Raw genomic sequence first — 57,671 nt, 5'->3', positions numbered from 1 at the left:
TCGACCTGGCCAAGAAGTTCGAGGGCTACGGCGTCGAATCGATCGTCTACACCGACATCGGCCGCGACGGCATGATGGGCGGCGTGAACATCGAAGCGACCGTGCGCCTGGCGCAGGCCGTCAAGATCCCGATCATCGCTTCCGGCGGCCTGCACAACCTGGCCGACGTCGAAGCCCTGTGCGCGGTGCAGGACGAAGGCATCGAAGGCGTGATCTGCGGCCGCTCGATCTACGAAGGCACGCTCGACCTGGCCAGTGCGCAGGAGCGGGCGGACGAGCTGACCGAGGGCGCGCAGGCCTGATTGTTTCACCGTCGTCCCCGCGCAGGCGGGGATCCAAGTTCTGTTTGCATCTCGACTGCTTATGCAAACTTGGATTCCCGCCTGCGCGGGAATGACGGTTTTGAAGTTAACACATAAATTATGCTCGCAAAACGCATCATCCCCTGCCTCGACGTCACCGGCGGCCGCGTGGTCAAGGGCGTCAATTTCACCGAGCTGCGCGATGCCGGCGACCCGGTCGAGATCGCGCGCCGCTACGATGGCCAGGGCGCCGACGAGATCACCTTCCTCGACATCACCGCATCGAGCGACGGCCGCGACCTGATCCTGCCGATCATCGAAGCCGTGGCCTCGACCGTCTTCATCCCGCTGACGGTGGGCGGCGGCGTGCGCAAGGTCGAGGACGTGCGCCGCTTGCTGAACGCCGGCGCCGACAAGGTGTCGATGAACACCTCCGCTGTGACCAACCCGCAGCTGGTGCACGACGCCTCGCAGAAGCACGGCTCGCAGTGCATCGTGGTGGCGATCGACGCCAAGCAGGTCGCGCCCGGCAGGTGGGAGGTGTTCACCCACGGCGGCCGCAACCCGACCGGCCTCGATGCCGTCGAGTGGGCGCGCAAGATGGAAAGCCTGGGCGCAGGCGAGCTGCTGCTGACCAGCATGGACCGCGACGGCACCAAGTCCGGCTTCGACCTCGGCCTGACGCGCGCCGTCTCGGACGCGGTCGGCATCCCGGTGATCGCTTCCGGCGGCGTGGGCGGCCTGCAGGACCTGGCCGACGGCATCCTGGAAGGCCACGCGGACGCCGTGCTGGCCGCCAGTATCTTCCACTACGGCCAGCACACGGTCGGCGAAGCCAAGCGCTTCATGCAGGCGCGCGGCATCCCGATGCGCCTGGATTAACGAACAACCCGAGGACACGATGGTTACCCCGACGACGACGCCGACGATTCCGGCCCAGCCGTGGCTGAAGAAGGTGAAATGGGACGAGCACGGCCTGGTGCCGGTGATCGCCCAGGAAGCGGCGACCGGCGACATCCTGATGTTCGCCTGGATGAACCGCGAAGCCCTGGCCAGGACCGTGGAGCTGGGCGAAGCGGTGTACTGGAGCCGTTCGCGCAAGAAGCTGTGGCACAAGGGCGAAGAGTCTGGCCACGTCCAGAAAGTGCTGGAGATCCGCCTCGACTGCGACGAAGACGTGGTGCTGCTGAAGATCGAGCAGGCCGGCGGCATCGCCTGCCATACCGGCCGCCATTCCTGCTTCTTCCAGAAATTCGAGAACGGCGACTGGCACACCACCGAGCCGGTGCTGCGCGACCCCGAATCCATCTACACCAACCCGAAGAAGACGCTTCAAAAGAAAGACCTATGAGCACCACCCTGAACCGCCTGGCGGCGGTGATCGAATCGCGCAAGCCGGAAAACGGCGGCGATCCGGACAAGTCCTATGTCGCGCGCCTGTTCGCAAAAGGCGACGACGCGATCCTGAAGAAGATCGGCGAAGAAGCGACCGAGACCGTGATGGCGGCCAAGGACGTGCGCGCCGGCGCCGACGCCTCCAAGCTGCTGTACGAAGTGGCCGACCTGTGGTTCCATTCCGCCGTGCTGCTGGCCCGTTTCGGCCTGACCCCGCAGCAGGTGCTGGACGAGCTGGCGCGCCGCGAAGGCATTTCCGGCATCGAAGAAAAAGCCTCGCGCAAGTCCTGATGCCGCGGCGCGTCATGCTGCCGTCATCCGATTTCAATACAATAGTGTGCTGACTGGAGAGAACATGGACAACTGCATCTTCTGCAAGATCGTCGCCAAGCAGATCCCGGCTGGCGTGGTGTACGAGGACGACGAACTGCTCGCGTTCAAGGACATCAACCCGGCCGCGCCGGTCCACCTGCTGATCATCCCGAAACAGCACGTGGCCACGCTGTCCGACTGCACGGACGCGCACGCGGCGGTACTCGGCAGGATGCTGGCGCTGGCGCCGAAGCTGGCGGCCGAGCATGGCATCGCCGTCAGGCAGGGTCCCGACGGCCAGCGCAGCGGCGGTTACAAGACGTTGATCAATTCCGGTCCGGACGGCGGCCAGGAGGTGTACCACCTGCACCTGCATGTGTATGGCGGTCCGCGGCCCTGGCGTGGGCTCGGAACTTAACCTTCGGAAAGAAACCATTCCGGTTATTCATCGCTTATACTGCGCGTAAGCTTCATGCGATTCGGGCGTGCGCCCGCAAGGAGAAAACAATGGGTTCGTTGAGTATTTGGCACTGGCTGATCGTGCTGGTGGTGGTGGTGCTGGTCTTCGGTACCGGCAAGCTGAAGAACGCGGGTTCCGACCTGGGCAAGGCCGTGAAAGGCTTCAAGGACGGCGTGAAGGGCGGCGAAGAAGAGCGGCAGGCGAACGTGCCGCCGCAGCAGGTTGCCGACAAGTCCCCGACCACGATCGACGTCGAGACGCGCGAAAAGAACCGTTCCTGATCCGCACTGATCCTCCATGATCGATCTCGGGCTTTCCAAACTCGCCGTCATCGGCGTGGTCGCGCTGATCGTGATCGGCCCCGAGCGCCTGCCCAAGGTGGCGCGCATGGCCGGCACGCTGTACGGCCGCGCCCAGCGCTACCTGCACGAGGTGAAGTCGGAAGTCTCGCGCGAGATCGAAATGGAAGAGCTGCGCAACCTGCACAAGGAAGTGCAGGAAACCGCGCACAGCTTCAAGACCGAGGTCGAGAGCTTCGGCTCCGAAGTCGAAAACACGGTTTCATCCCATCTGGGCGAGGTCGAATCGGCCTGGCGCGGCGACAGTGCCGCGTCGTATTCGCCGGGCGCCACGCCGGACGACATCGAGCGCAAGGCACGCGATTTCCGCCGCAAAAAACTGGTCAAGACCTCCAGCATTCCCGCCTGGTACAAGAACCGCCACGGCGGCCGCCAGCATGTCCTGTCGGGCGCGGCGCGCGTGCGCAAGTTCCGTCCGGGCGCCAAGTCCAACACTTCCTTTTTCTAGATGACTGACGAAGCCGCAGGCGAAACCTTCATTTCGCACCTGGTCGAATTGCGCGACCGCCTGGTCAAGGCCGTGATCGGGGTCGCGATCGTCTGCATCGCCCTGCTGGCGTGGCCGGGCCCGGCGCAGATCTACGATTTCCTGGCCGCTCCCATGCTGGCCTCGCTGCCGGTAGGCGCCAAGATGATCGCCACCGGCGTCAGCGCGCCCTTCCTGGTGCCGATGAAGGTGACCCTGGTGCTGGCGCTGATCCTGTCCTTGCCCTGGGTGTTCTACCAGGCCTGGGCCTTCATCGCGCCCGGCCTGTATGCGCACGAAAAGCGGCTGGTGCTGCCGCTGGTGATCTCGTCCTCGCTGCTGTTCATCGCCGGCGTCGCGTTCTGCTACTTCTTCGTGTTCGGGCGGGTGTTCCACTTCATCGCCAACTTCGCGCCCACCTCGATCGCGGTGATGCCCGACATCGAGAACTACCTCGACTTCGTGATCTCGATGTGCCTGGCCTTCGGCGCCACCTTCGAGGTGCCGGTAGTGGTCGTGATCCTGGTGCGGATGGGCATCATCAGCGTCGAAAAGCTGAAGTCGATCCGCCCCTACGTGATCGTCGGCGCCTTCGTGATCGCCGCCATCGTCACCCCGCCGGACGTGGTCAGCCAGCTGGCCCTGGCAGTGCCGATGTGGCTGCTGTTCGAACTCGGCCTGCTGCTGGCGCCGGTGTTCGTGCGCGTCACCCGCGCGCCCGAAGAACACGCCTGATCTTTCCTACATCGCCCGCACGCGATTGCCATTCCGGTCGAACGCATTGCCGATCGCGCGCCGTAGCGCCGGTTCGGCGTGGCGCGCGATCAGGTAGGCCGCCGCGCCGATGACGGCCATGGCCAGCCCCAGCGCCGCGGCGTGTCCGAAACCGCGCGACAGCGCCCCGTGGAGCACGAAGGCGCCCAGGATCTCGTGGAGCAGGTAGTAGGGGTAGGTGACCAGCCCCAGCGTGCGTACCCAGGCAGCCAGCCGTGCCGGCGGAATCCAGGCCTGCGCGTGCCGCAGCGAGACAAGGATGGCGCAGATGCCGGCCGCGAAGATGGCCAGCGCCCCCGACACCAGGAAGCCGATGCCGAACGGGCCATGCGCGCCGACCGCGTAGCTGGCCACGATTTGTGACGCACGCGCATGAATCTCCAGGCCGGCGCCCACCAGCGCCAGCGCCAGCAGCAGACGGTCGATGGGTGCGAGCCCGCGCTCGCTGTTCAGCAGCCAGAAGTACATGCCGATCGCGAAATACACGCCGTGGCGCAGCAGCAGCATGTTCTTCGGCCCATACGCAAAGTCGAACCAGCCCAGGGTGGCCGATCCGGTCGTGGCCAGCCACAGCAGGATCAGGTAAGGGATGCCGGCCGCCACCAGCAGCCGCGCGACCAGTACCAAGCGCTGTGCGCCGCCGCCGAGGATGGCCAGCAGGATTAATGCATAGAAGGCCAGTTCGATCGGCAGCGTCCAGTAGGCGCTGGTCAGGAAGGTCGTGCCGGCCAGGGCCAGCGAATACGACAGGGCCCGCAAGGAAGGATCGACCCAGACGCCCATCGCCCCGAACACCGGCAGCGGGACGGCGAGAAGCAGGCCGAAGTTGACGATGGCGACCAGCCACGCGGCCGGGTACAGGCGCAGGAAGCGGCTTCTCAGGAAGCGCAGGGGAGTGGCCCGCGCAGCGGAATTGGCGATGACGACGCCGGAGATCACGAAGAAGATCTGGACCCCGATCCAGCCGAAGGGCATGGCCGATGCCATGCCTGCGTTATGCCAGCTCAGGTGGAATGCGCAGACCATGAGGGTGCACAGGAAGCGGACGATGTCCAGTCCGTACACATGGGAAGCGGGGCGATGGGCGGTCATGCGGGGCGGTGGCCTTTTGACAACAAAGAAGGGGGTCGCCGCACGATATCGCATTGCCGTCCGGGATGTCTATGGAATTCAGGAAACTTGAGGGCTAGAATGCAAGTAGATGAGTTTTGCCATAACGACAAGGAGACGAAGTCCATGGATTCAAACCGTCGCAACCTGCTGAAAGCCAGCGCTTCCGCAGCCGTGGGCAGCCTGCTGGCAGGCACCCAGCATTCCGCCCTCGCCCAGACCCCCAATACCGCACCCGCACTCGCCGTCTCGCCGCTGGCCAGCAAGATCGGCATGCGGCTCGCCACCTGTACGCTCGGTTCGAGCGCTACGCCGACGGTGGTGGCGGTCCTCGACAACAACAAGATGGTCGACCTGCGCGCGGAAGCCAAGCGCCAGAAGCGCGCGCTGCCGTTCGATGCGTCGTCGATGCTGGCGCTGATCAAGAGCGGCAATGCCGGCCTCGAACAGGTGCGGGTGCTGGTCGAGCAGGCGGCCGGCAAGCCGTCCTCGCTGCTGGCGGTCGAGAATGCGCGTTTCCTGTCTCCGATCCCGCGGCCCGAGCGCAATATCTACTGCGTCGGCTGGAACTACCTCGACCACTTCGAGGAAGGCAAGCAGGCCCGCTTCGACAAATCGACGGAAAAGCTGCCCGAGCACCCGGTGTTCTTCACCAAGGGCACGCACACGATGAACGGGCCCTTCGACTCGATCCCGCATGACCCGAATTACTCGAACACCACCGACTGGGAAGCGGAACTGGCCGTCATCATCGGCCAGACCGGCCGCAACATTCCGGAAGAGCGGGCCATGGATTACGTGTTCGGCTACGCGCCCTACAATGACACCACGGTGCGCGAGGCCCAGCAGAAGCTGCATGGCGGCCAGTGGTTCAAGGGCAAGAGCCTGGATGGCCACGGACCGATGGGCCCCTGGATCGTCACCGCGGCCGGCGTCAGGCTCGACGACCTGCGCGTGATCTGCCGCGTGAACGGCGTCGAAAAGCAGAACGCCAGCTACAAGCAGATGTACTTCAAGATCCCGCGCATCATCGCCGAGCTGTCGCGCGGCCTGACGCTGGAGGCCGGCGACATTATCGCCACCGGCACGCCCTCGGGCGTCGGCTTTGCGCGCAAACCGCCCGAGTTCCTGAAGAACGGCGACGTCATCGAAACCGAAATCACGGGCGTTGGCGTGATGCGCAACATGATCCGCGCCGAGGCCTGACGTAAAAAAGCCCCGCCGGCGGTGGCGGGGCTTGCCGGTTCCTGAAGCGGCTTACTGCATCAACTGCCCGATGATGCGCACCGGGGCATTGCCGTAGCCGAGGAACTGGTCGTGGAAGGCCTTCAGGTCGAAGCGTTCGCCCAGCTGCTGCTTGCGGCGCTCGCGCAGTTCCATGATGTCGCTGTAGCCGCTGAAGTAGCTGGTCAGCTGCACCGACGACAGCTGCACGCGGCGCCACTTTTCGGACGCTTCCTGCGGGGTCTGGAAGGCCTGGCGCACCAGCAGGTCCATGGCCTGCTCGCGGGTCATGCCCAGCACATGCACGCTGTAGTCGAGGATGGTGTTGGAGACGCTGCGCAGGTTCCACTTGCACCACATCAGCCACAGTTCCGGCGCGTTGTTGCCGTAGCCGGATTCGAGCATCATGCGCTCGCCATACACGGCCCAGCCTTCGACCATCGCGCCGTTCCCGAACAGGGTCTTGACCAGCGAAGGCGAACGGTTGGCGTTCATCAGCTGGGTGTAGTGGCCCGGGATCGCCTCGTGGATGTTCAGGATCTGCAGCATCCAGTTGTTGTACTCGCGCAGGCTGCTCTCGGCCTGTTGCGGGCTCAGGCCATCCAGCGGCGTCACGTTGTAATAGGTCTTGTCCTTCGGGCGGTACGGTCCCGGGGCGTCGATGCTGGCGCCGGCCACGCCGCGCTGGTACAGCGGGGTCTCGCGCACCACCAGCGGCTTGCTCGGGTCGATCGTCACCAGGTTGTTCCTGACGACGTAGTCCTGCAGCTGCGGGATCTGGCGCCGGATCTCGGGCAGGAAGTCGGCGGGGGCGACGTGCTGCAGCGAGAGCTTGTCGATCACCATGCCGATCTTGCGGAAGCGGTCGTCCGGCTTGGGCGCATTGCCCATCGTCTGCGCCCACAGCTGGTCGGCCAGGCCGTCCATGCGGGTCAGGAGTTCTTCGCGCGCGGCCAGGGCCTTGCGGTAGGTCTGCTCGGCCGTGCTGGCGGACTGGATCTCGAAGGCGAACTTCTGCTCGTACAGCTCCTTGCCGATGCGGAACGAGCGCGCACGCTGCATCTGCTCCTGCGATTGATCGAGGTCGGTCAGGAAGTCGACCCAGGCCAGCACCGCGCTGCCGGCGTTGGCGATGCGCTGGGCGAAGATCGCCTTTTCCTGCGCCGTCAGCTGGCTTGACTCCTGGGCCGCCTTGCCGAGGTCGGCCAGCACCACCAGGGTGCCCGGCGCCTGCGAGATCGCGAGCTGGGTGTGCTCGCGGGTCGGGTTCCGGACCGAAGCCTGCGCCGCCTGGTAGTAGGCCGGCACGTCGGCCAGGCGCTTGAGGATGGTGCGCAGGCGCTGCGGCTTGGCCGCGTATTCGGTGTTCAGGATCAGGTCGAGCGGCTGGGCCACGTTGTACTGGGCCGGGTTCCACTCGAAGTCGCGGAACACGGTCAGCTGCCAGCGGTCTTCCTGCAGCTTGTTGAGCAGGACCGCGAGGTCGGTGCGCTGGTTGGGCGAGAGCTTGTCCGCATTCAGCTTGCGGAACTTCTCCAGCCACTCGTCGATGAAGGCGAGCTGCCTGGCGCGGGTCGGTGCGTCGGGGATGGTCAGTTTGGCGGCGGCGTCGAACTTGCCGACGTAGATGCCGCCTTCCGGATCGATGCGCCACAGCGCGGTCAGGAACTGCATCGACAGCGAGTCCATGTAGCGGTCGTTGCGGTTCTGCGAAACCGGGGCAGCGACTGGCGCGCGTGCCGGCGCCGCAGTTTCCACAAGCGCGGCGGCTGCAGCGGCCTTGCCCTTGCCCTTGCCGGACTTGCTGTCGGCCTTCGAGGCTTTGGAGGCCTTCGAAGATTTCGACGCGTGTTTACCCGATTCCCTGGCCTTGGCGCTGCTGCTGTGCTTCGGTTTGGCCGCCTTGCTGGGGCGCGCGCCGGCCGGCGCCAGGACGAAGCTGGTGAGCAGGACCGCAAGAGCAAGTTTTGGCGCGAGTTTCGTTTTCATCATCGTGGTCTGTCTGCCTGATTAAAAATGGCGGGCGCCAGATTAGCACCATTCCCATCCTTTGCGGAAACTTGAAACAATACGTCACGTATCGATGGCCGCCGGGCGCCCGCCCGCCAGGCCGGCCTGCAGCATCGCCAGCATGTCGTCGGGCGACATGCGCGCCGACACGTCGCTGCCTTCCAGCAGGCTGTCGGCCAGGTCGCGCTTGTGGCGGTGCAGGTCGACGATGCCTTCTTCGATGGTATGGCGCGCCACCAGGCGGTAGATGGTCACCGGCCGCTGCTGGCCCATGCGGTGGGCGCGGTCCGAGGCCTGGTCTTCGACCGCCGGGTTCCACCACGGGTCCATGTGGATCACGTAGTCGGCCGCGGTCAGGTTGATGCCGACCCCGCCGGCCTTCAGCGAAATCAGGAATAAATCTCCGTCGCCGGCCTGGAAGGCGTCCACGCGGCGCTTGCGTTCCTGCATCGGCGTGGAACCGTCGAGGTACTGGTAGCGGATGCCGCGCTCGTCCAGGTGCTGGCGGATCAGGGTCAGGTGATCCACGAACTGGCTGAACACCAGCGCCTTGTGGCGGTTCTCCAGCAGTTCTTCGACCAGGCGCGCGAAGGCTTCCAGCTTGCTGCTGCGGATGCCGCTGTCGGGCGCCACCAGTACCGGATTGCACACGGCGCGGCGCAGCTTCATCATCTCGGCCAGGATCTGGATCTGCTTCTGGGCCTGCGGCGCCTCCAGGCTGGCGATGCGTTCCAGCGCGTCGCGGCGCAGCGATTCGTACAGCGCCCGCTCTTCCTGGCTCAGTTCCACCGGCAGCACGATCTCGGTGCGCGGCGGCAGCTCGGACAGCACCTGGGCCTTGGTCCGGCGCAGGATGAAAGGCTGGGTGAGGCGGCGCAGGCGGGTGCGTGCGGCCAGCTCGGCGCGCTTGTCCGTGGCTTTTTCGATCGGGCCGGCGAAGCGCAGATTGAACTGGTCGCTGGTGCCGAGCAGGCCCGGGTTGATGAACCTGAACAGGTTCCACAACTCGCCGAGGTGGTTTTCCAGCGGCGTGCCGGTGGCGGCCATGCGGAAGTCGCCGCGCAGGGCCATGACCGCCTGCGAGCGGCGCGTATGCGCGTTCTTGATCGCCTGCGCCTCGTCCAGCACGATGGTGTGCCAGCGCACGCCTTCGAACAGGCCCGATTCCAGCTGCAGCAGGCCGTAGCTCGCCACGATGACGTCGAACGGCCCGGCTTCCTTCAGCATCGCCGCGCGGTCGCCGGGGCCGAACAGCTTCATGTCCAGGGTCGGCGCAAAGCGCTCCGCCTCGGCCATCCAGTTGGTGGCGACCGAGGTCGGCGCCACCACCAGGGTCGGGCCGCCGGGTGCGCGCGACAGGATCAGGGCCAGCGCCTGCAGCGTCTTGCCGAGCCCCATGTCGTCGGCCAGGCAGGCGCCGACGCCCCAGTGCGCCAGGCGGGACAGCCATTCGAAGCCCTCGACCTGGTAGTCGCGCAGCTCGGCCTGCAGGGTGGTCGGCAGCTGCGGCCGGTAATCGGCATTCGCCTGCATGTGCTGCAAATGCTTGCGCCAGGCGGCATCGGCATCGACTTCGCCGGCGTCCAGGGCCATCTCTTCCAGCGCGAAGCTGGCCAGCGGGTGGAAGCGCAGCGCCTCCTTGTCCGCATCGGTGTAGGCCGACAGGTCCATGAGCCGGCGGTGCAGCTCGTCGGTGAGGGCCAGGAACTGGTTGTCGCCCAGCGCCACGAAGCGGTCTTCGCGCAGGCGCCCGAGCAGTTCGCGCAAGTCCATCACCTTGTTCTCGTCGACCTGGATCTCGCCATTGGCGGCGAACCAGTCCTTGTCGCGCCGGATCGTCAGGCGCACCGACTTCGACGACACCTTCCTGGTGATGCGGAACGATTCGCCTTCCGGCCAGCCGACCACCACCCTGGATGCGTCCAGCTCCTGCAGCTCGGTCAGCAGTTCCAGGCAGTGGAAGGGCTGGCCCAGCAGCCATTCGCCATGCTCGTCCTCGGCGTTTTCCAGCGCCTTGCAATCGGCCAGCAGCTGGCGCTCGGCTTCGCGCTCGGCGTTCAAGTCGCGCTTCGCTTCCATGCGCACGCCGCCCACGTCGGCGATGATGCGATCAAAGCCGTCGCCGGGCCGCAGGTAAGGGCCGGCATCCGGCAGCGGACGCACCAGCACGCGCACGCGCAAGCCCTGCTGGTAGGGCAGCAGGTGCAGGTGCAGGCGTGTGTCGGCCGCCACCTGCTCGATGTCGGCCGGGCTGCCGCCGATGTCCGACTGCACCGTGACGATCGACGAGATCGCGCTGATCGCCTGCAGCACGCGCTTTTCCGCCTCCAGCGGCACTTCCAGCCCGTCGCCGAGGATGGCGCCGATGCGCTTGTGCTCTTCCTTGATGCGGACGATCCGCAGCCGGTTCGGCGTCTCCTTCGTCACCACGACCTCGCCCTGCTGCTCGGACAGCTTCGGGTGCAAGGAGATGGTGACCTTGCCGCCGCCCGCGCGCACCATCAATTGCGGCTCGCCGGGCAGCAGTTCGATGCGGGTGCCCGGCGAATCCATCCAGAACAGCAGCGGATGGCCGGCCAGAAGCGCCACCGCCCTGTCGAGGTCGAACTCGTAGCGCATGCCGGTGCCGTTGTAGTAGCGGTAGGCGCCGATGGTGGCGGCCACCTGCACGTCCTGCGCGCTCAGGAAGTCGAGTTCGGCGGCTTCCTCGGCCAGGCGTTTCAGGCCGAGCGCCCGCCCGCGGGTCCAGCCGCCCTGCGCGTCGCGCTTCTGCTCGCGCGGCTCGAGCGCGCGCACGCCCAGGTGCGGGTCCCAGCCCAGCAGCCAGACCAGGCGCGATTCCTTCACCACCTCGACGTTGACGGCCGGCTGCAGGTTGATCAGGGCGTTGAGCTGGCGCTCCCAGGGCTGCTCGCGTTCGAACCAGAGCGCCATGTCGGTGAAGCGGTGGCGCTGGCGCAGGGCGATCGCGCGCTGGTCAGCTGCAATCGCCCCGCCCATCCCGAGCTGGCCCAGCACGGAACCGATCTGGGCGGCGATGAAGTCGAAGCCGGCCGCTTCCGCCGTTTCCATCTGTTGTTCGAGCCAGGCCTTGCGCTCGGCCAGCTGCGGCATCCCGAGCCACCAGTGGAGCAGGGCGCGGAACATCACCGGCTGCAGCGCGGTCTCCCAGTTGCGCGAGGGGAGGACCTCGGCGTCGACGGTGCCGCCGCGGATCTGGCGCAGCATCGACAGCTGCTGGTAGACGGCGGTGTCGTGGCTCTGCACGGCGCGGGTCGCGGAATCGAGGTAGGCGTCGAGCGCCTTGGCGTGCTTCGGGTCGCCGCTCCTCAACAGGGCGGTCACGTACAGGTGGCCGCCGATGCCTTCGAAGATGGCTTTGCGCTTGCCGGTCTCCTTGCGCAGCGCCTTCAGCGCCTTGTCGAAGCCGGCGAGGGCGTCATCGGGATCGCCGCGCAGCAGCTGCAGCACGCTGCGGTAATACAGGGCCGCGGACTCGTCCAGGTCGACCAGCAGTTCGCCGGCAGCGTCCAGGCGGCCGCACAGGATCAGGTGTTCGGCCAGTGCGGTGCGCAGCGCCATCGAGGCGCCGCCCTGGGCCACGTGTTCCTCGGCGTAGGCGCGCACTGGCGGGGCGCTGGCCGGCTCGCGCTGGACGTGGTTGACCAGCACCGCCAGCACCTCGTCGCGCACCGCACCGTTGATGCGCTCGATGAGTTCCGGCTCGAAGGGGCGGGCGCAGATCTCGACCAGCGGATGCAGGTAGGCCGCCTCGTGGCAGCGCAGGCAGGCCGCCAGCAGGGATGCAATGGTCTTCGGCCCTTCGCCGGCCAGCAGGGCCATGCGCAGCAGGGCCACGCCCTGGCGGTAGCTGCGCAGCATGGGCGTGCCCTGCCAGTCGAGGCGCAGCGGCGTCACCGTCTGGTAGACCTCGCGCAGTGCATTGAGACGGCGTCCACGGATGGCCCAGGCCATCGCCGGCCAGGCCAGGTCGGGCGTGACGACGTAGCCGCGCGAGGGCAGCTCGCCGACCAGGCCGTCCGCGCGCAAAGCCTCCAGGTCGTCGGCCAGGTCGTCTTCCACGGCGCTCTCGCCCAGCGGCGCCAGGTGCTCGTGGATGCGCCGCCGCCCCATCGGCTCGCCGGACAGGGCCAGCAGCGCCAGGATCAGCTTGCGCTTTTCACCGCACGATTCGAAGATCGCGCCGAGCACCTCCGCATTCGCCAACTGCGTCATGCGCCCAGGTTCTCGATCTCGATGGCAGGCAGGGTGCCTGGCACCGGAATGCCGAACACGCGCAGGTAAAAATACAGCTCCGCCTCCAGCGTGCGCACGATGCTGTCCGCCTTGCGGAAGCCGTGGCCTTCGCCTTCCAGGGTCAGGTAGGCCACCGGCACGGCGCGCCGGCGCAGGGCTTCGACCATCACCTCGGACTGCGGCGGCGGCACCACCTTGTCGTCCAGGCCCTGGAAGAAGATCATCGGGCGGCGCAGCTTGTCGGTATGGTTGATCGGCGAGCGTTCCGCATAGACTGCCTCGGCGCGGTCCTTCGGCGCGATCAGGTATTCGTTGTAGTGCGACTCGAACTTGTGCGAATCGGCGTCCAGGCCCTTCAGGTCGGACACGCCGTAGTAGCTGGCGCCGGCCTTGAACACGTCGTGGAAGGCGAGGGCGCACAGGGTGGTGAGGCCGCCGGCGCTGCCGCCGCGGATCACCAGGCGCTCGCGGTCGACCAGCCCTTGGTCGGCCAGGTACTTCGCGCCGGCCACGCAATCCTCGACGTCGACCACGCCCCACTGTTCCTTCAGCAGGTCGCGGTAGGCGCGTCCGAAGCCGGTGCTGCCGCCGTAGTTCACGTCCAGCACGGCGATGCCGCGGCTGGTCCAGAACTGGGTCGCCAGCTTCAGCGTGCTGCTGGCCATGCTGGTCGGGCCGCCATGGCCGATCACCATCAGCGGCGGCAGCTCGCCCGGCAGCGGCTCGTGGTCCGCATTCGTCGGCGGGTAATAGAAAGCGTGGGCGGTGCGGCCGTTGGCGCTGGGGTAGCTGACCGGCTGCGGCACCGACAGGTAGCCGGCATCGGGCACCTGCTCGATCGAGCGCGCCAGCACTTCGCGTGCGCCGCTGGCGAGGTCGATGCGCACCACCTCCGCCGCGATGGTCGGTGCGCCGGCCAGCAGGACCAGGGTATCGCCGGCCACGCGCAGCTCGCGGATCTCCTGGTACGGGTTGTCGATCGCCGTGAGCGCGCCGCTGCCGGTGTCCAGGCGCGCGAGTTTGCTGACGCCGCCCTCGATATAGGCGCAGACGATCCCGCCGTCCGGGCGGAAGCCGTACATGGAATTGCCGAAGACCCAGTGCGGGCCGCCGAATTCGGCCTCGCGCGGGAGAATCGGGTGCACCACGCCATGGTCGTAGCGGTGCAGGTTCCACCAGCCGCTGCGGTCGGACACGAAATGCAGCAGGCCATCCGGCGACCATTCCGGCTGCACGATGGCTTCGTGCTCGCCGCCCGCGATCAGGCGGCCATTCATCAGCGTACCGTCGCCGGCGACGTCGGCCAGCCACAACTCGGTGCCCTGCCACGGCATGCGCGGATGGTCCCAGCTCAGCCAGGCGAGCTGTTTGCCGTCCGGGGACAGGCGCGGGGACGAATAGAAGTCGTTGCCGTCGACGAGGACGGTCTCGACGCCGTCGAAGCCGATCGCGCACAGCGTATTGACGGGGTAGGTTTCGCCGGCCGAATGGTCTTCGCGCACGCCGACCAGGCGCTGGCGGGCCGCGTCGAGGACGAAGTCGGCGTAGCGCAGGTCGCCGCCGGCGCTGACCGGCCGAGGTTCCTGGTCGCCATCGATGCGGTACAGCCGGTTGTCGGCGAAATGCGAGAACCACACCGTCCCGTTCGCGGCCAGCGCCGCGCCGCCGCCGTATTCGTGCACCCGGGTGCGGACGTTGAAGGGCGCCGGGGTCAGCTCACGCACGTCATTGCCGCGCTGGCGCAGCAGGGTGGTGCGGCCGGCTTCGCTGGCGCGGCCGGCCAGCCAGTAGAGGTCGGCGCCGTCGAGCAGCACGCCGGACAGCGGAGTCGAGCCGGCGGCCACCAGGGCGGCAGTGATCGGGGAAGTCCAGGCGCCACAGGGGGCGGCCTGCTTGCGGGCGGAATCGGGCATGGTCGGTCCTGGCAAAGGAAGAATGCCCATTATAAGTGCGCATCCAGCCGCCAAGAAGGATGCGTACGGATGGGCCAAGAGTGAGATAATTAGCGTTTGCCCGCGCGCCGGGTGCCTATTCCTTGATCAGGTTGCCAGCCATGCCACAATTCGCCCCGCTCCAGAACGACACCTTCCTGCGTGCGCTGCTGCGCCAGCCGACCGACTACACGCCGGTGTGGCTGATGCGCCAGGCGGGGCGCTACCTGCCGGAATACCGCGCCACCCGCGCGCGCGCCGGCTCCTTCCTGGGCCTGGCCAAGAACCCGGATTACGCCACCGAAGTGACCTTGCAGCCGATCGACCGCTATCCGCTGGACGCCTCGATCCTGTTCTCGGACATCCTGACGGTGCCGGACGCGATGGGCCTGGGCCTGTATTTCGAGGATGGCGAAGGCCCGAAGTTCGAGCGCACCGTGCGCACCGAGGAAGACGTCGCCAAGCTGCAGGTGCCGGACATGGCTTCGCTGCAGTACGTGTTCGACGCCGTGACCCAGATCCGCACCGCCCTGAACGGCCGCGTGCCGCTGATCGGCTTTTCCGGCAGCCCGTGGACCCTGGCCTGCTACATGGTCGAAGGCGGCGGTTCGCGCGAGTTCCACACGATCAAGAAGATGCTGTACGCCCGTCCGGACCTGATGCACCGCATCCTGGACGTGACCGCGCAAGCCGTGACGCAGTACCTGAACGCCCAGATCGACGCCGGCGCCCAGGCCGTGATGATCTTCGATTCCTGGGGCGGGGCGCTGGCCGACGGCGCCTACCAGGCCTTCTCGCTGGCCTATATGCGCAGGATCGTGGCGGGCCTGCAGCGCGAGAAAGATGGCGTGCGCATCCCGGCCATCGTCTTCACCAAGGGCGGCGGCCTGTGGCTGGACGAGATGGCGGACATCGGCGCCGACGCGCTCGGCCTGGACTGGACCGTGAACCTGGGCCGCGCCCGCGCCCTGGTCGGCGACCGCGTCGCGCTGCAGGGCAACCTGGACCCGGCCGTCCTGATGGCCGGTCCGGACCAGGTCCGCGCGGAGGTGGAAAAAGCCTTGAGCAGCTACGGCACCCCGGCGGCCGGCCATGGCCACGTGTTCAACCTGGGCCACGGCATCTCGCAATTCACCCCGCCGGAGTCGGTCACGGCGATGGTCGACGCGGTGCACGAGTTCAGCCGCCGCCAGCGTTCGGCCTGAACCCCGCAGCTGCCCGCGGCGCATCAAAATCACACTTATTCACAAATTCGTGAACACTTCCCATCCGGCCTGTGGAAATGTACAGTACTGGATGGGATTGCATAAGTAACTGATTTCATTGACTTTACTGCCGAGGTTGCGGAGCGCGCCGGCAGGATGTTCAAGTTGTCCGGCAGGGGCTTGCCCAAGTTGGCAGCGCATTGTTCACAAAGTTATGCACAGCTTCTGTGAATAATGCAAAAAAGTGCTTCGTTTACCGGGGTTTACGCGTTTTCTTCAAGTGTTGGATCAAGTTTATGCTGCACTGCGCATGAGTTCTTCACCGGAAATGCCCAGTTATGCACAGAAGCGGCCGAGCGATGCCGGATTTCGGTCTTGGTAAGGTTGCAAAGGCAAGTGTCTGAATTTAAAAGAGAAAATTTTTTGTGAACTTAGGGAATTGCTAAGTGCTTTGAGCTAACGTAAACCTTTGTCCCGGTCAAGTTTTCCATTTTCCACAAAGTTTTCCACAGTTTTCCACAGCTCACTGAACAAGGTCCGGTTTGGCCATCTGCATCTTACAAATCGCGCTCGATACCCCGCTCGACAGCGTGTTCGATTACCGCTGGGAATATGAGCCCGGCAGCGAGCCCATGGTCGGGCAGCTCGCGCTGGTCAACTTCGGGCGGCGCGAAGCCGTCGGCGTGATCGTTGCCATCAAGCACGAGACCGATGTCCCGCCGGACAAGCTCAAGGACGCACTGGCCGTGCGCAGCCAGCTGCCGCCGCTGTCGGACAAATGGCTGGCGCTGGCGCGTTTCGCCGCCGATTATTACCACCGCCCGCTCGGCGAGGTAGCGATGCCGGGCCTGCCGAAGAACCTGCGCCTGGGCAGCACGGTGGCGCTGGACCGCGCCCTCAAGAAGCTCGCCAAGCTCGAGGATGCCCACGACCCGGCTCCGGCCGCGATGCCGGTATTGAATGGCGCCCAGCAGCAGGCCGCCGACGCCATCGGCCAGGCCCGCGGCTTCACCCCGCTGCTGCTGTACGGCGTGACCGGCAGCGGCAAGACCGAGGTGTACCTGCAGGCCTGCGCCCAGGTGCTGGAACGGGAAAGCGAAGCGCAGATCCTGATCCTGGTCCCGGAAATCAACCTGACCCCGCAGCTGGAAGCGAACATCCGCGCACGCTTTCCGGGCGTGATGCTGGCGACCCTGCACAGCAGCCTGTCCGAAGGCGAGCGCATGCTGCACTGGCTGGCCGCGCACCAGGGCCGCGCGCGCATCGTGCTGGGCACCCGGCTGGCGATCCTGGCCTCGCTGCCGCACCTGAAGCTGATCGTGATCGACGAGGAGCACGACCCCTCCTATAAGCAGCAGGAAGGCCTGCGCTATTCGGCGCGCGACCTGGCCGTGTGGCGCGCGCACCAGCTGCAGATTCCGATCGTGCTGGGCTCGGCCACGCCCTCGCTGGAGAGCTGGCACCACGCGCAGACGGGCCGCTACCGCAAGCTGGAGCTGCGCGAGCGCGCCGTGCGCGACGCCGTGCTGCCGCGCGTAAAACTGGTCGACATGGAAAAGGACAAGCCGAAGGAGGGGCTGACCTCGGCCCTGATCGCGGCCCTGCGCCATCGCATGGAGCGCGGCGAACAGTCGCTGCTGTTCCTGAACCGGCGCGGCTATGCGCCGGTGCTGTCCTGCGACGCCTGCGGCTGGATCAGCAACTGCACCCGCTGCACCGCCTTCATGGTCCTGCACCGGCCCGAGCACCGGCTGCGCTGCCATCACTGTTCGCTGGAGCTGCGCATCCCGCATTCCTGCCCGACCTGCGGCAACATCGACCTGCAGCCGCTGGGACGCGGCACCCAGCGTATCGAGGAAGGCTTGCAGTCCCTGTTCCCGGAGGCGCGCGTGCTGCGCATCGACGCCGACTCGACGCGCCGCAAGGGCAGCGCCCAGGCCGCGTTCGACACCGTGCACCGCGGCGACGTGGATATCCTGATCGGCACGCAGATGGTCGCCAAGGGCCACGATTTCAAGAATTTGACGCTGGTGGGCGTGCTCAATCCCGATACGGCCCTGTTCTCGCAGGACTACCGCGCCAGCGAGCGCCTGTTCGCCCAGCTGATGCAGGTGGCCGGACGGGCCGGCCGGGCCGGACTCGAATCGGAAGTGCTGATCCAGTCGCGCTACTGCCAGCATCCGCTGTACGGCGCGGTGATGCGGCACGACTACGACCGCTTTGCCGGCTCCCTGCTCGAGGAACGCCACCAGGCCGCGCTGCCGCCGTACATGTACCAGGCCCTGCTGCGCGCCGAGGCGCCGGAGCTGGCCACCGCGATTGCCTTCCTGGAGCAGGCACGCGATGCGGTGCCGACCGACGCAGTGGTGCTCAACGACCCGATTCCGATGACCATGACCCGGGTGCACAATGTCGATCGTGCCCAGCTGCTGGTCGAGTCGAATTCGCGCCCGGCCCTGCAGGCGTTCCTGACCGTCTGGGTCGATGCGCTGCGCGCGATGAAGTCGCGGGTGCGCTGGTCGCTCGAGGTGGATCCGCTCGATATCTGATGGGATCTCCAAAATAGCGTATCGTCATGTCCGCGAACTACCGGGAGACAAGGATGCAAAAACTGAAGGTCGATGTCGCAGTGATCGGCGCCGGCACGGCGGGGCTGGTGGCCTACCGTTCCGCCAGGGCGCAGGGTGCGCGCACCGTCATGATCGAGGGCGGGCCCTACGGCACTACCTGCGCGCGCGTGGGCTGCATGCCCAGCAAGCTCCTGATCGCCGCCGCCGAGGCCGCGCACTTCATCGATGCCGCGCCCGGTTTCGGCGTGCATGCCGGAGAAAAGCGCATCGATGGCGTGGCCGTGATGGAACGCGTGCGGCGCGAGCGCGACCGTTTCGTCGGCTTCGTGCTGGAAGGCGTCGACAGCATCCCCGACGACGACAAGCTGCGCGGCCATGCGCGCTTCACCGGGCCGCATACGCTGACGGTCGGCGACCATACCGAGGTCGAGGCGGCGCGCATCGTGATCGCCACCGGCTCGACCCCGACCCGCCTGCCCAGGCTGGACAACGTCGGCCCGGGCATCATCACCAGCGACGACGTGTTCTACTGGCAGGACCTGCCGCGTTCGGTGGCCGTGATCGGCACCGGCGTGATCGGGCTGGAACTGGGCCAGGCCCTCACGCGCCTGGGCGTGCGCGTGAGCGTGTTCGCGCGCGGCGGCAGCGTGGCCCAGCTGAGCGATCCGGTGGTGCTGCGCAATGCCGCGCGCGTGCTGGCCGAGGAGATCGACCTGCACTTCCAGTCCGAGATCGCGGGCGCGGTGCAGGACGGCGACGAGGTGCTGCTCACCATCCGCCAGAACGGCGCCGAGCGCGCCATGCGCTTCCAGTACGTGCTGCAGGCGGCCGGGCGCACGCCGAACGTGTCCGGCATCGGCATCGAACACCTGGGGCTGGAACTCGGCGCGAACGGCGTGCCCCTGTTCGACAGCCGCACCATGCAGTGCGGGACCAGCCACGTGTTCATTGCCGGCGACGCCAACAACGAGCGCCCGGTGCTGCCGGAGGCGGCCGACCACGGCAAGATCGCCGGGGATAACGCCGGCCGCTACCCGGACATCCGCCCGGGCCTGCGCCGCGCCCCCCTGACCGCCGCCTTCACCGAGCCGAACATCGTCACCCTCGGCGCCAGCTACAAGCAGCTGTGCGCGCCGGGCAGGCCGAAGTTCGCGATCGGCCAGGTCTCGTTCGAGAACCAGGGCCGCAGCCGCGTCATGCTGCAGAATAAGGGGATGCTGAGGGTGTACGGCGAATACGGCACCGGCCGCTTCCTGGGTGCGGAAATGATCGCCCCGCGCGGCGAGCACCTCGGCCACCTGCTGTCCTGGGCCGTGCAATGCCGCCTGACGGTCGAGCAGATGCTGGAGATGCCGTTCTACCACCCGGTGGTCGAGGAGGGCGTGCGCACGGCGCTGCGCGACCTGGCGGCCAACCTCGCAAAGGGCGACAGCGACCTCGATCCGGACGAGGTCGAACCCGGTACGTAACGGTTTGGTAGGGTGGGCACACCGTGCCCACGCGTTACATCAATTCAGGTAGCTGGCGTCGAGTTTCCCTTCCGAAGCCAGCTGCCGCACGATCTTGATCGTATCGATATCGGCCTCCTGGTAGGCCGATTTCTTGAAATCCTCGTACATCCTGCCCATCTCGTCGGTCGCCGAGGCATTGCCGTCGTCGTACAGGAAGCGTACCCACATCACGCCTTCGCTCGGCGTCTCGATCGTCATGGTCATGCGCGAGGCCGCGATTTCCCCCTGCGCCGGGACTTCGTAGCGCACTTCCTGCAGCGGGGTCAGGTGCACGACGTCGTCGATCACCAGCTCGCCGTAGCGCAGGCGGCGCGCGAAGCTGCCGCTCTCGCGTTCGCCGAGCGTGCACTCGTCCAGGTGCGGCATGAACATCTTCGGGTCTTCGGCGCGCAGCACCAGGCCGCGCCACAGCTGTTCGCGGGTCATGGTGTCCGCGAGCGGGTTGAGCGGGTCGTTAATCTCGATCAGGTGTTCAAATTTCATGGTTCTCTATCTCGCTTGGGCAGCACTAAAGCGGTTATATGGTGGCGGATGGCGTGCTGACAAGCCACAACACAAGGTGATTTCGTGAAAATGATTTTAGCGTGAGCGGCCTGGCTTCGTTAAAATGCTGAGCTCAATGTTGAGCTCACCCCAGTGGCAGTCCTGCAATAAATATCCCCATGTCGACACCGAATTTCGGCCTCAACGGTCCGCAAAGCGAAGCCGTGCTCTACCTCGACGGTCCTTGCCTGGTGCTGGCTGGCGCCGGCTCGGGCAAGACCCGCGTGATCACCCAGAAGATCGCCTACATGATCGAGCATCGCGGCTACGATCCGCGCACGATCGCCGCGCTCACCTTCACCAACAAGGCCGCGCTGGAAATGCAGGAGCGGATCGGCAAGCTGCTCAAGCAGCCCAAGCAGGCCAAGCAGCTGACCGTGTCGACCTTCCACTCGCTGGGCGTCAAGATCCTGCGCCAGGAGGCGGCCGGCGTCGGCCTGAAGGACAAGTTCTCGATCATGGACAGCGACGACTGCTACACCGTGGTCTCGGACCTGGCCGTCACCACCGACAAGCAGGAGATCCGCCGCATCCAGAACGCGATCTCGCTGTGGAAGAATGGCCTGGTCGACCCGGAGGACGCGATCCGCGACGCGCGCGACGAGGACGAGGCCCAGGCCGGCCGCATCTACCGCAGCTACGTGGCGACCCTGCAGGCCTACCAGGCGGTCGACTTCGACGACCTGATCCGCCTGCCGGTGGAGCTGTTCCGCAACAACGAGCCGATCCGCGACCGCTGGCAGCGCCGTCTGCGCTACCTGCTGATGGACGAGTACCAGGACACCAACACCTGCCAGTACGAGCTGGTGAAGCTGCTGGTGACGGGCCTGGGCAAGAAGCCGATGTTCACGGCGGTGGGCGACGACGACCAGGCGATCTATGCCTGGCGCGGCGCCTCGGTCGAAAACCTGAAGACGCTGCAGACCGACTTCCCGGACCTGCGGGTCATCAAGCTCGAGCAGAATTACCGCTCGACCACGCGCATCCTGCAGGCGGCCAACGCCGTCATCGGCAACAACCCGAAGCTGTTCGAGAAGGCGCTGTGGTCGGAGCACGGCCTGGGCGAGCCGATCAAGGTGCTGGGCATGCCGAACGAGGAGACCGAGGCCGACCAGGTGGCGATGCTGATCTCGTCCGAGCGTTTCCAGCGCAAGAACAAATGGGCGGACTACGCGATCCTGTACCGCGGCAACCACCAGGCCCGCATCATCGAGCAGGCGCTGCGCAAGGAGCGCATTCCGTACACGATCTCGGGCGGCCAGAGCTTTTTCGACAAGGCCGAGATCAAGGACGTCATCGCCTACCTGCGCCTGATCGCCAACCAGGACGACGATCCGGCCTTCATCCGCGCCATCACGACCCCGAAGCGGGGCGTCGGCATGACCACCATCGAAGTGCTGGGCGAAGTCTCGAAGCAGTGGAACTGCTCGCTGTTCGAGGCCGCGTTCAAGGGCGGCCTCGAAGCCAGGCTGCAGGACCGCCAACTGATCCCGCTGCGCGAATTCTGCCACTGGATCAACGAGCTGGAAGACCGCGCCACCCGTCCGGGCCCGTCCGGCAGCGGAGACAACGCCGCCGAACTGCTCGACGACATGATGAAGGAGATCAACTACGAGCATTACCTGTACGAGAACTTCGACGACAAGGCGGCCCAGGCCAGGTGGCAGAACGTGCTCGAGTTCACCAACTGGCTGAAGGAACGCGGGCGTGGCGGACGCGACCGCGACGGCGAAGAGAAAAACCTGCTCGAGCTGACCCAGATGGTGGCCCTGATGTCCATGCTCGAAGGCCAGGACGAGGAGCACGACGCGGTGCGCATGTCGACCCTGCACGCATCGAAAGGCCTGGAATATCCGCATGTCTACCTGGTCGGCTGCGAAGAAGGCATCCTGCCGCACAAGGGCGATCCGGACGATCCGGTGGAGCGCATCGCCGCCCGCATCCAGGAAGAAAGGCGCCTGATGTACGTGGGCATTACGCGCGCCCAGCGCACCCTGCACATCACCTGGTGCAAGAAGCGCAAGCGCGCGGGAGAGCTGATGCACTGCGATCCCTCGCGCTTTATCAAGGAAATGGCGCTCGATATTGGCGATGCGCCGCCAAAAGAAGACGAAATTTTGAGCCCGAAAGCACGCCTGGCGAACCTCAAAGCCTTGCTGGCAACGCCGAAGGTCTGAGAATAGATGAGCTCATGTTGCCGCTTGTTGACGACAAATTAAGCGGAGTAGGCGTTTATTGGGCATTCGTTATCGTTCGTTGCGTGTAAGCCTCGATGATCTGGCAAGAGGTGCGCACGATTGAAACACGCATTTGACTTCAGCTGTTGAGCGCGAAATACTTTCCTCAAGTGACTTGATCACGCTCAATTTATTGAAGTCAATCGCATGGCTAACGTATCCGACATCACTACCACTCCGCTTTCCGGTCTGAACCACATCGATGCATTGCTCGATAGCGGCCCGGACTGGAATTACCGGACGCCAGCCGGGAATACCCTGTATTACACGTTCTCCGTCACGTCGGGGAACGAAGCGGGGCAGACCGGCCAGGAAGGGTTCACGCTCGCCCAGCAGGTGGCCACGCGCACGGCGTTCGATTACATCTCGAAACTGACCGGGATCCAGTTCGTGGAGACCGTGAATGGCACCGACGCGCAGATCCACCTGTGCAACGTCAACCTGCAGGGTTCCAATGTCACCGGGCTCTGCAGCTGGTACAGCAACTATTCCTACTCGGGATCCCAGCTGGTCAGCTATGACGCCGATGCCTATGTCTATCTCGACAATGTGGAGTGGTTCGGGCAGAACCACAGCCTGAACCCCGGCGGATACGGTTACGAAACCCTGCTGCACGAACTCGGCCATGCGCTCGGCCTGAAGCACCCCTTCGACGACAGCATCCACCTGCCCGCGTCGCAGGACAACACCAGCAATACCCTGATGTCGTACACCGATTCTGGCGGTCCGCACGCGGCCTATAGCCAGTACGACATCGCCGCCCTCAACTGGCTGTATGGCGGCGACGGTCTTGGTGGCGCATTGGGCATCAATTCGACAACCGGAGCCCGGTATATCACGGGTACAAGCGGCGCGGATACCCTGACGGGTACGGCCGCCAACGACAGGCTAGAAGGCGATGGAGGCAATGACATGATTGACGGAGGAGATGGACTGGATACCGCCGTGTTCCGCGGTCCGATGAGCAACTACACCTTTGCCACGCTGGCGAATGGCGACCTGGTCGCGACCAGCAAGGATGGCATCGACGGCGTCGACACGCTGCGCTCGATCGAAATCCTGCAGTTCCAGGACATGAGCGTGCGCCGTGCGGACGTCGCACAGCCCGACACCACGGCGCCGGCCCAGCCGACCCTGGTGGTGACCATGAACGCGAACGGCTACACGACCGGCAATACCCCGCTCGTGAGCGGCAAGGCCGAAGCCGGCTCGACCGTCAAGGTGTACAACACTACCGGCAACCAGCTGGTCGGAACGGCCACGGCCGATGCCAACGGGCTCTGGACCACCAAGCTCAATGCCTACGCGGACGGCCAGAATTATTCGGTCTACGCCAATGCGACCGATGCGGCAGGCAACGTCTCCGTGGCCAGCGCAGCGTCGACTTTCAAGGTCGATTCCACGCCGCCCGTGCTCCCGACCTACAACATGGCCTATACCGCAGGCAGCAACCTGGCCACGTTCACCGGCACCGGCGAAGCCGGCACGACCATCGAACTGGTGCGCAGCGGCGACCTGCAGACGGTCGCACGCACGACGGTCGGCGGCGATGGCAGCTGGCACCTGACGACCTCGCCGCTGCCCAACGGCACCTACACGATCAGCGTGGTGTCGCTCGACCTGGCGGACAACAGCACCAGTGCCGCGAATCGCCCGAGCTTCACCGTCAACAGCGCGGCGAACATCACCGGCACTGGCGGCAATGACGTGCTGCATCCCGGCGCAGGCAGCAATGGCGTCGACGGCGGGGCTGGGGTCGATACCGCCATCTATGCCGGTTCGCGCAGCAACTTCACGGTCGCCCAGGAAGCCTGGGGCTTCGGTGTCACCGACAAGGCCGGCGGCGGCGGCCACGATGCCCTGATCAACGTCGAGCGCGTCAAGTTCGACGACGGTTCGCTGGCGCTGGACGTCGAAGGCGCGGCAGGCCAGGTCTTCCGCCTGTACTCGGCCGCCTTCGGCCGTCCTGCGGAAGCGGATGGCCTGGGTTACTGGATCTGGCGCATGGATACCGGTACCACCCAGGACCGGGTCGCGAAGGAATTCATGACCGGCCAGCCGGAATTCGACGCGCTGTATGGCGTCAACCCGACCGATGAAACCTTCGTCATGCAGCTCTACCATAACGTGCTGCACCGCGATCCTGACGCGGATGGCTTCCACTACTGGGTGAACGTCCTCCAGCAAGCTGCGAACAAGACTGACGCGCGTGCGCAGATGCTGATCGGCTTCAGCGACAGCCTCGAAAACCAGGCGCTGGTGATCGGCAGCCTGAAGCAGGGCCTGGAATACACGCCCTGGGCCTGATCGACGTCCAACAACACGCCGGCAGCCAGCCGGCGTTTTTCACGAGCCGCTGGCATAATGCGGCTCTTTTCATTTCAGGAACTGCCGTGAGCGACGAAGACCGTGTCATCGATATCGAAATCAAACTGGCCCACCAGGAAAACCTGGTCGAGTCGCTGAACCAGACCATTTATGAACAGGGGCGCCGCATCGACCAGCTGGAAACCATGGTCGCCAAGCTGGCCGAACACATCCGCGCGCTGCGCGATGCCGGGCAGGGGCCGCTGAACGAAAGACCGCCGCATTATTGATTCAATTTATTGCCGCCTTTTAAAAAGATTTTTCCAAATGTATTAGTCGCAATTTCATTATTTCTTTAATGGAAATCCATTTGCCCAAATGATTAAAAAAGTGGGATAAATGAATCAAATTGAAAAAATTTAATGTTTATTTGGATAAAAATTATTGTATTGTGTAGTTACCTCGCGGTATTATCGATAAGCACGTAAATACAATCGGATCCATTCATTTGATGGATAAATTGGTCGGCGAGGTCCACGTGAAAGTATCTGTTCCACACAGCAAAAAAATAACCGGATTGACTCCATGGGCGGAGCCGACGCCGACGCCGACGCGGCGCCGCGCCAACCCAGCGCAGCAGTTCGAGCTCGTCGCAGCCACCAGTGACGCTGAACGCTCCGACGTGCAAACGGCGTGGCGCAGCCTGCTGGAAACCTGCCGCAGTCCGGAAAAGCTGTACCAGCTCCCGGAATTCTTCCGCTACCTGGTGGATACGGCGGAAGCCGATGGAACAGCCTGCGACCTCCACCTCGTGCGCCGCCGCAGCGATGCCCGGATCGTCGGCATCGTGCCGGGACGCAGGATCACGCAGACCGTGAGCGTCCGTCTTGGCCCCCTGACCCTGTTCGAGCGCCAGGTTCCCGTCTACCAGGTGCTCGGCAGCGTTCCCTTGCTCGACGACAGCGAACCGGACCTTCCCGGATTCGTCTTCAGGAGCCTGCTGCAGAGCTATCCCGACTGCCGCGCGCTGCTGATGCAGGCGATGCCCGAAGAACTGGCGGGCAGCATCGGCGGTGACGGCCTGTCCCCCCACATCCTGAACGGCTGGCAACACTGCCATACCATGCCGCTGCCGGAGGACGTCGAGGGCTACCTGCAAAAGCTCAGCTCCAAGAAGCGCTACAACCTGTCGCGCCAGGTGCGGCTGCTGGCCAAGGAAGCGGGCGAGGTCCACCTGCTGCGGGTCGAGCAGGTGGACCAGGTCGCGGCGCTGGTGGACGGCATGCGCGCCCTGATGAGCGCCGAGGACCTCGCCGCCCAGCCATCGCAGGCAAAGCTGGAGAGCCTGGCCCGTCACGGCCTGCTGCATTCCTACCTGCTGCAATGCGATGGCCGGCCGGCGGCCCTGGTGCTGGGCACCCGCTCGAACGAGGTATGGCACGTGCACAAGATCTACTGCAAGCAGGAATACATGAGCTTCTCGGTCGGTACCAGCATCATTCACCTGGCCCTGCAGGATACGATCGCGCATTTCGGTTTCACCCATGCCGATTTCGGCTACGGCGCGCCGAACCAGGAATTCCGCGCCACCCACGTGCTGCAACGGCGCGGCAAAATGCTGCTATGCCGCCGTCCGGGCATCTCCAATTTCCTGTTCACGCTGCACGGCATCCAGGACCGGATGAACGAAGCCCTGATCGGCCGGGTCAAAGCAATCCGCAAGCAGTTGAGGGAACGCAGGAACACCACCAAGTAGTTGCATCTTGTCAATAAATCCAATAAGGTAGGGCGCTCGTTATTGGATAAGACAGGATGCAGGCATGGCCATCGACGAACCCGGGTTCTACGTCGTTTCGAAGCGCAAGCTGGCGATCCTGTTCCTGTCCACCTTCACGCTCTACATCCTGTACTGGTACTACAAGAACTGGGACCGCTACAAGGGCAGGCACCCGGAAGCCTCGCGCTTCGGCAGCACCGTCTCTCCGGCGCCGCGCGCCGCGTTCTGGATGTTTTTCACGCACGCACTGTTCCGGAAGATCAAAGCCTACGGCCGCGACCAGCCGGCAATCGCACGCTGGCGCAGCGACTGGCACGCCACCGTCCTGGTCGCGCTGCTGCTGCTGGCGAACTTCGTCGACGTCCTGATCGGCGGCACTGCCGGCGATATCGCGTCATTCGCCAGCATGTTCATCCTGCTGCTGCCTTTCCTGAAGGCGCAGGAAAAGATCAACCTCAGCTGCGGGGATCCGGAAGGGAAGGGCAATGACCGGCTGTCGAAGGCGAATTGGGCCTGGGTGCTTGCGGGCGGGGTGTTGTGGGTGCTCGTCATTGCCGGGGTTGTCATGCCGGGCGTTCTATGACTGAACAGGAAGGGGGCTATCTTGCCGATGATTCCCGGGCCTTTGGCCGCGGTAACTTACGCAACGATCAAGGTCGTCGGATATGCCGGCTTCGCCTGTGTTCTTAACCGGGTGCTGGACCGGAATGTCGGTATATGGAAATTTGGCTTTGCCAAAACCGGCATCGGCCTGGCCTGTGGATTGGCATATTTCTTCGCCATGATGGCGATCGCCGACAGCAGTTCGCTCTCGGAAGCTCAGATGTATGCTGGCGTACTGCCGATCCGGTTGGCAATCTGGGCCCTGGTGCTGGCGCTGTTCTATGGCTATCGCGAGCGGCGGGGGCTGGTCATGGCGGCGCTGTTTGCAGGCGTGCTGTGGTCTTATGTGCTGGATGGGGCGATGGCGGTGTTTTATCACGTGCCCGGGATGGCGATGGCGATTTGCTAGTGCGGCTGGACGACGAATGAAGGCATCCGCTTTTCAATACTTGCGAACACTGATGAAATCAGGCCTGCTCTTCCTTGCTTGTGGAGCGATCTCGCAAGCGAATGCTGAGGCCCCGGCTACCGAAAATGGGGGCTGGTTCTCACCGCATGGGAATGGTTCATTTTCAGCGGCCGCCAGGAATGCATGTGGCGGTGCGACGGTCACACCGGCCGATGCGGTAATCCGGTCCCCGAATGGCAAGAGAAAAATCGTGGTGCGCATCACAGAAGATGGGGCAAGGGCTTTTGCTGTTGATGAGACGGGGAAAAAGTTTCCGATCCCGACAGAAGGATGGCCCTGCCCGGAGATCGGCTGGTCGCCCGCATCGGACACTTTTTTCGTCAACCATAGCGATGGCGGTGCTGTCGGTACCTACCACATTGTCGTGTACCGGCTGTCCAAAGGCAGGCTCACGGAAATTCGACTTGCGCCGGGGCTTCGCCTGGATGTTCTGGATCGATACCCCAAGTGCTTCAGCCCCGAGGAGCCGAATATGCTGGGCATTGCATGGGCCAGCGATGCGACGAGACTGCTCGTCGCCGCGCAGGTGCTTCCCCATTCAAATTGCGACAACATGGGAACTTTCGGGCTTTATGAACTGGCCATCCCTAGCGGGACGATGATCCGGAGGTTTTCCCAGGACGAGGCGAAAACATTGTTCCATGACCTGCTCGGTCCCGAGCTTCACGCGGCTGACGACGGCTGTTTTTCCAAACCCGGTTCATGTTCGATACCGATGCTGCATGGGCCGAAAAACGGGCAATGATCCATTCAGGCTCTCGACCGTACAGCGCCGATAGTCATCACACCGCTTATGCTACAGTGTGTTTCTTGCTCCACCGTATAGAGCCTCCTGTACCGCCAATCATCATTTCTCGTAAAAATCATGAGTAATAACACCCCTGATCCGGAATTCTGGAATCGCGTCAACGCTCTCATCAACCTGTCGAACGACCAGTGCGATTCGGCCGATCCAAGCGTAGTCGGCGCATCGACCATGTACGCCGCAACGCGCTTCAATGCCTTCATCGTTGCGCGCGCCACGGGCAACTCGCAGAACATGAAGCTTGAAAAGGAGCGGGCGCTGGAATATTTCACCGATCAATTCCGCAAAATGATGACCGATAATCTCGACGATTTTGCCGAGAATTTCGAGAAATATATCGGGCCGGGCTCGAAATAATCCTGAAAAGTTGGTGTGTCGGCAGCTATTGAAACAAGCTCCCGCATGTAAAGTGCTTTATCGCTTTAACAATAGCTGGCTCTTCCATGTATAAGCAACATACTTTTCACCAACTAGACGTTTTCACTGACACACCTTACAAGGGCAATCCCCTTGCCGTGGTACACGATGCGCATGACCTCAGTGATGAGCAGATGGCCTCGTTCGCTCGGTGGACCAATCTTTCCGAAACCACTTTCCTGTTATCACCAGCTGATCCGGCTGCCGATTATCGTGTTCGAATATTCACGCCGGGGGGCGAGCTTCCTTTTGCCGGACACCCTACCTTGGGCAGCTGCGCAGCCTGGCTCAAGGCCGGTGGTGTATCTCGTCAAAGTGACATGATCATTCAGGAATGTGGCGTCGGACTGGTTCGTATTCGGCGCAGCGACACACGGCTCGCATTTGCGGCACCGCCTTTGCGCCGAAGCGGACCGCTTGACTCCACTTCGCTACAGCAAATCAAGCAGGCGATCCGGCTGAACGATGATGACATCGTGGCCCATCAGTGGGTCGACAATGGCCCTGGATGGTGCGCGGTCATGCTGCGCTCGGCCGAGCAGGTCCTGGCTGTTCAGCCGGACTTCGCAGCCTTGGGCGATATCAGGATAGGCATTGCGGCACCCCAATCGGCTGGGGCAGATACCGATTATGAAGTTCGGGTTTTCGTGCCGTCGCTTGGTGTGCCGGAAGACCCTGTGACAGGCAGCCTGAACGCGGGGCTCGCACAATGGCTCATCGGTACGGGAAATGTCGGGGATAACTATGTGGTAAAGCAGGGAACTGTTCTGGGACGTGCAGGAAAGGTTTTTATCGAGCGTATCGGTGACGATATCTGGGTTGGCGGGGAAGTCGTCGATTGTATTGCGGGCACGGTCGAATTTCCTGGTTAAAACGGAGGTGGCGATGGCCAAAAAATGGCTGGGGCGCTTCAGCAACGGCGTCATCGTTATCATCACCGTCATGATGCTGGAGCTCAGAGTCCCGCACGGCGCGGACTTCCGCGTGCTGGTCCCACTGTGGCCGGTGTTCATGAGCTACGTGCTCAGCTTCATCTACGTCGGTATCTACTGGAACAAGCTCCAGTATGGAAGTTACCCATCAATGAAGCTGGAATTCAGTCCTTCCCTAACTGAGGGGGAACGGTAATGGTCATATTCGAATCCGAAGATGAACTGTTGCGCGAACTGCGTAAGCATGACGATCTCGTAGAAAAGTGTGTTCAGGGTCAGTTAGGCTTCTGGGATTTTTGCGAACAGTACAACGATTTTTATGCCTACTACGCACTCGACGGACATGAGTCCGATGACGAAGAGATGGCACTGCTGGAAAAGTACGGAGATCGCATCGAACTGCACCGTGTTATTGCATGGGATATCTTAGGTAAAGTTTGTAGCGACGATGATGCGAAGCGTGACGTTTATCAGCAAGCTGGTCGATTCGGATCTGCTGAAGCGTTTGCTCGGTTGCGAACGTTAGTGGCATCGACCAACCGGAAAAACGCGCAAGGAATCCGCACGAATGGGTAAAAACCGACTAGAAGCCTTCAGCGACGGCGTCATCGCCATCATCATCACCATCATGGTGCTGGAACTCAAAGTCCCGCACGGCGCCGATTTCAAGGTCCTGCTGCCGCTGTGGCCCGTCTTCATGAGCTACGTGCTCAGCTTCATCTACGTCGGGATTTATTGGAACAAGCTCCAGTATGGAAGTTACCCATCAATGAAGCTGGAATTCAGTCCTTCCCTAACTGAGGGGGAACGGTAATGGTCATATTCGAATCCGAAGATGAACTGTTGCGCGAACTGCGTAAGCATGACGATCTCGTAGAAAAGTGTGTTCAGGGTCAGTTAGGCTTCTGGGATTTTTGCGAACAGTACAACGATTTTTATGCCTACTACGCACTCGACGGACATGAGTCCGATGACGAAGAGATGGCACTGCTGGAAAAGTACGGAGATCGCATCGAACTGCACCGTGTTATTGCATGGGATATCTTAGGTAAAGTTTGTAGCGACGATGATGCGAAGCGTGACGTTTATCAGCAAGCTGGTCGATTCGGATCTGCTGAAGCGCTTGCTCGGTTGCGAACGTTAGTGGCATCGACCAACCGGAAAAACGCGCAAGGAATCCGCACGAATGGGTAAAAACCGACTAGAAGCCTTCAGCGACGGCGTCATCGCCATCATCATCACCATCATGGTGCTGGAACTCAAAGTCCCGCACGACCCAGATTTCCGCGCGCTGATCCCGTTGTGGCCGGTGTTCATGAGCTACGTGCTCAGTTTCATTTACGTCGGGATTTATTGGAACAAGCTCCAGTATGTAAGTTACCTATCAAATAGTTGTGCCGTAGTGGCTGCCGGGAAAAATCCAGCCGTACGTCTTCATTAACATGCTGTCGTCATTCACTGTTGATTCGCCGATATAAGGTTGAGTGCCAATGAGAAGTTTGCTTCTTCGGCTTCGGGACACTTTAGGGCTTGAGCTCGTTGAGCAAAAATATGCTTGGCTACTCTATATTCGAAAACCCTGCGGGCTGCAGTTCGTCATCACAGTTCCGGCTCAGGTGTTAGAGTGGTTTATCGAAGCGAGAGATGATTCAGGGACGATCTGGAAAGATTGGGCCGACTATTATCCAATTGACGAAGAGAGTCGAGAAGAGCGTCTGGCCGATATGCGCTGCGACATAGAGCGGTGCGCTACTACTTTAGCAGGTGCACAAATTCGGGTTACACAGGATGTAAAAAGCGGAAAAATTATTGAGCTGAAGATAGGCGACTGCTGGGAGAAAACCGAGCTTACGCGGATTCTTGCCTGGCCAGACGACCATTCTGGTTAGTCATCGGTTTGGAACGAGGTCTGATCCGCATACTTACGAGACCAAACTGAATGGGCAAAAGCTGCCTTGAAGCTTTCAGCGACGGCGTCATCGCCACATCATCGCGATCATGGTGCTGGAACTGAAACCGCGGCACGGCGCCGATTTCCGCGCGCTGATTCCGCTGTGGCCGACATTCATGAGCTACGTGCTCAGCTTCATTTACGTAGGAATTTATTGGAACAAGCTCCAGTATGTAAGTCACCCACAAGAGACCGCCTTCTCACCTGCTATCATTTCAACAATGCAACGAACGTAAGGTAGTATTGAAGCTTCACATAACTTGTCGGTTGAACATGAACTTAGCAGAAATCTTGACAATAGCTGCTACAGCGATAAGCCCGCTTATTGCGGTCCAAGTAACGCGATACCTTGATGACCGAAATGAGGAGCGGGGGCGCAAGTTGCAAGTGTTCAAGACGCTAATGGCAACACGTGCTTACAGCCTTGCACCTGCGCACGTAGAAGCCTTGAACCGGATCGATTTGGAATTCTCTTCACGCAAGCGGAAAGAGAAGGCAGTGGTCGAAGTGTGGCAACAGTACCTTGACCATCTCGGTACTCCACAGGTTGACGGCCATGCATGGGCGATACGTAGAACTGATCTGCTCGTTGACCTTCTTTACGCGATGGGTCAATCCCTTGGTTATGACTTCAACAAGACCCAGATCAAGAACGGAACTTACATGCCGACAGCACACGGCCAGACAGAGGAAGAGCAAGACCGTGTGCGCCGTCTTGTACTCGAAGTCCTTGAAGGCAGACGTGACTTACCGATGCGAATAATGAACATTCCGGCAGGCTCACCTGCGTCTGAGCAGCAGCCGGGGTAACGGCAACATCAAGAACAGGACACCGATGGGTAAAAATCGGCTTGAAGCCTTCAGTGACGGCGTTATTGCCATCATCATCACCATCATGGTGCTCGAACTGAAGGTTCCACATGGGGCGGACTTCGCGGTTCTGCTGCCGCTCTGGCCTGTCTTCATGAGCTACGTCCTCAGCTTCATTTACGTTGGAATTTATTGGAATAACCACCACCATCTGATCCACGCTGTACAGGAAGTCAGCGGTGGCGTGCTCTGGGCGAATCTGCACCTGTTGTTCTGGCTGTCCCTCATTCCGTTCGTTACCGCATGGATGGGCGAGAACCATTTCGAGACCGGCCCTACCGCTGCCTACGGTTTCGTGTTGTTCATGTGTGCTTCAGCGTATGCACTCCTGGCACGTGTGCTAATCGCTAACCACCCCAAGAACTCCACGTTGGCTGAAGCACTGGGCGACGACCGCAAGGGCAAGATTTCCGTCATCCTTTACCTCGCCGGTATTGTTCTGTCGTGGTTTGCCGCGTGGCTGGGATTCGTGGCTTACATCGCCGTAGCTGTGATGTGGCTGATTCCTGATCGCAGAATTGAAGAAAAGGTCATCGAAGAGATCGAAGCGGAAGAACAGGCCGAGAACAACCGAAACTGACGACCACGCCAACGTTAGCCCACCCTTGGTCTATCTGGACGAATAGAGAAACAGTGTCCTGCTAAGTAATTCCCCCCGTTTTGCTGTAATGGTGCTTAAAAATTAGGCGGATTGGTTGTCGATCTCCGGCGTTAGCCGACATGGGCAGTGCATCGTTCATGAGATGCCCCTAGAAATCGTTTGCAGGGCTTCTGGGGGCTTTTCGCTGCCACCATGTGGGATTGGTGCTTCATCCTTCGATGATTGATTCTAGGCGCTCTAATCGCTTGATTGTCGAGCTTGTGGGGCGCTACGTGTGGGTAGTTGATCGGCACGAAAGGTCATGTTATTATCGCTGTGGACAAGAGTTCGGGTTATGTCACGCCTGAGCGATTTACAATCAAGTTCCGTGGAACTGTTCAACCGCTGGAAACCCGCATCCCTAGTGCGTTTCCGCTGATTCCCGTTGTACTGGTAGCCTCGCTGCTCCAGAGGGAACGATCTCCGTTACTGTGGTATTGAAGTAGTAAGCATGAGTTATGCACTACAGCAGGTACGGTATCGGCTAACGATTTGAACAGTTCTTGTACTACCGGGTAGCCCCATCCTACCCACACCATCATCCACTAACAAACAGTCATCATTCGTTCCGTCAAGGAGCCAAGGAGAGCTATTACCTGCAAGAAAGGAAACACAACATGCCGAAGGCAACAATTGAATACCCTACTACCGTCGTCAACGCGAAGAACAACGGTGGTTATCATCCCTTGGGCAAACGAGCCTACCGCAACGCGGTCAAGATGATCTACGACTGCTTGTTCACTTACGGGGAGCCTCGGCTTTACCATTTGTGTTTTCAAGGTCAGACCAACAAGGCACACAAGGCCATGCTACATGCGCTCGTGCTGAAGATCGACCGGGCAGGTGTGCCTTGTGAGTGGTTCTCTGCACGTGAGACCGATTCGGAGAAAGGGGAGCATCTGCACGTTTTCATGCTCATCGACTCCGGCGAAGTGCAAGCGCAGAGCATCCTGAACGGCTTTGAAGATCAGTTCCTCGGTCGTGAGTGCCTGAAGCGGGGTATCCTGCTACACATCAACGAGCCGAGAAACGAGATTCACGGGAACAACCGATACGCAGCCCTTCCGTACTTCGGTGAGGGCAACCGAGCAACTGAACTGGGTTTTGCACGACTGGCAGATGCGCTGATCTGGCTGACATACATCTACAAAGCTCGTGGCAAGCCCGATGTAGAGGACAAGAAGAAGTACGGTCAAATCTTCTCTCGTTCACGTCCTAACCGACAAAGGAAGGTTGACCGTGATGTAACGCGAGCGGAAGTCAGCCGTGCCAGACCGCTACCCGAAGTACACGATCTTGCGCACCAACTAGTCCAGAGTGGCATTTCTGCAATGATGGACTCGGTACGACTTCGGCAGCACGGCTAACGCAGTGTTTTATCCGCAGCAGCTACGGTTCTCTTGAATGGGTGGGCATTTAACCGTCCCGAACGAGCAGAAAACGCAGCAGTCTCCAGCTTTCGGCCGCAGCAACACTTTACAGTTGCTGCACTCGTAATAGAACTGGCAGGAGTCGGTCGGCATCACCTCCTGCTGTGCGTGGCCGCAGTGAGGACAGGTCAGGGTTGATTCCAGTACAACGGCGTTCATCCGGTACTCACTTGTGCAGGGTTGATGGGAAGCCAGCGTTCGTAGTGGCGCTGGTCAGTGCTGCAACCTTCGCCTTATCGGCGTCGAATGTCACGGTAGCAGTCTTGGTTTCGTAGTCAACCAGAACCTTCCGCACGCCAGTCACCTTCTCCAGCGCCTTCTTCACCGTGATGGGGCAGGTGCCACATGACATGTTCGCTACGTCGAGCGTAACGGTTTGCACAGTAGCAGCGCCAGCAGCAAGCGGCAGCGCGATAACGAGGCTCAAGAGCAGTTTTTTCATCGGAGTACCTTTTAGTAAAAGAAGGGTGCAACCATCGGTACGGCCAGCAGGCCGAGCAGCAGCACAGCAACGACCCAGAACGTAACCCGCTGTCGCTTGCGGATTGCCGGGTTAGCGCAAGCGGTGCCAACCTCGCATGACGCTGGGGTCAGGTAGAGCTTGCGGAAGGCGAGACCGAGGAACAGCAGCGTCAGCGCCATGAACACAGGACGGAACGGTTCCATTATGCTAAGACTTCCGATCCACGAGCCACTGATACCAAGGGCAAGCAGAACAAGCGGTCCAACGCAACATACCGATGCTCCGACAGCAGCTAATACGCTTGCTACCAGTGAGCCTTTCTCCGTCAGTGCCATGTTCGATCCTTGTGCCATTATGCGAAGTGGTAGTCTACAAGCCGTACCTGAGTACGGAGTCAAGGAAAATACATGGGAACTGAACTGACAATCGGCCAGTTAGCCACTGCTGCCGGGGTGAACGTGGAGACGATCCGCTACTACCAACGTCTCGGACTGCTGGACGAGCCAGTGAAGCCAACCGGAGGCCATCGCCGATACCCTGCTGAACAGGCGAAGCGACTACGCTTCATCAAACGCGCACAGGCTCTTGGTTTCACGCTGAACGAGGTAGCGGCCCTGCTTACGCTGGAGCAGGCCAATGCTTGCACCGAAACACGCGACTTGGCGTTGCGCAAGCGGGAACTGATCGAGGGGAAGATCAGAGACCTTGAGCAGATGCATCTCGCTCTGGGCCAACTCGTTCAACAGTGCGACGTTGGACGGCATGGTGCTGCTTGCCCGATCATTGATGTATTAGCCGGCCAGTAAGCAAGCGCCAGAGTCAACCGTTCAACAAGTACGCCTTGATGAACACGCGGAAACAGCAGAGAAACATCGTTCAACAAGGTCGATAACGATAGTTGTTGCACATTTTCCTAAAACCCCTTAGACTTTGTTGAACACTTCAACAGGGGAGCAACAAGATGGCAACTGGGCAGACGGTCGGATACGTACGAGTGAGTTCGGTGGACCAGAATCTGGCTCGCCAACTGGACGGCATCAAGCTCGACCGCGTATTCGAGGATAAGGCATCTGGGAAAGATGCAAAGAGGCCCGCCCTTGTCGCCCTACAGGCGTTCGTTCGTGAGGGTGATACTGTCATGGTCCACTCCATCGACCGCCTTGCTCGTAACCTTGTCGATCTGCGAGCCATTGTATCGGGCCTGAACGATAAAGGCGTTACCGTCACCTTCGTTAAAGAGAACCTGACCTTCAGCGCAGACACTTCCAGTCCGATGAACACACTGATGCTCTCGATGATGGGAGCATTCGCCGAGTTCGAGCGTTCGATGATCCTGGAGCGTCAGCGGGAAGGTATCGCAGCAGCTAAGGCAGCAGGTAAGCCCACTGGACGACCAGAGCGTCTGAAGCCAGCCGATGTGGAAGAAATCAAGGCTCGCATCAAAGCAGGTGAAAGCAAAGCCGCTCTGGCCGCTGAGTTCAAAGTAGCAAGGGGCACACTCTACGCAGCATTACGCGACTGACAAGATATTGATATTTTGACAACTGCTCTGCTTGATATTATCGGCAGGACAATCGTGTTAAGTCACGCGGTGGCTACATCAAGATTTTAGTTTTTGTAAATTCCTGCACAGGAATGTTGCTGCCCGGTTCACTCCTCCGCTTCAAGTTCATGGACAACTAGTCTGCTCGACACGCATCAACTGGCAACGCGCTTGTCATCTTCTGGGAAGTCGTCGTAGAACGAAGCTTCGTCATACCCGTATCCTCCCCTAGCATAGTCGATGTCCTTGTTAGCCCATTCGCGTTCGACTTTATCGGTTGTCCTTGGAACTTTGCCCACTACGTCAGATAACGTCAGGTTCATCTCTGGTTCGTCAGTCTCGCCACGCTCCCACATCCGTATAGCAGTGTCCTCGCTATACGCCATGGCTTGTATCTTCTCGTTTTGCTGGTAGACGACCAGTATCTTCTTGCCATTTTGTGTGGCAGTGTAGGCAGTCCGTAGGTCGTACCGTGCAAAGGTGACGCTGATTCCGAGCCTACGTAGGAGCGAGTTCGCTTGCATCCGGGCAGGGTTCTCCGTAAGGTCGATTTTCGCCAGCAGTGCAGCACGGTTACGAGACAAGGCAGACTGCTGGGCAATCGCATGGTCGATAGCTTCTTTCCGTTTCTGCAGTTCTGTTAGCTCCGCGTTGGCCTTCTTGATAGCAGCAGCTACTTCCGGCATCGGGTCGATATCGAGAAGAGCAACTTGCCTGCTGCGACGTTGCTGTACCTCGTCGATCAAACCTTGAAGCTCGCGTGCTTTCATGAGTTCGTCTCGCTGATCCCCAAGGAAGTAATCAGCGTTCACTGCGTTCAGGAGCACTTCTCGGAAGCCGAGTTCAGCCCGGTCTGCTCGGATGTTCTTGGCCGTACAAGTGCCTCCGATTTTCCCACTACATACGAGATACACCTGATTGCCTTTACCCTTCGGCAAAGCGTGCCAAGTCTTCCCGCAAAGCGCACAACTGCCTACCTTGCTCCAGACGTTGAACGATGCGCCACTACGGGTATCCTTGCCTTCCTTACGTTCAACCCTTGCTCCTTGTGCAGCGTTGAACACTTCCTGCTTGATAATGACAGGGAAGTAACCCTCGATTGGCTCTCCTCCGTCACGCGGCTTGTACGTGCCGAGGACGGCTTCGTTCTTGATCAGCGCAAACAGGCTGGCAGTGATCCAGAGCTTGTCCTTCTTCCCGGCCCTGAACGGCTTCGTGCCACGTTGATTGAGCATCTTGGCGATAGCTGCGTAACTGTAGCCCTCTGCCGCCCACGTGAAGATTTCTTCGACTACCGCTGCTTCAGCTTCTTTCACCTTGTACGGCTCGTCGTCGCTCACCCATTCGAGCCAGCTAGGTAGCAGAACCTTGACCTTCTTCCCAGATCGGGCCTTGGCGTATCGCTTGACGTAGCTGTCTGCCACACGTCCACTTTTCTTGGCGCTCTCTTCATGCGCAAGCTCTTGTTTGATCAGGGCAGTTAGGCTGCTAGACAGGCTGAGCTTACCGGTGTACGGGTGTTTATCTCGAAGCGTGACTACCGTGATACCGTTTTCTGTCAGTTCTCGAAGCTTGTCCGAAGCCTTCCACATACCCGCACGTGACAGACGATCCAAGTCTTCGACAAGCAGCGTACTACCATGCGGAATGTCACCTGATGCCACACCGTCGTAGAACCGCTTTAGTTCCCCGCCTTCACTGACGTTCGCACCAGTAAAGGCCGACTTACCAGCGTCAAAGAAGATATGAGCCTTGTCCTCGATTAGAGTAGGGCAGTATTCCCGAGCAAGGCCGAGTTGTCGTTCGTAGCTCGACCCTTGAGCCTGTTTGTCATCCGAGAACCTGATGTATGCGTACACGTTTTCCATGCTGCAACTGTAGCATAGCTTGTGGGTAATATGCACGTTGGTGGAACCACCACCACATGCTGCACGCCGTGAAGGAAGTCAGCGGCGGCATCCTGTGGGCCAACCTGCATCTACTGTTCTGGCTATCTCTGATTCCGTTCGTGACGGCCTGGATGGGCGAGAACCATTTCGAGACCGGGCCCACCGCCGCCTACGGCTTCGTGCTGTTCATGTGCGCGGTCGCGTATTCGCTGCTGGCGCGCGGCCTCATCCGCAACCATGAGAAGAACACGACGCTGGCCGACGCCATCGGCGATGACCGCAAGGGCAAGATTTCGATCGTCCTATATCTGGCCGGGGTGGCGCTGGCCTGGTACGCGGCATGGCTGGGGTTCCTGGTGTATGCCGGCGTGGCCGTGCTATGGCTGATTCCGGACCGGCGCATCGAGGAAAAAGTGGTCGAGGAAACCGAGGCGGAAGAGGCCGCGGAGGCCCGCAAGGAAGCGTCCTGAATGCCGGCGTCAATACGATGGATTGCAACACTCCAATATGACGATGCGGCAATAACCCTGCTATGATCTTTCGCGCACCTGCTGCTGGGCTCGCTCCGGCAGCATCCAACCAGTGTCCGTGAAAGATCGCATGAAACAGCCACACAGCTTCATCGTTGCGGCAAGCATCGCGCTTGCCTACGCAACCACCGCCATCCCCGCCACCGCCGCTCCTGCTTCCGCTGCCGTCCTCGATGCGTCGAATCCCTTCGCCAAGGTCAGCACGTTGCCGTTCCACTATCCGGCCTTCGACAAGATCAAGGACGAGCACTTCAAGCCGGCCTTCGAAGCGGGCATGCGCGAGCACCTGAAGGAAGTGGCTGCGATCGCCAACAACAAGGCGGCGCCGACCTTCGACAACACCATCGTCGCGATGGAGCGCGCTGGCCAGCTGCTGGCGCGCGTGTCGACGACCTTCTCGAACCTGCAGGGCGCGAACACCAACGACAAGCTGGATGCGATCGACCGCGAAATGTCGCCGAAGCTGGCCGCGCACCAGGATGCGATCTACATGAACGACAGGCTGTGGCAGCGCGTGAAGAGCCTGTACGACAAGCGCGACGCTTTGCAGCTGGACGCCGAATCGAAGCACCTGCTGGAACGTTACCGCCGCGATTTCGTGCGCGCCGGCGCCAGGCTGTCCGCGGCCGACAAGGACAAGCTGAAGGCCTATAACGGCGAGATCGCCAGTCTGCAGTCGGCCTTCGCGCAGAACGTGCTGAAGGAAGCGAATGCGTCGGCCCTGGTGGTCGATACCCGCGCCGAGCTGGCCGGTTTGTCCGATGCCGAGATCGATGCCGCCGCCGCCGAAGCAAAGAAGCGCGGCCTGGACGGCAAGTTCGCGATCGCGCTGGCCAACACCACCGGCCAGCCGCTGCTGTCGTCGCTGACCAACCGGACCACACGCGAGCGCCTGATGGCGGCGTCGCTGGCGCGCGGCAGCCGCGGCGGCGAATTCGACAGCCGCGCGCAGGTAGCTCGCCTGGCCAAGCTGCGCGCCGAGAAGGCGACCCTGCTGGGCTACCCGAACTACGCCGCCTATTCGCTGGAAGTGGAAACCGCGAAGACGCCGGAAGCGGTCAACAAGCTGCTGGGCGAGCTGGCGCTGCCTGCCGTGAACAACGCTAGGAAGGAAGCGCTTGAAATCCAGAAGGTCATCGACGCGGAGAAAGGCGGCTTCCAGGTCGCATCGCATGACTGGGCCTTCTACACCGACAAGGTGCGCCAGGCCAGATATGCCTTCGATGAAAGCCAGTTGAAGCCCTACTTCGAACTGAACAACGTGGTGCAGAACGGCGTGTTCTTCGCCGCGAACAAGGAGTTCGGCATCAGCTTCAAGGAGCGCAAGGACCTGCCGGTGTACGACCCGGACGTGCGCGTGTTCGACGTGTTCGACGCCAACGGCAAGCAGCTGGCGATCTTCATCATGGATTACTACGCGCGCCCGAACAAGCAGGGCGGCGCCTGGATGAACGAGTACGTGACGCAGTCCTCGCTGCTGGGGAATCATCCGGTAGTGGCGAACCACCTGAACATCCCGAAGCCGCCCGCCGGCCAGCCGACCCTGCTGACCTACGACGAGGTGCGCACCGCCTTCCACGAGTTCGGCCACGCGCTGCACGGCATGTTCTCGAACGTGAAGTACCCGACCTTCGGGGGCGCCAACACGCCGCGCGACTTCGTCGAGTATCCGTCCCAGGTCAACGAGATGTGGGCTACCTGGCCTGAAGTCCTCGCCAACTACGCGAAGCATTACCAGACCGGCGCGCCGATGCCGAAGGAACTGCTGGACAAGGTGCAGGCCTCGAAGAAGTTCAACATGGGTTACATCACGACCGAGTACCTGGCGGCCTCGCTGCTCGACCAGCGCTGGCACCAGCTGACCCCGAACCAGATCCCGGCCGACGTGCTGGGCTTCGAAGCGGCCGCGCTGAAGGATGCGGGCGTGGACTTCGCGCCGGTGCCGCCGCGCTACCGCACGACCTATTTCTCGCACAGCTTCTCGCTCGGCTATTCGGCCGGCTACTACGCCTACCTGTGGAGCGAAAAGCTGGATGCCGACACGGTCGAGTGGTTCAAGGAGAACGGCGGCCTGCTGCGCAAGAACGGCGACCATTTCCGTCAGACCCTGCTGTCGCGCGGCGGCTCGGCCGATGCCATGGACCTGTTCCGCAACTTCCGCGGCCGCGACGCGAAGATCGAGCCGCTGCTGGAACGCCGTGGCCTGACTGGTAATTGATTACGCGTGGGCACCCCGTGCCCACGCAGCAGCACGCACCAAATAACAAAACTATTTATACCGGAGAGAGAATGAACCGTTCCCACATCCTGGCCCTCGCCGTCACCGCGGCCGTCGCCAACTTCGCCATCGCAGCGCCATCCCAGCTGCCGGCATCGAACCCCTTCGCCAAGCCGAGCACCCTGCCGTTCAACTATCCGGCCTTCGACAAGATCAAGAACGAAGACTTCGCGCCGGCGTTCGAGGAAGGCATGCGCCAGCAGTCGGCCGAGATCGACGCGATCGCCGCTAGCCGCGCAGCGCCGACCTTCGACAACACCATCGTCGCGATGGAGCGTTCGGGCCAGTTGCTGAACCGCGTCTCGACCGTGTTCTACAACCTGGTCGGCGCCAATACCAACGACACCATGAACGCGCTGGACAAGGAACTGGCGCCGAAGCTGGCCGCGCACAGCGACAAGATCCGCCTGAACGAAAAACTGTATAAACGGATCCAGGCCCTGTACGACAAGCGCGACAAGCTGCACCTGGATGCCGAGTCGAAGTATCTGCTGGAGCGCTACCACACCGACTTCGTGCGCGCCGGCGCCAAGCTGTCGGCCGCGGACAAGATCAAGCTGAAGGCCTACAACGCGAAGATCGCCGCCCTGCAGACCCAGTTCAGCCAGAACGTGCTGAAGGAAGCGAATGCCTCGGCCCTGGTGGTCGACAGCCGCGAGGAGCTGGCCGGCATGTCGGACAAGGCGATCGACGTCGCCGCCGCCGAGGCCAAGAAGCGCGGCCTGGACGGCAAGTTCGTGATCCCGGTCGTGAACACCACCCAGCAGGCGCCGCTGTCCGTGCTGACCAACCGCGCGACCCGCGAGAAGCTGCTGGCGACCTCGCTGGCGCGCGGCAGTCACGGCGGCGACTTCGACAACCGCAGCCTGGTGCTGGAGCTGGTCAAGGCGCGCGCCGAACGCGCCGCGCTGCTGGGCTACCCGAGCCATGCGGCCTACATGCTGGAAGACCAGACCGCGAAGACGACCGGCGCCGTCAACAAGCTGCTGGCCGAATTCGCCAGGCCGGCGGTGAACAACGCGAAGAAGGAAGCGGCCGACCTGCAGAAGGTGATCGATGCCGAGGGCGGCAAATTCCAGGCCGCCGCCTACGACTGGAACTACTATAGCGACAAGGTGCGCGCCCAGCGCTACGCCTTCGACCAGAACCAGCTGCGTCCCTACTTCGAGTACAACAACGTGCTGCTGAACGGCGTGTTCTATGCGGCCAACAAGGAATTCGGCATCACCTTCAAGGAGCGCAAGGACCTGCCGGTGTACGACCCGGACGTGCGCGTGTTCGACGTGTTCGACACCGACGGCAAGCAGCTGGCGATCTTCCTGCACGATCCGTACGCGCGTTCGAACAAGCGCGGCGGCGCCTGGATGAACGCCTATGTCGGCCAGAACACGCTGCTGGGCAAGCACCCGGTGGTGGCGAACCACCTGAACATCCCGAAGCCGGCGGCCGGCGAGCCGACCCTGCTGACCTATGACGAAGTGCGCACCATGTTCCACGAGTTCGGTCATGCCCTGCACGGCATGTTCTCGAACGTGAAGTACCCGCGCTTCTCGGGTTCGCGCGTGCCGCGCGACTATGTCGAGTTCCCGTCGCAGGTCAACGAGATGTGGATGGCCTGGCCGGAGGTCCTCTCCAACTACGCCAAGCACTACCAGACCGGCGCGCCGATGCCGAAGGAGCTGCTGGACAAGGTGCAGGCGTCCGCCAAGTTCAACGAGGGCTACCGCACCACCGAGTACCTGGCCGCATCGATCCTGGACCAGAGCTGGCACCAGCTGGCGCCAAGCCAGGTCCCGTCCGACGTGCTCGGCTTCGAAGCCAAGGCCCTGCATGACGCCGGCGTCGATTTCCCGCTGGTCCCGCCGCGCTACCGCACGACCTACTTCTCGCACGTGTTCTCGGGCGGCTACTCGGCCGGCTACTACGGCTATCTGTGGGCCGAGAAGCTGGACGCCGACACCGTCGAGTGGTTCAAGGAAAACGGTGGCCTGACCCGCAAGAACGGCGACCATTTCCGCAAGATGCTGCTGTCGCGCGGCGGCACCATGGACGCGATGGACATGTACCGCGGTTTCCGCGGCCGCGATGCGAAGATCGAGCCGCTGCTGGAGCGTCGTGGGTTGACTGGCGAGTGAGTTGTCGTTCCCGGCATTGCCGGAAACGACTCCCCGCGCAGGCGGGGGCCCAAGTTCTCCGCACGATCGCAAAACCTGGGTTCCCGCCTGCGCGGGAACGACGGCATTGGTGCGCGCCCATCCTTCCCCTTCGGATATAAAATTTCCCACAACGCCCCCACAAGGACATCACCTCTGCAATGAGTGTTCAGGCATTACACGGTATTACTTTAGAATCCTTGCTAACGCGCCTGGTCGAGCACTACGGCTGGGACGGGCTCGGCCGACGCATCGATATCAACTGCTTCATCAAGGACCCGAGCATCAAGTCGAGCCTGAAGTTCCTGCGCAAGACGCCCTGGGCCCGCGAAAGGGTCGAGAAGTTGTATCTCGAGACGAAGTTCACACCATGAGGGACGATATGCTGCCCGACAACGAAGACACCCTGAAAGCGCACCTGAAAACCCTGCACCGCCATCTCGAGGAAACGGGCGAGGTCGATGACGAGCTGGAGATGCTGCTGCGCCAGCTCGACGGCGACATCAAGCATGTGCTCGAGCGCCGTGCCGACAATCCGGACGCCAACACCTACGGACTGGCCTCGCGCAGCCAGGAAATCACGGCCCGCTTCGCGGCGCGCCACCCGAACCTCGAGCCGGCCCTGCGCCAGCTTGGCAATATCCTCAACAACATGGGTATCTGACGCAACACATCATCCGCAACGGATGAGCCAAGTTGTTGAAAACTAAGCCAATTTTGGCAGCGGAGGGAGCTGGCCGCACGCTTTTCCTGTAAAATGTCGGCCAATGAACTCCCCTTCGAATCTTTTCGCGAGCGTCCCCAAGCGCTCCAGCCGTGCTCCCGCCGCTCCCTTCCTGCCCATGTCCCGCGCCGAGATGGACAAGCTGGGCTGGGATTCATGCGACATCATCCTGATCACCGGCGACGCCTACATCGACCACCCGAGCTTCGGGATGGCGCTGGTCGGCCGCCTGCTGGAAGCGCAGGGTTATCGGGTCGGCATCATCAGCCAGCCGGACTGGACGTCCGTGGAGCCGTTCCGCGCGCTCGGCAAGCCCAACCTGTACTGGGGCATCACCGCCGGCAACATGGACTCGATGGTCAACCGCTACACGGCCGACCGCAAGATCCGCTCCGACGATGCCTACACGCCGAACGCCGAGCCGAATAAACGTCCCGACCGCGCCGTGACGGTGTACTGCCAGCGCGCCCGCGAAGCCTTCCCGGGCGTGCCGGTCATCGCCGGTTCCATCGAGGCTTCGCTGCGCCGCATCGCGCACTACGACTACTGGTCGGACAAGGTGCGCCGCTCGGTGCTGTTCGAATCGAAGGCGGATCTCGTCATCTTCGGCAACGCCGAACGCGCCCTGGTCGACGTCACGCGCCGCATCGCGGCCGGCGAGAACATCAAGAGCATCCGCGACCTGCGCGGCACCGCCTTCCTGGTGCCGCACGGCTGGCTGCCGGACGAAGAGTGGAGCGTGCACAACTCGACCCGCGTGGACGTGCCGGGCCGCGTCGATCCGCACCCGAACCCGTACGCGATGGCGCAGGAAGACACCAAAGCCTGCGCCACCGAGAATGCGCAGCCGGAACCGGAAGTGAAGCCGATCGTCATCATGACGCGCGAACAGCGCCAGGCCGCCGCCCGCGAAAAGGCGAGAAAGACCGTGGTGCGCCTGCCGTCCTTCGAGACCGTCAGCGAAGACCCGGTGATGTACGCGCACGCCTCGCGCGTGTTCCACCTGGAGTCGAACCCGGGCAATGCGCGCGCGCTGGTGCAGCAGCACGGCGACCGCGACGTCTGGCTGAACGCGCCGCCGCTGCCGCTGGCGATGGACGAGATGGACGGCGTCTACGACCTGCCGTACGCGCGCGCGCCGCACCCGAGCTACGGCAAGGCGCACATCCCGGCCTGGGAGATGATCCGCTATTCGGTGAACATCATGCGCGGCTGCTTCGGCGGCTGCACCTTCTGCTCGATCACCGAGCACGAAGGCCGCATCATCCAGAGCCGTTCGGAGCCGTCGATCCTGCGCGAGATCGAACTCATTCGCGACACCACCAAGAACTTCGCGGGCACCATCACGGACCTGGGCGGCCCGACCGCCAACATGTACCGCCTGTCCTGCAAGGACAAGAAGATCGAGGAAACCTGCCGCCGCCTGTCGTGCGTGTATCCGACCATCTGCAGCAACCTGGGCACCGACCACAGCAAGCTGATCTCGCTGTACCGCAAGGCGCGCGCGATCCCCGGCATCAAGAAGATCCTGATCGGCTCCGGCCTGCGCTACGACCTGGCCGTGCGTTCGCCGGAATACGTGAAGGAGCTGGTGACGCACCACGTGGGCGGCCTGTTGAAGATCGCGCCGGAGCACACGGAAGAGGGCACGCTGTCGAAGATGATGAAGCCGGGTATCGGCGCCTACGACGAGTTCAAGGCGCTGTTCGACAAGTACTCGAAGGAGGCGGGCAAGAAGCAGTACCTGATCCCCTACTTCATCGCGGCCCACCCGGGCTCGACCGACGAGGACATGCTGAACCTGGCGCTGTGGCTGAAGAAGAACAACTTCCACCTCGACCAGGTGCAGACCTTCACGCCGACGCCGATGGCGATGGCGACCACCATGTACCACACCGGGAAGAACCCGCTGGCCAAGGTGACGGCGGATTCCGAAGAGGTCCTCACCGCGAAGAGCGGCAAGACCCGCAAGCTGCACAAAGCCTTCCTGCGCTACTACGATCCGGAGAACTGGCCGGTGCTGCGCGAAGGCCTGAAGCGCATGGGCCGCGGCGACCTGATCGGCAATGGCGAGCGCCACCTGGTACCGCCGGCCGGCAGCGAACAGGAAGCGGCATCCCAGCGCGGCGAGCGCAAGGCCTTGCCGCTGGTGGCCGAGGCACGCAGCGCCGCGCCCAAGGGCCGCGTGATCGAGGTGGCGACCCGCCGCAATGGCCGCGGCAACGGCCGCGGCGAACCGGCGCCGTTCATGGCGCCGCCGGGCAAGGCGAAGCCAGGGATCCTGTCGACCATCAAGGCCAAGCCGAGGGCGGGGCGGAAGTAACAAGAAACCGGGGCGCGTCCCCGGTTTTTTTCGGCCTTGAATTCGGGGTCAGAGCACTTTTTTGCACAATTGTTCGTCCCTAAAAAAGAGGCTGGGAGCGTGCACGCTGCTCTCGACTTGTTCTAAAAAGTGCTCTGACCCCGAATTTGCGGGGTGTTTGTTTTATCAGACAGCAAACTCGTTCCGTGCACGAATTGTGCGTGCGCTAAATTTGAAAGCGTGTAATATAATTCCTTTGGGAAACAGTCGTTGCAATAATTATACGAATAGCTGCGACCATCCCTGAAGGATGACGAGTGATCGATATTCAAACTTTCATGCTGGCTTTGGGTGTCGGCAATATTGCCTTCGCCTTGCTGATGGCGGGCTATATGCGCGGCGCGGAAAACAGTCCGGCCCTCGGCTACTGGATGTGGGGCCGCTTGTCGATCGGCCTGGCCCAGCTCTGCTGGTGGATCGCGCCGCAGTTCGAGCCAGGACTGATCGAGGGCTTGTCCGCCTGCGTCTGGCTGGGCGGGGTGGCGCTGGAAGTGGGCGCCAACTGCCTGTTCTTCGGTTTTACCCGCTGGCGCCGGTCCCTCTACCTGCTCACCTTGCCCGGCTGGGGGGCGGTCGCTTATGCGGTGGCCACCGGCGCTTCGCGGCTCCAGCTGACGGAGCTGATTTCCTTCATCATCGCGCTGTCCGTGTTCGGCGCGGCCGTGGTCCTGCTGCGTCCGCGCGAGGCGCCGCTGCTGCAACGGATCATCGGTGTCAATAACATCGTGTATGCGCTGGCGATCTGGACCTGGCTGGGCTTTGAAGGCGGCAATCCCGGACCGGGCGCGACGTCGATGATCGGCCTGGCCTACCTGGCCAGCTACCTCCTGATGATCGTGAACGGTTTCGGCTTCCTGTTGCTGTGCAAGCAGAAGGACGATGCGCTGATGCGCCGGCTGGCCACCGTCGACGGCCTCACCGGCACACTCAACCGCCGCGCCTTCTTCGAGCGCGCCGACGGCGCACGCATGCTGGCGCTGCGCCTGCGCAAGCCGATCTCCCTGCTGATGCTCGACATCGACCACTTCAAGCAGCTCAACGACAGTTTCGGCCACGCCTGCGGCGACGAGGCGCTGCGCGTGTTCGCCGACACCGTCCGCGGCGTGCTGCGCGAGCATGACGTGATCGGCCGCCTCGGCGGCGAGGAATTCGCGCTGGCCCTGCCCGGCACCACGCTCGATGGCGCGCTCGAGGCGGCCGAGCGCCTGCGCATGGCGGTGACCGCGGCGCCGGTGATCGCCTGCGCGCCGGGCTACCGCATGACGGTCAGTATCGGGGTGGTGGTGATCGACGCCTGCGAGGAGCTGACGGCGGCGCTGGCGCGCGCCGACCATGCGCTGTACGCGGCCAAGACCGGCGGGCGCAATCGCGTCCAGGTCGGCGCGCCCATGCTCAAGCGGGCGTGAACTAAAACGCAAACGCAGAAAAGAAAAAAGGCCCGACAAGCGGACCTTTTTTCTTTGATTCTGGCGGAGCGGACGGGGCTCGCCCACGTCCCGCGGGCCGCGGATTCGCTTGCAAGCGAATCCCTTCGAGCCCGAAACCGGATCTCCCGCAGGGGAGATCCTCCTGTACCTGAAAAGAAAAAAGGCCCGACAAGCGGACCTTTTTTCTTTGATTCTGGCGGAGCGGACGGGGCTCGAACCCGCGACCCCCGGCGTGACAGGCCGGTATTCTAACCAACTGAACTACCGCTCCGTTTCTACTGATCGGTTCTTCGCATTCCGGACATCATCTGGAAGATCTGGTGGGCGCTGAGAGGCTCGAACTCCCGACCTAATCCTTGTAAGGGATCCGCTCTACCAACTGAGCTAAGCGCCCGCATACCGCTTCTTTGATGTCCTCCGACGCTTGTCATCACGTCCGAAGAGGCCCGCATCATAGCGTATCCCTTCCGTAGCACGCAAGGGTTTTGCTGAAAAAAGTGAAAAGCCCGCTTGCCGGTTCTTGCCGCCGGTGTTGTATGCGTGTGCTTTCATGCGCTTATTTCTTGCATAAGCTTATACACATGCCCGACAATTGCGCGCTTACCAGCCCGTCAATATAAAGACATCGACAACGATGCGCATCGTACGGGGCGGATACCGGGAAATGGCGGAGACACGCGGCAGTTTTTCTCACTCTTCTAGGAAATGCAATGATCAAGATGTCCAAGATGCACAAGCGCGTCATCGCCACCCACGGTGCGATGCTGGCGCTGTCCGCCTTGCCGGCCGCCTCGGCCCTGGCACAGGCCCAAGCTACATCGAACAACGAGCTGCAGACCGTCACCGTGACGGCACAGCGGCGCACCGAAAACATCAAGGAGGTGCCGGTTTCCGTCAGCGCCGTCAAGGGTGAAAAACTGGACGTCATCGTCTCCGGCGGCGAAGACATCCGCGTGCTGGCCGGCAAGGTCCCCAGCCTGAACATCGAATCGTCGAACGGCCGCACCTTCCCGCGCTTCTACATCCGCGGCTACGGCAACACCGACTTCTCGCTGTTCGCTTCGCAGCCGGTGTCGCTGATCTATGACGACATCGTGCAGGAAAATCCGATCCTGAAAGGCTTCCCGATCTTCGACGTGGCCGGCGTGGAAGTGCTGCGCGGCCCGCAGGGCACCCTGTTCGGCCGCAATACCCCGGCCGGCGTGGTCAAGCTCGAATCCGAAAAGCCGAACCTGAAGAAGGTCGAAGGCTATTACAACGCCTCGTGGGGCACCCACAACACCGTCAACCTGGAAGGCGCCGTCAACGTGCCGCTGTCGGACAAGTGGGCGATGCGCGTGTCGACCCTGCGCCAGCACCGCGACGACTACGTCAACAACTACAGCGACGTCGCCAGGACCAACAAGACCGGTGAGCTGGACGGCTACAACGAGCACGCCGAGCGCGTGCAGTTCCTGTACACCCCGGACGCGACCTTCAGCGCCCTGTTCAACGTGCACCAGCGCACCACCAACGGCAGCGCCCGCCTGTTCCGCGCCAACCTGATCAAGAAGGGCACGGCCGATATCGTCGACGGCTACGACCTGAACAGCATCGTCACCAACGCCCTGAACTACCAGGACCTGAAGACCAACGGCGCCAACCTGCGCCTGTCGTGGGACCTGGGCGCGGTCAAGCTGTACTCGATCACCGGCTACGAAAGCGTCGGCCACTACAACAGCCGCGGCGACATCGACGGCGGCACCCCGGCCGGCCCGGGCTTCATCCCCTTCCAGGTGCAGACCGCCAGCCGCCTGACCGACCTGACCCAGTATTCGCAGGAATTCCGTGTCGAATCGAAGAACGCCGGTCCGCTGAACTGGCAGGCCGGCCTGTACTACTTCGATGAAGACGCAACCGGCGGCAGCGACAACTTCGACAGCGTGACCCAGGCCCAGACCTCGCGCGTGGTCTCGAACCAGAAGAACAAGGCATGGGCCGCCTTCGGCTCCGTGACCTACGCCGTGAACGATGCCTTCACGCTGCGCGGCGGCCTGCGCTACACCGACGACAAGAAGGACTTCGCTACCCTCGAGCACACCAACGTCACCCTGATCGGCCCGGCCGGCATCAGCGAAAGCAAGAGCAAGGTCAACTGGGACCTGTCGGGTACCTACAAGCTGAACCGTGACGTGAACCTGTACGCCCGCGTGGCGACCGGCTTCCGCGCCCCGAGTATCGCCGCTGCTTCGGCATCGGTGCCGGTGACCGTGGCCGACGCCGAGACCGTCACCTCGGTCGAAGGCGGCATCAAGGCCGACCTGTTCGAGCGCCGTGCACGCCTGAACTTCTCGCTGTACGATTTCGAAGTGAAGAACCAGCAGCTGACCGTGGTCGGCGGCAACGCGAACGTCACCAAGCTGATCAACGCAGCCAAGACCAAGGCCCAGGGCGCCGAGTTCGACATCGAAGGCATCGTCAGCCCGTCGCTGCGCATGACCGCCGGCGCCAGCTACAACTTCACCGAACTCCGCGATCCGAGCCTGTCCGTGAACAAGTGCGCACAGTGCACGATCACCGACCCGATCAACTCGGCCGGCCGCGTCGTCATCAACGGCAACCCGCTGCCGCAGGCGCCGAAGTGGACCCTCAACGCGACCGCGCGCTACGGCATCCCGGTGGGCGACGGCGAGTTCTTCGTCTACACCGACTGGTCCTACCGTACGAAGATCAACTTCTTCCTGTACGAAGCGGCCGAGTTCAGCGGCAAGCCGCTGACCGAAGGCGGCCTGCGCGTCGGCTACAACTGGGCAGGCGGCAAGTATGAGGTGGCAGCGTTCGGCCGCAACATCCTCGACCAGCGCCGCATCACCGGCGCCATCGACTTCAACAACCTGACCGGCTTCACCAACGAGCCGCGTACCTGGGGCGTTCAGTTCAAGGGCAATTTCTAAGCCTTAAACTGCTGTCTGCATGAGGAAAAGGCCGCGAGTGATCGCGGCCTTTTTTCATTTAGTCGGCATATGCACGTCTGTGAAGATTTCTTGGTTATATCTGATATAAGTCAAAACAATGTGTTAAATATTGTGATTGACCGAGAATGCTGAATCCCGCATTTTCCCGCCTTTTTTAGCAAGATCTTATTCTGCTGAGCTGTTTTCCCGCCGAATAAAGTAGGTTTTTGCTACGGAAAGCCATTTTCCGTTGTAAAGATGCCGAAATCAATTGTGAAATTTCTACATTGTTCCTTCCTTCGCGCTACTCTTCCGTCTCTCGCTTTCAGACGGGAAATCGACGCACAGAAATGGCGTCGATACAACTAGATCTCAGGCACACGGCTTTGCTGTTGTGCTTGCGGAAAATCAAAAACTTTTGTGTTTTTCTATAAAAAGGAAGAAACATGAAGTCTCAGAAATCGATGTACCCGGCAGTCTTGACCCTTTGCGCAGCGGCCGTTCTCGGCCTCGGCGCCGGCGCAGCGTTCGCCGGCGTGCCGGCCGGCGCAGCAACCGCATCCGCCGCGCACGGTGCGGGCATCACCGACCAGACCGACCGCCTGATCGTCAAGTACAAGGGCGAATCCGCACCGAGCGCCAAGGGCCTGACCCGTGCCGCCGCCTCGGTGCCGATGGCCGCATCGCACAAGGCCGTGGTCGACCAGGTCGGCCGCAAGCTCGGCCTGACGATCCAGGAACTGCACACGATCGGTACCGGCGCCCGCGTGCTCAAGCTGAACCGCAAGGTCTCGGTGGCCGAAGCCGCCAAGGTCGCCGCCGACCTGGTGGCAAGCGATTCCTCGGTCGAGTACGCCGAGCCGGACCGCATCATGAAGCCGATGTTCGTGCCGAATGACACGTACTACAACCAGCAGTGGGATTACTTCGATCCGGTCGGCGGCATGAACATGCCGGCGGCCTGGGACAAATCGACCGGCACCGGCATCCGCGTGGCCGTGATCGACACCGGCTACCGTCCGCACGTCGACCTGCAGGGCCAGATCCTGGCCGGCTATGACTTCATCGGCGACACCACCATCTCGAACGACGGCAATGGCCGCGACAGCGACGCCAGCGATCCGGGCGACTGGACCGCCGCGGGCCAGTGCGGCACCGGCGAACCGGCCAGCAACTCGAGCTGGCACGGCACCCACGTGGCCGGCACCATCGCCGCCCTGACCAACAACGGCATGGGCGTGGCCGGCGTTGCCTACAACGCCAAGGTCGTGCCGGTGCGCGTGCTGGGCCAGTGCGGCGGCTACACCTCCGACATCGCCGACGGCATCATCTGGGCCTCGGGCGGCACCGTCTCGGGCGTGACCAACATCGCGGCCAGGGCCCAGGTGATCAACATGTCCCTGGGCGGCGGCGGCGCCTGCGACACCACCACCCAGACCGCAATCAACGGCGCCCGTTCGCGCGGCACCGTGGTCGTGGTCGCGGCCGGCAACGAGAACCAGAACGCCAGCAACAGCAGCCCGGCCAACTGCTCCGGCGTGATCGCCGTGGCGGCCACCAACAAGTCGGGCGGCAAGGCGTCGTACTCGAACTACGGCACCATCGTCGACGTGGCGGCGCCGGGCGGCGACAGCGGCGCGGCAATCCTGTCGACCCTGAACGCCGGCACCACCACCCCGGGCGCCGACAACTATGTCGGCTACATGGGCACCTCGATGGCTACCCCGCACGTGGCCGGCGTGGTCGCGCTGATGCTGGCGAAGAACCCGAACCTGACCCCGGACGACGTCGAAGCCAAGCTGAAGTCGAGCGCCCGTGCCTTCCCGGCATCGTGCAGCGGCTGCGGCGCCGGCATCGTCGACGCCTCGGCGGCAATCGATGCCGCCGCCGGCACCGGCACCGGCACCACGATGTCGGAAACCGAGTCGAACAACACGATCGGCACCGCCAACAGCGTGGCGACCTCGGGCACCACGGTCAACGGCACCATGTCCAGCAGCACCGACACGGACTACTTCCTGGTCCAGCTGCCGGCTGGCAAGACCCTGGCCTCGACCCTGACGCCGAATTCGACCTCCGACTACGACCTGTACATCTACAACAGCGCCGGCACCCAGATCACTTCCAGCACCAACGGTACCGGCTCGGTGGATTCGGCAAGCGTGATCAATAACGGCAGCACCACCGCGGCCGTCTACGTGCGCGTCAAGTACTACAGCGGCGGCACCGGTTCGACCAGCGGCAAGTACACCCTGAAGCTGACCTGGTAAGTTGTCTGTAAAGGAAAATGCCGTAAGGACACATTTCCTTTATCAATCAATTACTTATCAAAAATTTTTCTGTGGTGAAAACCCCTAAAGCGGCCCCAAGCGGGCCGCTTTTCGTTACGCTTTCCTGTTCGGTTAATCGGAAAGAGGAAGCAAGCATGACGCACCACAAGATGACTCCCGTGTTGAAAATCTGCGCCGCAGCCCTCGTCGCCTTCGGCTCGCTGGCTGCACATGCCGCGCCGTCCGATGCGGCACTTACCCAGGCCATCACCCAGACCGACCGCCTGATCGTCAAGTACAAGGACGCGGTCGACAATTCCAAGGGCGCCATGCCCGCCCGCGCCACGTCGGCCGCACGCCAGGCCCTGCAGGCCCGCGCCGGCCAGCAGCTCGGCGCCACCATGCGCGCGCTGCGCGCGACCGCCACCGGCGCCGACGTGCTGCAGCTCAGCCGCACGATGTCGCTGGACGAAGCCCGCGCCCTGGCCGCCGAACTGAAGGCGCGCGATCCGGACGTCGAATACGCCGAGCCCGACCGCATCATGGTGCCGCTGTTCGCGCCGAACGACCCGATGTACAGCCAGCAGTGGCACTACTACGAAGCCAAGGGCGGCCTGAACCTGCCGGCCGCCTGGGACAAGTCGACCGGCGCCGGCGTCAACGTGGCCGTGATCGATACCGGCTACCGTCCGCACGCCGACCTGTCGGGCCAGATCCTGCCGGGCTATGATTTCATCACCAGCGCGACCATCGCCGCCGACGGCAACGGCCGCGACAGCGATGCCAGCGACGTCGGCGACAGCACCGTTGCCGGCCAGTGCGGCGGCGGCACGCCGGCGCAGGACCAGGCCTCGAGCTGGCACGGCACCCACGTGGCCGGCACCATCGCCGCCAGGACCAACAACGGCGTCGGCGTGGCCGGCGTCGCCTTCGGCGCCAAGGTGGTTCCGGTGCGCGTGCTGGGCAAGTGCGGCGGCTATACCTCGGACATCGCGGATGCCATGATCTGGGCGTCCGGCGGCGCCGTCACCGGTGCGCCGGCCAACGCGAACAAGGCGCGCGTGCTGAACCTGTCGCTGGGCGGCAGCGGCGCCTGCGACAGCACGACCCAGGCTGCGATCAACAGCGCGCGTTCGCGCGGCGCCGTGGTCGTGGTCGCGGCCGGCAATTCGAACGTCAATGCGTCGAACGCGAACCCGGCCAGTTGCGCCGGCGTGATCACGGTGGCGGCGGTGAACCGTAGCGGCGGCAAGGCGTCGTATTCGAACTACGGCACGGTGGTCGACGTGGCGGCGCCGGGCGGCGACAGCGGCGGCGCGATCCTGTCGACCTGGAACGCCGGCACCACCACGCCGGCGGGCGACAACTACGGCTACATGATGGGCACCTCGATGGCGACGCCGCACGTGGCCGGCGTGGCCGCCCTGATGCTGGCGAAGAATCCGAACCTGACCCCGGACGAAGTCGAAGCCAGGCTGAAAGCCACCGCGCGCGCCTTCCCGGCAAGCTGCTCGGGTTGCGGCGCAGGCATCGTCGATGCCGCCGCGGCCGTGAACGCGGTCACGGCCACCACCACGGTGCAGCCGCCGGCGCAGAACGAGGTGGAGTCGAACAACTACATCTCGACCGCCAACGCGGTGAGCGTGTCGGGCGCCGTGGTCAGCGGCAGCCTGTCGAGCACGACCGACAACGACTACTTCGTGGTCCAGGTCCCGGCCGGCAAGACCCTGACCGCCACCCTGACCCAGGGTTCGAGCGCGCTGGACTATGACCTGTACGCCTACAACGCCGGCGGCACCCAGCTGGCGCAGAGCACCAACGGCGCCGGCGTGAGCGATGCGGTGTCGGTGACGAACACCGCGACCACCACCCAGGCGCGTTACATTCGCGTGCGCTATCACGCGGGGGGCGTCGGCAAGTACACGCTGAAGTTCACCTGGTAAGCGGCATCGCCTGCCGGCGGCAGGAAGAGGGCGCGCGACGCAGGTTGCGCGCCTTTTTTATTCGGCGATGACCGGCATTGCACTCTTGCATCATCGCGCCATTCCGAAGATACTGTATGCAATTACAGTATGAACACCCCGACCCGCAAGATCATCCACTGCGATTGCGACTGTTTCTACGCATCCGTCGAGATGCGGGACGACCCGTCGCTGCGCGGCCGGCCGCTGGCGGTCGGGGGAAGGCCGGACCAGCGCGGCGTGATCGCCACCTGCAATTACGAGGCGCGCCGCTACGGCATCCATTCGGCGATGGCCACCGCCCAGGCGATGAAGCTGTGCCCGGAACTGCTGCTGATCCCGCCGAACATGGAGAAGTACCGGATCGCCTCGCGCCAGATCATGGACATCTACCGCGATTACACGGAACTGGTGGAGCCGCTGTCGCTGGACGAGGCTTACCTGGACGTGACGGCGTCGCCGCATTGCAAGGGCAGCGCGACCCTGATCGCACAGGAGATCCGCCGGCGCATTGCCGAGACGGTCGGCATCACGGCCTCGGCCGGGGTGGCGCCGAACAAGTTCGTGGCCAAGATCGCCAGCGACTGGAACAAGCCGGACGGCCTGTTCCTGGTGCGACCTGGCGAGGTCGACGCGTTCGTGGCCGCACTGCCGGTAAAAAAGCTGCATGGCGTCGGCAAGGTGACGGCGGCCAAGATGAACGGCCTCGGAATACAGACCTGCGCCGATCTGCGCAGCTGGAGCATGGCGAAGCTGCAAGAGCATTTCGGTTCCTTCGGCGGCCGGCTGTACGACCTGTGCCGCGGCATCGACTATCGCGAAGTCAATCCGCTCCGCGAGCGCAAGTCGATCAGCACCGAGGAAACCTATACCCCGGACGTGCCGGACCTGGCAGCCTGCCTGGCCCTGCTGCCGGAACTGATGGAGCACCTGCAGGGACGTATCAAGCGCAACAATGCGGAAAAATTCATCAACAAGCTGTTCGTGAAAATCAAGTTCAACGACTTCCAGCAGACTACGGTCGAGTGCGTCGGCTACGCGCCGAACCTGGGTATCTATACGCACCTGATGGAAACCGGCTGGCTGCGCGCCAGCCGCCCGGTGCGTTTGCTGGGCGTCGGCGTGCGGCTCGGCGATACCGAGCAGGTCGAGCAGCTCAGTCTGTTTGACGAACGCACAACACATTAAAAAAGGCTGCCCTGTCGGGTGAAAATTGCTGCCCGGCAGCGTGTAGAATGTCGTTCCCCTGGAATTGAGAGATAACTGAAAGCAACTATGTGGTTCAAGAATCTTCAGATTTACCGCCTGCCTGCACCGTGGGCATTTACCGCCGAACAAATGGAAGAGGCGCTGCAATCGCAGGCGTTCACGCCGGCCAGCAGCAATGAACTGCTGCGCCAGGGCTGGGATTCGCCGCGCGGCAACGGCAAGCTGGTCCACGAAGTGAACAAGCAGATGCTGATGATGCTGGGCACCGAAAAGAAGCTGCTGCCGGGCTCGGTGATCAACCAGGTGGCCAAGGCCAGGGCCGCCGAGCTGGAAGAGCAGCAGGGCTTCCCGCCGGGCAAGAAGGCGATGAAGGAACTGAAGGAGCGCGTGGCCGACGAGCTGCTGCCGCGCGCGTTTTCGATCCGCAGCAACGTCTGGACCTGGATCGACCCGGTCAACGGCTGGCTGGTGATCGACGCCGCCAGCCCGTCCAAGGCCGACGACGTGATCAAGCTGCTGCTGAAGGCGGTCGACAAGATGCCGCTGGAATCGCTGCGCGTGCAGAGCTCGCCGGTGGCCGTGATGACCGGCTGGCTGGAATCGGACGAGGCGCCGTACAACTTCACGATCGACCAGGACACCGAGCTGCGCGCCACCGGCGAGAGCAAGGCCGCGGTGCGCTACGTGAAGCACTCCCTGGATCCGGAAGACATCCGCCGCCACATCGCCGCCGGCAAGCAGTGCACCCGCCTGGCCATGACCTGGAACAGCCGCGTGTCCTTCGTGCTGACCGAGCAGCTGGCGGTCAAGGGCGTCAAGCCGCTCGACGTCATCAAGGAAAACGAAACCATCACCTACAGCGATGACGAGCGTTTCGACAACGACATCATGCTGATGACCGGTGAGCTGTCGAAGATGATGGCGGACCTGGTCGAGGCGCTGGGCGGGGAAGCGAAGGCGTAATGTGCTCGTCGTTCCCGCGCAGGCGCACTGCTGTCCGGGATAATTAAGGAAGAGCAGCTACTGAAGAGAAGTAAGTAGCTGATGAGGTTGCGGGTAATG

The 57,671-nt window shown here is 62.5% G+C and carries 50 protein-coding genes, 2 tRNA genes and 4 pseudogenes (1 of these 56 running past the window's edge); 45 read left to right on the top strand and 11 right to left on the bottom strand.

Going from position 1 to position 57,671, the window contains the following annotated elements:
- From hisA to tatC, 8 genes are all read left to right on the top strand, one after another.
- Positions 1-302, top strand: the end of a protein-coding gene (gene hisA / locus AC3A6M_RS08240) for a 1-(5-phosphoribosyl)-5-[(5-phosphoribosylamino)methylideneamino]imidazole-4-carboxamide isomerase (protein ID WP_487852239.1). It extends 475 nt beyond the left edge of the window; only the last 302 of its 777 coding nucleotides appear in the window; the start codon falls outside the window, past its left edge; its stop codon occupies positions 300-302.
- Positions 303-419: 117 nt separating this feature from the next.
- Positions 420-1,184, top strand: coding sequence for an imidazole glycerol phosphate synthase subunit HisF (hisF, locus tag AC3A6M_RS08235; protein WP_487852607.1), 765 nt, complete (start codon positions 420-422; stop codon positions 1,182-1,184).
- 19 nt (positions 1,185-1,203) lie between these two features.
- Entirely contained in the window at positions 1,204-1,653 is a 450-nt protein-coding gene (hisI, locus tag AC3A6M_RS08230) for a phosphoribosyl-AMP cyclohydrolase (protein ID WP_487852238.1), read from the top strand.
- A complete protein-coding gene (locus tag AC3A6M_RS08225) occupies positions 1,650-1,988 on the top strand; it encodes a phosphoribosyl-ATP diphosphatase (protein WP_487852237.1) in 339 nt (112 codons plus the stop codon). Before hisI ends, AC3A6M_RS08225 begins: the two co-directional genes overlap by 4 nt.
- A gap of 64 nt (positions 1,989-2,052) precedes the next feature.
- A complete protein-coding gene (locus AC3A6M_RS08220; protein ID WP_487852236.1) occupies positions 2,053-2,427 on the top strand; it encodes a histidine triad nucleotide-binding protein in 375 nt (124 codons plus the stop codon).
- An 89-nt stretch (positions 2,428-2,516) separates the two neighbouring features.
- Positions 2,517-2,750, top strand: coding sequence for a Sec-independent protein translocase subunit TatA (gene tatA / locus AC3A6M_RS08215; RefSeq protein WP_487852235.1), 234 nt, complete (start codon positions 2,517-2,519; stop codon positions 2,748-2,750).
- 16 nt (positions 2,751-2,766) lie between these two features.
- Positions 2,767-3,276 carry a Sec-independent protein translocase protein TatB gene (gene tatB / locus AC3A6M_RS08210; protein WP_487852234.1) on the top strand — a complete coding sequence of 170 codons (510 nt, stop codon included), beginning with the start codon at positions 2,767-2,769 and terminating at the stop codon, positions 3,274-3,276.
- On the top strand, positions 3,277-4,029 hold the full coding sequence (gene tatC, locus AC3A6M_RS08205; protein WP_487852233.1) for a twin-arginine translocase subunit TatC: 753 nt from the start codon (positions 3,277-3,279) through the stop codon (positions 4,027-4,029).
- Positions 4,030-4,035: 6 nt separating this feature from the next.
- Here tatC and AC3A6M_RS08200 read toward each other — a convergent pair whose 3' ends face one another.
- Positions 4,036-5,160, bottom strand: a complete 1,125-nt coding sequence (locus AC3A6M_RS08200) for an acyltransferase family protein (RefSeq protein WP_487852232.1) — start codon at positions 5,158-5,160, stop codon at positions 4,036-4,038.
- Between the two features lie 144 nt (positions 5,161-5,304).
- On the opposite strand from AC3A6M_RS08200, the gene AC3A6M_RS08195 reads away from it, so the two are divergent.
- Positions 5,305-6,384, top strand: a complete 1,080-nt coding sequence (locus tag AC3A6M_RS08195) for a fumarylacetoacetate hydrolase family protein (RefSeq protein ID WP_487852231.1) — start codon at positions 5,305-5,307, stop codon at positions 6,382-6,384.
- 51 nt (positions 6,385-6,435) lie between these two features.
- Here the strand turns inward: AC3A6M_RS08195 and AC3A6M_RS08190 are convergent, their stop codons facing one another.
- From AC3A6M_RS08190 to AC3A6M_RS08180, 3 genes are all read right to left on the bottom strand, one after another.
- Positions 6,436-8,394, bottom strand: a complete 1,959-nt coding sequence (locus AC3A6M_RS08190; protein WP_487852230.1) for a DUF885 domain-containing protein — start codon at positions 8,392-8,394, stop codon at positions 6,436-6,438.
- Between the two features lie 81 nt (positions 8,395-8,475).
- Positions 8,476-12,648 carry a DEAD/DEAH box helicase gene (locus AC3A6M_RS08185; protein ID WP_487852229.1) on the bottom strand — a complete coding sequence of 1,391 codons (4,173 nt, stop codon included), beginning with the start codon at positions 12,646-12,648 and terminating at the stop codon, positions 8,476-8,478.
- Positions 12,645-14,582, bottom strand: coding sequence for a dipeptidyl-peptidase 5 (locus tag AC3A6M_RS08180; RefSeq protein WP_487852228.1), 1,938 nt, complete (start codon positions 14,580-14,582; stop codon positions 12,645-12,647). The genes AC3A6M_RS08185 and AC3A6M_RS08180 overlap by 4 nt, the downstream gene beginning before the upstream one ends.
- A gap of 140 nt (positions 14,583-14,722) precedes the next feature.
- Between AC3A6M_RS08180 and hemE the strand changes: the two genes are divergently transcribed.
- The 3 genes from hemE (at position 14,723) to AC3A6M_RS08165 (ending at position 19,844) form a co-directional block, all read left to right on the top strand.
- Positions 14,723-15,805 (top strand): uroporphyrinogen decarboxylase, encoded by a 1,083-nt coding sequence (gene hemE, locus AC3A6M_RS08175; RefSeq protein WP_487852227.1) that lies wholly within the window; start codon positions 14,723-14,725, stop codon positions 15,803-15,805.
- 542 nt (positions 15,806-16,347) lie between these two features.
- Complete coding sequence (locus AC3A6M_RS08170; protein ID WP_487852226.1) at positions 16,348-18,354, top strand: primosomal protein N'; 2,007 nt, start codon at positions 16,348-16,350, stop codon at positions 18,352-18,354.
- A 53-nt stretch (positions 18,355-18,407) separates the two neighbouring features.
- Positions 18,408-19,844, top strand: coding sequence for a dihydrolipoyl dehydrogenase (locus AC3A6M_RS08165; protein ID WP_487852225.1), 1,437 nt, complete (start codon positions 18,408-18,410; stop codon positions 19,842-19,844).
- Positions 19,845-19,883: 39 nt separating this feature from the next.
- On the opposite strand, the gene AC3A6M_RS08160 is transcribed toward AC3A6M_RS08165, so the two are convergent.
- Positions 19,884-20,369, bottom strand: a complete 486-nt coding sequence (locus AC3A6M_RS08160) for an SRPBCC family protein (RefSeq protein WP_487852224.1) — start codon at positions 20,367-20,369, stop codon at positions 19,884-19,886.
- A 179-nt stretch (positions 20,370-20,548) separates the two neighbouring features.
- Between AC3A6M_RS08160 and AC3A6M_RS08155 the strand changes: the two genes are divergently transcribed.
- The 19 genes and pseudogenes from AC3A6M_RS08155 to AC3A6M_RS08065 all read left to right on the top strand — a co-directional run bounded on the left by AC3A6M_RS08155 (position 20,549) and on the right by AC3A6M_RS08065 (position 34,804).
- Positions 20,549-22,606, top strand: coding sequence for a UvrD-helicase domain-containing protein (locus tag AC3A6M_RS08155; RefSeq protein WP_487852223.1), 2,058 nt, complete (start codon positions 20,549-20,551; stop codon positions 22,604-22,606).
- Positions 22,607-22,813: 207 nt separating this feature from the next.
- Complete coding sequence (locus AC3A6M_RS08150) at positions 22,814-24,973, top strand: DUF4214 domain-containing protein (protein WP_487852222.1); 2,160 nt, start codon at positions 22,814-22,816, stop codon at positions 24,971-24,973.
- Positions 24,974-25,059: 86 nt separating this feature from the next.
- On the top strand, positions 25,060-25,263 hold the full coding sequence (locus AC3A6M_RS08145) for a SlyX family protein (protein ID WP_487852221.1): 204 nt from the start codon (positions 25,060-25,062) through the stop codon (positions 25,261-25,263).
- Positions 25,264-25,550: 287 nt separating this feature from the next.
- The gene (locus AC3A6M_RS08140) at positions 25,551-26,729 is read left to right on the top strand and encodes a GNAT family N-acetyltransferase (protein ID WP_487852220.1); all 1,179 of its coding nucleotides are present in this window, start codon (positions 25,551-25,553) and stop codon (positions 26,727-26,729) included.
- Between the two features lie 64 nt (positions 26,730-26,793).
- Positions 26,794-27,333, top strand: a complete 540-nt coding sequence (locus tag AC3A6M_RS08135; RefSeq protein WP_487852219.1) for a hypothetical protein — start codon at positions 26,794-26,796, stop codon at positions 27,331-27,333.
- Positions 27,334-27,354: 21 nt separating this feature from the next.
- Complete coding sequence (locus AC3A6M_RS08130) at positions 27,355-27,762, top strand: hypothetical protein (protein ID WP_487852218.1); 408 nt, start codon at positions 27,355-27,357, stop codon at positions 27,760-27,762.
- A gap of 16 nt (positions 27,763-27,778) precedes the next feature.
- Positions 27,779-28,567, top strand: a complete 789-nt coding sequence (locus AC3A6M_RS08125) for a hypothetical protein (RefSeq protein ID WP_487852217.1) — start codon at positions 27,779-27,781, stop codon at positions 28,565-28,567.
- Positions 28,568-28,687: 120 nt separating this feature from the next.
- Positions 28,688-28,984: a DUF3144 domain-containing protein gene (locus AC3A6M_RS08120; RefSeq protein WP_487852216.1), complete on the top strand. Its 297-nt coding sequence runs from the start codon at positions 28,688-28,690 to the stop codon at positions 28,982-28,984.
- 86 nt (positions 28,985-29,070) lie between these two features.
- A complete protein-coding gene (locus AC3A6M_RS08115) occupies positions 29,071-29,916 on the top strand; it encodes a PhzF family phenazine biosynthesis protein (protein WP_487852215.1) in 846 nt (281 codons plus the stop codon).
- 13 nt (positions 29,917-29,929) lie between these two features.
- Positions 29,930-30,172, top strand: a complete 243-nt coding sequence (locus tag AC3A6M_RS08110) for a TMEM175 family protein (RefSeq protein ID WP_487852214.1) — start codon at positions 29,930-29,932, stop codon at positions 30,170-30,172.
- Entirely contained in the window at positions 30,172-30,552 is a 381-nt protein-coding gene (locus AC3A6M_RS08105) for a hypothetical protein (RefSeq protein ID WP_487852213.1), read from the top strand. Before AC3A6M_RS08110 ends, AC3A6M_RS08105 begins: the two co-directional genes overlap by 1 nt.
- A pseudogene (locus AC3A6M_RS08100) lies at positions 30,545-30,718 on the top strand (TMEM175 family protein); the annotation flags it as partial. The gene AC3A6M_RS08105 and the pseudogene AC3A6M_RS08100, both read left to right, overlap by 8 nt.
- A 71-nt stretch (positions 30,719-30,789) precedes the next feature.
- The gene (locus AC3A6M_RS08095) at positions 30,790-31,170 is read left to right on the top strand and encodes a hypothetical protein (protein WP_487852212.1); all 381 of its coding nucleotides are present in this window, start codon (positions 30,790-30,792) and stop codon (positions 31,168-31,170) included.
- Positions 31,163-31,360: pseudogene (locus AC3A6M_RS08090) on the top strand (TMEM175 family protein); the annotation flags it as partial. The gene AC3A6M_RS08095 and the pseudogene AC3A6M_RS08090, both read left to right, overlap by 8 nt.
- Before the next feature lie 106 nt (positions 31,361-31,466).
- On the top strand, positions 31,467-31,865 hold the full coding sequence (locus AC3A6M_RS08085) for a hypothetical protein (protein WP_487852211.1): 399 nt from the start codon (positions 31,467-31,469) through the stop codon (positions 31,863-31,865).
- A 50-nt stretch (positions 31,866-31,915) separates the two neighbouring features.
- A pseudogene (locus AC3A6M_RS08080) lies at positions 31,916-32,109 on the top strand (TMEM175 family protein); the annotation flags it as partial.
- Between the two features lie 91 nt (positions 32,110-32,200).
- Entirely contained in the window at positions 32,201-32,737 is a 537-nt protein-coding gene (locus tag AC3A6M_RS08075) for a DUF6680 family protein (RefSeq protein ID WP_487852210.1), read from the top strand.
- 25 nt (positions 32,738-32,762) lie between these two features.
- Positions 32,763-33,377 carry a TMEM175 family protein gene (locus AC3A6M_RS08070; protein ID WP_487852209.1) on the top strand — a complete coding sequence of 205 codons (615 nt, stop codon included), beginning with the start codon at positions 32,763-32,765 and terminating at the stop codon, positions 33,375-33,377.
- A gap of 677 nt (positions 33,378-34,054) precedes the next feature.
- Positions 34,055-34,804, top strand: coding sequence for a hypothetical protein (locus AC3A6M_RS08065; protein ID WP_487852208.1), 750 nt, complete (start codon positions 34,055-34,057; stop codon positions 34,802-34,804).
- 9 nt (positions 34,805-34,813) lie between these two features.
- Here AC3A6M_RS08065 and AC3A6M_RS08060 read toward each other — a convergent pair whose 3' ends face one another.
- Genes AC3A6M_RS08060 through AC3A6M_RS08050 form a run of 3 tightly spaced genes read right to left on the bottom strand, consistent with a single transcriptional unit; the run spans position 34,814 to position 35,665 of the window.
- Positions 34,814-35,026, bottom strand: a complete 213-nt coding sequence (locus tag AC3A6M_RS08060) for a GDCCVxC domain-containing (seleno)protein (protein ID WP_487852207.1) — start codon at positions 35,024-35,026, stop codon at positions 34,814-34,816.
- Between the two features lie 7 nt (positions 35,027-35,033).
- On the bottom strand, positions 35,034-35,309 hold the full coding sequence (merP, locus tag AC3A6M_RS08055; protein ID WP_487852206.1) for a mercury resistance system periplasmic binding protein MerP: 276 nt from the start codon (positions 35,307-35,309) through the stop codon (positions 35,034-35,036).
- A gap of 11 nt (positions 35,310-35,320) precedes the next feature.
- Positions 35,321-35,665: a mercuric transporter MerT family protein gene (locus tag AC3A6M_RS08050; RefSeq protein WP_487852205.1), complete on the bottom strand. Its 345-nt coding sequence runs from the start codon at positions 35,663-35,665 to the stop codon at positions 35,321-35,323.
- Between the two features lie 72 nt (positions 35,666-35,737).
- Between AC3A6M_RS08050 and merR the strand changes: the two genes are divergently transcribed.
- Complete coding sequence (merR, locus tag AC3A6M_RS08045; protein WP_487852204.1) at positions 35,738-36,136, top strand: mercury resistance transcriptional regulator MerR; 399 nt, start codon at positions 35,738-35,740, stop codon at positions 36,134-36,136.
- 155 nt (positions 36,137-36,291) lie between these two features.
- The gene (locus AC3A6M_RS08040) at positions 36,292-36,852 is read left to right on the top strand and encodes a recombinase family protein (RefSeq protein WP_487852203.1); all 561 of its coding nucleotides are present in this window, start codon (positions 36,292-36,294) and stop codon (positions 36,850-36,852) included.
- A gap of 176 nt (positions 36,853-37,028) precedes the next feature.
- Here the strand turns inward: AC3A6M_RS08040 and AC3A6M_RS08035 are convergent, their stop codons facing one another.
- Positions 37,029-38,741, bottom strand: a complete 1,713-nt coding sequence (locus AC3A6M_RS08035) for a recombinase family protein (RefSeq protein ID WP_487852202.1) — start codon at positions 38,739-38,741, stop codon at positions 37,029-37,031.
- 47 nt (positions 38,742-38,788) lie between these two features.
- Between AC3A6M_RS08035 and AC3A6M_RS08030 the strand changes: the two are divergent.
- From AC3A6M_RS08030 to AC3A6M_RS08000, 7 genes and pseudogenes are all read left to right on the top strand, one after another.
- Positions 38,789-39,232, top strand: a pseudogene (locus tag AC3A6M_RS08030) (TMEM175 family protein); the annotation flags it as partial.
- Positions 39,233-39,362: 130 nt separating this feature from the next.
- Complete coding sequence (locus AC3A6M_RS08025; RefSeq protein ID WP_487852201.1) at positions 39,363-41,510, top strand: M3 family metallopeptidase; 2,148 nt, start codon at positions 39,363-39,365, stop codon at positions 41,508-41,510.
- 71 nt (positions 41,511-41,581) lie between these two features.
- On the top strand, positions 41,582-43,705 hold the full coding sequence (locus AC3A6M_RS08020) for a M3 family metallopeptidase (RefSeq protein WP_487852200.1): 2,124 nt from the start codon (positions 41,582-41,584) through the stop codon (positions 43,703-43,705).
- Between the two features lie 179 nt (positions 43,706-43,884).
- Positions 43,885-44,097, top strand: coding sequence for a VF530 family protein (locus AC3A6M_RS08015; protein ID WP_487852199.1), 213 nt, complete (start codon positions 43,885-43,887; stop codon positions 44,095-44,097).
- A complete protein-coding gene (locus AC3A6M_RS08010) occupies positions 44,094-44,387 on the top strand; it encodes a DUF4404 family protein (protein ID WP_487852198.1) in 294 nt (97 codons plus the stop codon). The genes AC3A6M_RS08015 and AC3A6M_RS08010 overlap by 4 nt, the downstream gene beginning before the upstream one ends.
- Positions 44,388-44,565: 178 nt before the next feature.
- Positions 44,566-46,770, top strand: coding sequence for a YgiQ family radical SAM protein (locus AC3A6M_RS08005; RefSeq protein WP_487852606.1), 2,205 nt, complete (start codon positions 44,566-44,568; stop codon positions 46,768-46,770).
- 296 nt (positions 46,771-47,066) lie between these two features.
- Positions 47,067-48,215, top strand: coding sequence for a GGDEF domain-containing protein (locus AC3A6M_RS08000; RefSeq protein ID WP_487852197.1), 1,149 nt, complete (start codon positions 47,067-47,069; stop codon positions 48,213-48,215).
- Between the two features lie 215 nt (positions 48,216-48,430).
- On the opposite strand, the gene AC3A6M_RS07995 is transcribed toward AC3A6M_RS08000, so the two are convergent.
- Together AC3A6M_RS07995 and AC3A6M_RS07990 are read right to left on the bottom strand one after the other, a co-directional pair.
- Positions 48,431-48,507: transfer RNA gene (locus AC3A6M_RS07995), tRNA-Asp, on the bottom strand.
- A gap of 47 nt (positions 48,508-48,554) precedes the next feature.
- A tRNA-Val gene (locus AC3A6M_RS07990) sits at positions 48,555-48,630 on the bottom strand.
- Positions 48,631-48,946: 316 nt separating this feature from the next.
- On the opposite strand from AC3A6M_RS07990, the gene AC3A6M_RS07985 reads away from it, so the two are divergent.
- The 5 genes from AC3A6M_RS07985 (at position 48,947) to AC3A6M_RS07965 (ending at position 57,572) form a co-directional block, all read left to right on the top strand.
- The gene (locus AC3A6M_RS07985; RefSeq protein WP_487852196.1) at positions 48,947-51,169 is read left to right on the top strand and encodes a TonB-dependent receptor; all 2,223 of its coding nucleotides are present in this window, start codon (positions 48,947-48,949) and stop codon (positions 51,167-51,169) included.
- Positions 51,170-51,615: 446 nt separating this feature from the next.
- A complete protein-coding gene (locus tag AC3A6M_RS07980) occupies positions 51,616-53,439 on the top strand; it encodes a S8 family peptidase (protein WP_487852195.1) in 1,824 nt (607 codons plus the stop codon).
- A 155-nt stretch (positions 53,440-53,594) separates the two neighbouring features.
- Positions 53,595-55,382, top strand: coding sequence for a S8 family peptidase (locus AC3A6M_RS07975; RefSeq protein ID WP_487852194.1), 1,788 nt, complete (start codon positions 53,595-53,597; stop codon positions 55,380-55,382).
- 129 nt (positions 55,383-55,511) lie between these two features.
- Positions 55,512-56,588, top strand: a complete 1,077-nt coding sequence (gene dinB, locus AC3A6M_RS07970; protein ID WP_487852193.1) for a DNA polymerase IV — start codon at positions 55,512-55,514, stop codon at positions 56,586-56,588.
- A gap of 87 nt (positions 56,589-56,675) precedes the next feature.
- Positions 56,676-57,572, top strand: a complete 897-nt coding sequence (locus AC3A6M_RS07965; RefSeq protein WP_487852192.1) for a recombination-associated protein RdgC — start codon at positions 56,676-56,678, stop codon at positions 57,570-57,572.
- The last annotated feature ends 99 nt before the right edge of the window (positions 57,573-57,671 follow it).

It is taken from the genome of Telluria sp. Soil_C_11, from assembly GCF_057657395.1.
This window is presented reverse-complemented; position numbering and strand designations above follow the sequence as displayed.

Excerpts from the sequence above, each read along its gene's own strand:
- hisI (WP_487852238.1), top strand. The coding sequence starts at position 1,204 with ATGGTTACCCCGACGACGACGCCGACGATTCCGGCCCAGCCGTGGCTG.
- AC3A6M_RS08225 (WP_487852237.1), top strand. The coding sequence starts at position 1,650 with ATGAGCACCACCCTGAACCGCCTGGCGGCGGTGATCGAATCGCGCAAG.
- AC3A6M_RS08220 (WP_487852236.1), top strand. The coding sequence starts at position 2,053 with ATGGACAACTGCATCTTCTGCAAGATCGTCGCCAAGCAGATCCCGGCT.
- tatA (WP_487852235.1), top strand. The coding sequence starts at position 2,517 with ATGGGTTCGTTGAGTATTTGGCACTGGCTGATCGTGCTGGTGGTGGTG.
- tatB (WP_487852234.1), top strand. The coding sequence starts at position 2,767 with ATGATCGATCTCGGGCTTTCCAAACTCGCCGTCATCGGCGTGGTCGCG.
- tatC (WP_487852233.1), top strand. The coding sequence starts at position 3,277 with ATGACTGACGAAGCCGCAGGCGAAACCTTCATTTCGCACCTGGTCGAA.
- AC3A6M_RS08200 (WP_487852232.1), bottom strand. The coding sequence starts at position 5,160 with ATGACCGCCCATCGCCCCGCTTCCCATGTGTACGGACTGGACATCGTC.
- AC3A6M_RS08195 (WP_487852231.1), top strand. The coding sequence starts at position 5,305 with ATGGATTCAAACCGTCGCAACCTGCTGAAAGCCAGCGCTTCCGCAGCC.
- AC3A6M_RS08190 (WP_487852230.1), bottom strand. The coding sequence starts at position 8,394 with ATGATGAAAACGAAACTCGCGCCAAAACTTGCTCTTGCGGTCCTGCTC.
- AC3A6M_RS08185 (WP_487852229.1), bottom strand. The coding sequence starts at position 12,648 with ATGACGCAGTTGGCGAATGCGGAGGTGCTCGGCGCGATCTTCGAATCG.
- AC3A6M_RS08180 (WP_487852228.1), bottom strand. The coding sequence starts at position 14,582 with ATGCCCGATTCCGCCCGCAAGCAGGCCGCCCCCTGTGGCGCCTGGACT.
- hemE (WP_487852227.1), top strand. The coding sequence starts at position 14,723 with ATGCCACAATTCGCCCCGCTCCAGAACGACACCTTCCTGCGTGCGCTG.
- AC3A6M_RS08165 (WP_487852225.1), top strand. The coding sequence starts at position 18,408 with ATGCAAAAACTGAAGGTCGATGTCGCAGTGATCGGCGCCGGCACGGCG.
- AC3A6M_RS08160 (WP_487852224.1), bottom strand. The coding sequence starts at position 20,369 with ATGAAATTTGAACACCTGATCGAGATTAACGACCCGCTCAACCCGCTC.
- AC3A6M_RS08155 (WP_487852223.1), top strand. The coding sequence starts at position 20,549 with ATGTCGACACCGAATTTCGGCCTCAACGGTCCGCAAAGCGAAGCCGTG.
- AC3A6M_RS08150 (WP_487852222.1), top strand. The coding sequence starts at position 22,814 with ATGGCTAACGTATCCGACATCACTACCACTCCGCTTTCCGGTCTGAAC.
- AC3A6M_RS08135 (WP_487852219.1), top strand. The coding sequence starts at position 26,794 with ATGGCCATCGACGAACCCGGGTTCTACGTCGTTTCGAAGCGCAAGCTG.
- AC3A6M_RS08125 (WP_487852217.1), top strand. The coding sequence starts at position 27,779 with ATGAAGGCATCCGCTTTTCAATACTTGCGAACACTGATGAAATCAGGC.
- AC3A6M_RS08120 (WP_487852216.1), top strand. The coding sequence starts at position 28,688 with ATGAGTAATAACACCCCTGATCCGGAATTCTGGAATCGCGTCAACGCT.
- AC3A6M_RS08115 (WP_487852215.1), top strand. The coding sequence starts at position 29,071 with ATGTATAAGCAACATACTTTTCACCAACTAGACGTTTTCACTGACACA.
- AC3A6M_RS08110 (WP_487852214.1), top strand. The coding sequence starts at position 29,930 with ATGGCCAAAAAATGGCTGGGGCGCTTCAGCAACGGCGTCATCGTTATC.
- AC3A6M_RS08105 (WP_487852213.1), top strand. The coding sequence starts at position 30,172 with ATGGTCATATTCGAATCCGAAGATGAACTGTTGCGCGAACTGCGTAAG.
- AC3A6M_RS08095 (WP_487852212.1), top strand. The coding sequence starts at position 30,790 with ATGGTCATATTCGAATCCGAAGATGAACTGTTGCGCGAACTGCGTAAG.
- AC3A6M_RS08085 (WP_487852211.1), top strand. The coding sequence starts at position 31,467 with ATGAGAAGTTTGCTTCTTCGGCTTCGGGACACTTTAGGGCTTGAGCTC.
- AC3A6M_RS08075 (WP_487852210.1), top strand. The coding sequence starts at position 32,201 with ATGAACTTAGCAGAAATCTTGACAATAGCTGCTACAGCGATAAGCCCG.
- AC3A6M_RS08070 (WP_487852209.1), top strand. The coding sequence starts at position 32,763 with ATGGGTAAAAATCGGCTTGAAGCCTTCAGTGACGGCGTTATTGCCATC.
- AC3A6M_RS08065 (WP_487852208.1), top strand. The coding sequence starts at position 34,055 with ATGCCGAAGGCAACAATTGAATACCCTACTACCGTCGTCAACGCGAAG.
- AC3A6M_RS08060 (WP_487852207.1), bottom strand. The coding sequence starts at position 35,026 with ATGAACGCCGTTGTACTGGAATCAACCCTGACCTGTCCTCACTGCGGC.
- merP (WP_487852206.1), bottom strand. The coding sequence starts at position 35,309 with ATGAAAAAACTGCTCTTGAGCCTCGTTATCGCGCTGCCGCTTGCTGCT.
- AC3A6M_RS08050 (WP_487852205.1), bottom strand. The coding sequence starts at position 35,665 with ATGGCACTGACGGAGAAAGGCTCACTGGTAGCAAGCGTATTAGCTGCT.
- merR (WP_487852204.1), top strand. The coding sequence starts at position 35,738 with ATGGGAACTGAACTGACAATCGGCCAGTTAGCCACTGCTGCCGGGGTG.
- AC3A6M_RS08040 (WP_487852203.1), top strand. The coding sequence starts at position 36,292 with ATGGCAACTGGGCAGACGGTCGGATACGTACGAGTGAGTTCGGTGGAC.
- AC3A6M_RS08035 (WP_487852202.1), bottom strand. The coding sequence starts at position 38,741 with ATGGAAAACGTGTACGCATACATCAGGTTCTCGGATGACAAACAGGCT.
- AC3A6M_RS08025 (WP_487852201.1), top strand. The coding sequence starts at position 39,363 with ATGAAACAGCCACACAGCTTCATCGTTGCGGCAAGCATCGCGCTTGCC.
- AC3A6M_RS08020 (WP_487852200.1), top strand. The coding sequence starts at position 41,582 with ATGAACCGTTCCCACATCCTGGCCCTCGCCGTCACCGCGGCCGTCGCC.
- AC3A6M_RS08015 (WP_487852199.1), top strand. The coding sequence starts at position 43,885 with ATGAGTGTTCAGGCATTACACGGTATTACTTTAGAATCCTTGCTAACG.
- AC3A6M_RS08010 (WP_487852198.1), top strand. The coding sequence starts at position 44,094 with ATGAGGGACGATATGCTGCCCGACAACGAAGACACCCTGAAAGCGCAC.
- AC3A6M_RS08005 (WP_487852606.1), top strand. The coding sequence starts at position 44,566 with ATGTCCCGCGCCGAGATGGACAAGCTGGGCTGGGATTCATGCGACATC.
- AC3A6M_RS07985 (WP_487852196.1), top strand. The coding sequence starts at position 48,947 with ATGATCAAGATGTCCAAGATGCACAAGCGCGTCATCGCCACCCACGGT.
- AC3A6M_RS07980 (WP_487852195.1), top strand. The coding sequence starts at position 51,616 with ATGAAGTCTCAGAAATCGATGTACCCGGCAGTCTTGACCCTTTGCGCA.
- AC3A6M_RS07975 (WP_487852194.1), top strand. The coding sequence starts at position 53,595 with ATGACGCACCACAAGATGACTCCCGTGTTGAAAATCTGCGCCGCAGCC.
- dinB (WP_487852193.1), top strand. The coding sequence starts at position 55,512 with ATGAACACCCCGACCCGCAAGATCATCCACTGCGATTGCGACTGTTTC.
- AC3A6M_RS07965 (WP_487852192.1), top strand. The coding sequence starts at position 56,676 with ATGTGGTTCAAGAATCTTCAGATTTACCGCCTGCCTGCACCGTGGGCA.